The 55782-nt window shown below is 60.0% G+C and carries 56 protein-coding genes and 2 pseudogenes (2 of these 58 cut by a window edge); 36 read left to right on the forward strand and 22 right to left on the reverse strand.

Annotated elements, in window-relative coordinates:
* The 9 genes and pseudogenes from GSQ91_RS25195 to GSQ91_RS25230 form a co-directional block, all read left to right on the forward strand.
* Window positions 1–410, forward strand: the 3' portion of a protein-coding gene (locus tag GSQ91_RS25195) for an Rrf2 family transcriptional regulator (protein ID WP_158824473.1). Its footprint begins 49 nt before the window's first position; 410 of the gene's 459 nt are visible here — the last part of the coding sequence; its start codon lies beyond the left edge, outside the window; it ends in the stop codon at window positions 408–410.
* 83 nt (window positions 411–493) lie between these two features.
* A complete protein-coding gene (locus GSQ91_RS25200; RefSeq protein ID WP_158824474.1) occupies window positions 494–1765 on the forward strand; it encodes an IscS subfamily cysteine desulfurase in 1272 nt (423 codons plus the stop codon).
* 235 nt (window positions 1766–2000) lie between these two features.
* A complete protein-coding gene (locus GSQ91_RS25205) occupies window positions 2001–2918 on the forward strand; it encodes a DUF1080 domain-containing protein (RefSeq protein WP_158824475.1) in 918 nt (305 codons plus the stop codon).
* A 48-nt stretch (window positions 2919–2966) separates the two neighbouring features.
* A pseudogene (locus GSQ91_RS26025) lies at window positions 2967–3389 on the forward strand (Clp protease N-terminal domain-containing protein); the annotation flags it as partial.
* A 99-nt stretch (window positions 3390–3488) separates the two neighbouring features.
* Window positions 3489–3797: pseudogene (locus GSQ91_RS26330) on the forward strand (VOC family protein); the annotation flags it as partial.
* Between the two features lie 60 nt (window positions 3798–3857).
* Window positions 3858–5321 carry a zinc dependent phospholipase C family protein gene (locus tag GSQ91_RS25215; protein WP_158824477.1) on the forward strand — a complete coding sequence of 488 codons (1464 nt, stop codon included), beginning with the start codon at window positions 3858–3860 and terminating at the stop codon, window positions 5319–5321.
* Window positions 5322–5383: 62 nt separating this feature from the next.
* Window positions 5384–5803, forward strand: coding sequence for a Fe-S cluster assembly scaffold IscU (iscU, locus tag GSQ91_RS25220; protein ID WP_158824478.1), 420 nt, complete (start codon window positions 5384–5386; stop codon window positions 5801–5803).
* Between the two features lie 133 nt (window positions 5804–5936).
* Window positions 5937–6434 (forward strand): iron-sulfur cluster assembly accessory protein, encoded by a 498-nt coding sequence (locus tag GSQ91_RS25225; RefSeq protein WP_158824479.1) that lies wholly within the window; start codon window positions 5937–5939, stop codon window positions 6432–6434.
* 25 nt (window positions 6435–6459) lie between these two features.
* Window positions 6460–6669: a hypothetical protein gene (locus GSQ91_RS25230; RefSeq protein WP_158824480.1), complete on the forward strand. Its 210-nt coding sequence runs from the start codon at window positions 6460–6462 to the stop codon at window positions 6667–6669.
* Between the two features lie 24 nt (window positions 6670–6693).
* Here the strand turns inward: GSQ91_RS25230 and GSQ91_RS25235 are convergent, their stop codons facing one another.
* A complete protein-coding gene (locus tag GSQ91_RS25235) occupies window positions 6694–6930 on the reverse strand; it encodes a hypothetical protein (protein ID WP_158824481.1) in 237 nt (78 codons plus the stop codon).
* Between the two features lie 136 nt (window positions 6931–7066).
* Entirely contained in the window at window positions 7067–7798 is a 732-nt protein-coding gene (locus GSQ91_RS25240) for a DUF6624 domain-containing protein (protein WP_158824482.1), read from the reverse strand.
* Between the two features lie 85 nt (window positions 7799–7883).
* On the opposite strand from GSQ91_RS25240, the gene hscB reads away from it, so the two are divergent.
* The 3 genes from hscB to bla all read left to right on the forward strand — a co-directional run bounded on the left by hscB (window position 7884) and on the right by bla (window position 9911).
* A complete protein-coding gene (gene hscB / locus GSQ91_RS25245; RefSeq protein ID WP_158824483.1) occupies window positions 7884–8513 on the forward strand; it encodes a Fe-S protein assembly co-chaperone HscB in 630 nt (209 codons plus the stop codon).
* A gap of 18 nt (window positions 8514–8531) precedes the next feature.
* A complete protein-coding gene (locus GSQ91_RS25250) occupies window positions 8532–8942 on the forward strand; it encodes a tautomerase family protein (protein ID WP_158824484.1) in 411 nt (136 codons plus the stop codon).
* 84 nt (window positions 8943–9026) lie between these two features.
* Entirely contained in the window at window positions 9027–9911 is an 885-nt protein-coding gene (gene bla / locus GSQ91_RS25255; protein WP_158824485.1) for a subclass B3 metallo-beta-lactamase, read from the forward strand.
* Window positions 9912–9914: 3 nt separating this feature from the next.
* Here the strand turns inward: bla and GSQ91_RS25260 are convergent, their stop codons facing one another.
* The 3 genes from GSQ91_RS25260 to GSQ91_RS25270 are packed head-to-tail and all read right to left on the reverse strand — an operon-like array spanning window position 9915 to window position 11172.
* Window positions 9915–10271 (reverse strand): hypothetical protein, encoded by a 357-nt coding sequence (locus tag GSQ91_RS25260; RefSeq protein WP_158824486.1) that lies wholly within the window; start codon window positions 10269–10271, stop codon window positions 9915–9917.
* Entirely contained in the window at window positions 10268–10735 is a 468-nt protein-coding gene (locus GSQ91_RS25265) for a DinB family protein (RefSeq protein ID WP_158824487.1), read from the reverse strand. The genes GSQ91_RS25260 and GSQ91_RS25265 overlap by 4 nt, the downstream gene beginning before the upstream one ends.
* Complete coding sequence (locus tag GSQ91_RS25270; RefSeq protein WP_158824488.1) at window positions 10732–11172, reverse strand: VOC family protein; 441 nt, start codon at window positions 11170–11172, stop codon at window positions 10732–10734. The genes GSQ91_RS25265 and GSQ91_RS25270 overlap by 4 nt, the downstream gene beginning before the upstream one ends.
* Window positions 11173–11250: 78 nt before the next feature.
* On the opposite strand from GSQ91_RS25270, the gene GSQ91_RS25275 reads away from it, so the two are divergent.
* The 3 genes from GSQ91_RS25275 to GSQ91_RS25285 all read left to right on the forward strand — a co-directional run bounded on the left by GSQ91_RS25275 (window position 11251) and on the right by GSQ91_RS25285 (window position 14791).
* Window positions 11251–12210, forward strand: coding sequence for a zinc-binding alcohol dehydrogenase family protein (locus tag GSQ91_RS25275; protein ID WP_158824489.1), 960 nt, complete (start codon window positions 11251–11253; stop codon window positions 12208–12210).
* Window positions 12211–12311: 101 nt separating this feature from the next.
* The gene (gene hscA, locus GSQ91_RS25280) at window positions 12312–14285 is read left to right on the forward strand and encodes a Fe-S protein assembly chaperone HscA (protein ID WP_254064873.1); all 1974 of its coding nucleotides are present in this window, start codon (window positions 12312–12314) and stop codon (window positions 14283–14285) included.
* Window positions 14286–14353: 68 nt separating this feature from the next.
* Window positions 14354–14791, forward strand: coding sequence for a 2Fe-2S iron-sulfur cluster-binding protein (locus GSQ91_RS25285; protein WP_158824491.1), 438 nt, complete (start codon window positions 14354–14356; stop codon window positions 14789–14791).
* A 16-nt stretch (window positions 14792–14807) separates the two neighbouring features.
* On the opposite strand, the gene GSQ91_RS25290 is transcribed toward GSQ91_RS25285, so the two are convergent.
* From GSQ91_RS25290 to GSQ91_RS25310, 5 genes are all read right to left on the reverse strand, one after another.
* Window positions 14808–15827, reverse strand: coding sequence for a PDZ domain-containing protein (locus GSQ91_RS25290; protein WP_158824492.1), 1020 nt, complete (start codon window positions 15825–15827; stop codon window positions 14808–14810).
* Window positions 15827–16798 (reverse strand): HEAT repeat domain-containing protein, encoded by a 972-nt coding sequence (locus tag GSQ91_RS25295; protein WP_158824493.1) that lies wholly within the window; start codon window positions 16796–16798, stop codon window positions 15827–15829. Before GSQ91_RS25295 ends, GSQ91_RS25290 begins: the two co-directional genes overlap by 1 nt.
* Window positions 16799–16960: 162 nt before the next feature.
* Window positions 16961–17731 (reverse strand): RNA polymerase sigma factor, encoded by a 771-nt coding sequence (locus GSQ91_RS25300; protein ID WP_158824494.1) that lies wholly within the window; start codon window positions 17729–17731, stop codon window positions 16961–16963.
* Between the two features lie 202 nt (window positions 17732–17933).
* Window positions 17934–18191 (reverse strand): DUF2442 domain-containing protein, encoded by a 258-nt coding sequence (locus GSQ91_RS25305; RefSeq protein ID WP_158824495.1) that lies wholly within the window; start codon window positions 18189–18191, stop codon window positions 17934–17936.
* Window positions 18172–18417, reverse strand: a complete 246-nt coding sequence (locus GSQ91_RS25310; RefSeq protein ID WP_158824496.1) for a DUF4160 domain-containing protein — start codon at window positions 18415–18417, stop codon at window positions 18172–18174. The genes GSQ91_RS25305 and GSQ91_RS25310 overlap by 20 nt, the downstream gene beginning before the upstream one ends.
* A 57-nt stretch (window positions 18418–18474) precedes the next feature.
* On the opposite strand from GSQ91_RS25310, the gene GSQ91_RS25315 reads away from it, so the two are divergent.
* The 5 genes from GSQ91_RS25315 to GSQ91_RS25335 all read left to right on the forward strand — a co-directional run bounded on the left by GSQ91_RS25315 (window position 18475) and on the right by GSQ91_RS25335 (window position 23438).
* Entirely contained in the window at window positions 18475–19191 is a 717-nt protein-coding gene (locus GSQ91_RS25315) for a ribonuclease HI family protein (RefSeq protein WP_158824497.1), read from the forward strand.
* Window positions 19192–19301: 110 nt separating this feature from the next.
* On the forward strand, window positions 19302–20141 hold the full coding sequence (locus GSQ91_RS25320) for a hypothetical protein (protein ID WP_158824498.1): 840 nt from the start codon (window positions 19302–19304) through the stop codon (window positions 20139–20141).
* Window positions 20142–20212: 71 nt separating this feature from the next.
* Window positions 20213–21742, forward strand: coding sequence for a TolC family protein (locus tag GSQ91_RS25325; RefSeq protein ID WP_158824499.1), 1530 nt, complete (start codon window positions 20213–20215; stop codon window positions 21740–21742).
* A gap of 72 nt (window positions 21743–21814) precedes the next feature.
* Window positions 21815–21964, forward strand: a complete 150-nt coding sequence (locus GSQ91_RS25330) for a hypothetical protein (RefSeq protein WP_158824500.1) — start codon at window positions 21815–21817, stop codon at window positions 21962–21964.
* Window positions 21965–22028: 64 nt separating this feature from the next.
* Window positions 22029–23438, forward strand: a complete 1410-nt coding sequence (locus tag GSQ91_RS25335; RefSeq protein WP_254064874.1) for an alpha-amylase family glycosyl hydrolase — start codon at window positions 22029–22031, stop codon at window positions 23436–23438.
* Here GSQ91_RS25335 and GSQ91_RS25340 read toward each other — a convergent pair.
* Complete coding sequence (locus tag GSQ91_RS25340) at window positions 23429–24589, reverse strand: glycosyltransferase (protein ID WP_158824502.1); 1161 nt, start codon at window positions 24587–24589, stop codon at window positions 23429–23431. The two genes, GSQ91_RS25335 and GSQ91_RS25340, sit on opposite strands and share 10 nt — an antisense overlap.
* 89 nt (window positions 24590–24678) lie before the next feature.
* On the opposite strand from GSQ91_RS25340, the gene GSQ91_RS25345 reads away from it, so the two are divergent.
* Window positions 24679–25275: a hypothetical protein gene (locus GSQ91_RS25345; protein WP_158824503.1), complete on the forward strand. Its 597-nt coding sequence runs from the start codon at window positions 24679–24681 to the stop codon at window positions 25273–25275.
* A gap of 56 nt (window positions 25276–25331) precedes the next feature.
* On the opposite strand, the gene GSQ91_RS25350 is transcribed toward GSQ91_RS25345, so the two are convergent.
* The 3 genes from GSQ91_RS25350 to GSQ91_RS25360 form a co-directional block, all read right to left on the reverse strand.
* On the reverse strand, window positions 25332–26333 hold the full coding sequence (locus GSQ91_RS25350; RefSeq protein WP_158824504.1) for a TIGR00730 family Rossman fold protein: 1002 nt from the start codon (window positions 26331–26333) through the stop codon (window positions 25332–25334).
* 58 nt (window positions 26334–26391) lie between these two features.
* Window positions 26392–26715: a hypothetical protein gene (locus GSQ91_RS25355; protein ID WP_158824505.1), complete on the reverse strand. Its 324-nt coding sequence runs from the start codon at window positions 26713–26715 to the stop codon at window positions 26392–26394.
* Window positions 26716–26882: 167 nt separating this feature from the next.
* Window positions 26883–28574 carry a hypothetical protein gene (locus GSQ91_RS25360; protein WP_158824506.1) on the reverse strand — a complete coding sequence of 564 codons (1692 nt, stop codon included), beginning with the start codon at window positions 28572–28574 and terminating at the stop codon, window positions 26883–26885.
* A gap of 216 nt (window positions 28575–28790) precedes the next feature.
* Between GSQ91_RS25360 and GSQ91_RS25365 the strand changes: the two genes are divergently transcribed.
* The 6 genes from GSQ91_RS25365 (at window position 28791) to ppc (ending at window position 37571) form a co-directional block, all read left to right on the forward strand.
* Window positions 28791–30827 (forward strand): ABC-F family ATP-binding cassette domain-containing protein, encoded by a 2037-nt coding sequence (locus tag GSQ91_RS25365; RefSeq protein WP_158824507.1) that lies wholly within the window; start codon window positions 28791–28793, stop codon window positions 30825–30827.
* A 248-nt stretch (window positions 30828–31075) separates the two neighbouring features.
* Window positions 31076–31999 carry a ketopantoate reductase family protein gene (locus tag GSQ91_RS25370; RefSeq protein WP_158824508.1) on the forward strand — a complete coding sequence of 308 codons (924 nt, stop codon included), beginning with the start codon at window positions 31076–31078 and terminating at the stop codon, window positions 31997–31999.
* A 934-nt stretch (window positions 32000–32933) separates the two neighbouring features.
* Entirely contained in the window at window positions 32934–33227 is a 294-nt protein-coding gene (locus GSQ91_RS25375) for a helix-turn-helix transcriptional regulator (RefSeq protein ID WP_158824509.1), read from the forward strand.
* Window positions 33224–33784: a hypothetical protein gene (locus tag GSQ91_RS25380; RefSeq protein ID WP_158824510.1), complete on the forward strand. Its 561-nt coding sequence runs from the start codon at window positions 33224–33226 to the stop codon at window positions 33782–33784. The genes GSQ91_RS25375 and GSQ91_RS25380 overlap by 4 nt, the downstream gene beginning before the upstream one ends.
* A gap of 45 nt (window positions 33785–33829) precedes the next feature.
* The gene (locus GSQ91_RS25385) at window positions 33830–34354 is read left to right on the forward strand and encodes a hypothetical protein (RefSeq protein WP_158824511.1); all 525 of its coding nucleotides are present in this window, start codon (window positions 33830–33832) and stop codon (window positions 34352–34354) included.
* A 358-nt stretch (window positions 34355–34712) separates the two neighbouring features.
* A complete protein-coding gene (gene ppc / locus GSQ91_RS25390; protein WP_158824512.1) occupies window positions 34713–37571 on the forward strand; it encodes a phosphoenolpyruvate carboxylase in 2859 nt (952 codons plus the stop codon).
* Between the two features lie 121 nt (window positions 37572–37692).
* Here ppc and GSQ91_RS25395 read toward each other — a convergent pair whose 3' ends face one another.
* Window positions 37693–37992, reverse strand: a complete 300-nt coding sequence (locus GSQ91_RS25395; protein WP_158824513.1) for a DNA-binding protein — start codon at window positions 37990–37992, stop codon at window positions 37693–37695.
* Window positions 37989–38315 (reverse strand): type II toxin-antitoxin system RelE/ParE family toxin, encoded by a 327-nt coding sequence (locus GSQ91_RS25400; protein WP_216845413.1) that lies wholly within the window; start codon window positions 38313–38315, stop codon window positions 37989–37991. Before GSQ91_RS25400 ends, GSQ91_RS25395 begins: the two co-directional genes overlap by 4 nt.
* An 86-nt stretch (window positions 38316–38401) precedes the next feature.
* Between GSQ91_RS25400 and GSQ91_RS25405 the strand changes: the two genes are divergently transcribed.
* The gene (locus GSQ91_RS25405; RefSeq protein WP_158824514.1) at window positions 38402–39523 is read left to right on the forward strand and encodes an esterase family protein; all 1122 of its coding nucleotides are present in this window, start codon (window positions 38402–38404) and stop codon (window positions 39521–39523) included.
* 252 nt (window positions 39524–39775) lie between these two features.
* Here GSQ91_RS25405 and GSQ91_RS25410 read toward each other — a convergent pair whose 3' ends face one another.
* From GSQ91_RS25410 to GSQ91_RS25420, 3 genes are all read right to left on the reverse strand, one after another.
* A complete protein-coding gene (locus GSQ91_RS25410) occupies window positions 39776–41443 on the reverse strand; it encodes a carboxylesterase/lipase family protein (RefSeq protein WP_158824515.1) in 1668 nt (555 codons plus the stop codon).
* A 176-nt stretch (window positions 41444–41619) separates the two neighbouring features.
* Window positions 41620–42366: a hypothetical protein gene (locus tag GSQ91_RS25415; RefSeq protein WP_158824516.1), complete on the reverse strand. Its 747-nt coding sequence runs from the start codon at window positions 42364–42366 to the stop codon at window positions 41620–41622.
* Window positions 42367–42546: 180 nt separating this feature from the next.
* Window positions 42547–43869 carry an MFS transporter gene (locus tag GSQ91_RS25420; protein WP_158824517.1) on the reverse strand — a complete coding sequence of 441 codons (1323 nt, stop codon included), beginning with the start codon at window positions 43867–43869 and terminating at the stop codon, window positions 42547–42549.
* A gap of 214 nt (window positions 43870–44083) precedes the next feature.
* Here GSQ91_RS25420 and GSQ91_RS25425 point away from each other — a divergent pair, with 214 nt between their 5' ends.
* Together GSQ91_RS25425 and murQ are read left to right on the forward strand one after the other, a co-directional pair.
* Complete coding sequence (locus GSQ91_RS25425; RefSeq protein ID WP_158824518.1) at window positions 44084–44647, forward strand: hypothetical protein; 564 nt, start codon at window positions 44084–44086, stop codon at window positions 44645–44647.
* 86 nt (window positions 44648–44733) lie between these two features.
* The gene (gene murQ, locus GSQ91_RS25430) at window positions 44734–45639 is read left to right on the forward strand and encodes an N-acetylmuramic acid 6-phosphate etherase (RefSeq protein ID WP_158824519.1); all 906 of its coding nucleotides are present in this window, start codon (window positions 44734–44736) and stop codon (window positions 45637–45639) included.
* A 210-nt stretch (window positions 45640–45849) separates the two neighbouring features.
* Here murQ and ruvB read toward each other — a convergent pair whose 3' ends face one another.
* Window positions 45850–46923, reverse strand: coding sequence for a Holliday junction branch migration DNA helicase RuvB (ruvB, locus tag GSQ91_RS25435; RefSeq protein ID WP_158824608.1), 1074 nt, complete (start codon window positions 46921–46923; stop codon window positions 45850–45852).
* Between the two features lie 399 nt (window positions 46924–47322).
* On the opposite strand from ruvB, the gene GSQ91_RS25440 reads away from it, so the two are divergent.
* The 3 genes from GSQ91_RS25440 to GSQ91_RS25450 are packed head-to-tail and all read left to right on the forward strand — an operon-like array spanning window position 47323 to window position 50507.
* Window positions 47323–47574, forward strand: a complete 252-nt coding sequence (locus tag GSQ91_RS25440; protein ID WP_158824520.1) for a hypothetical protein — start codon at window positions 47323–47325, stop codon at window positions 47572–47574.
* Window positions 47571–48947 carry a bifunctional 2-polyprenyl-6-hydroxyphenol methylase/3-demethylubiquinol 3-O-methyltransferase UbiG gene (locus GSQ91_RS25445; RefSeq protein WP_158824521.1) on the forward strand — a complete coding sequence of 459 codons (1377 nt, stop codon included), beginning with the start codon at window positions 47571–47573 and terminating at the stop codon, window positions 48945–48947. Before GSQ91_RS25440 ends, GSQ91_RS25445 begins: the two co-directional genes overlap by 4 nt.
* Window positions 48948–48980: 33 nt before the next feature.
* A complete protein-coding gene (locus tag GSQ91_RS25450; protein WP_158824522.1) occupies window positions 48981–50507 on the forward strand; it encodes a sulfatase-like hydrolase/transferase in 1527 nt (508 codons plus the stop codon).
* Window positions 50508–50538: 31 nt separating this feature from the next.
* On the opposite strand, the gene GSQ91_RS25455 is transcribed toward GSQ91_RS25450, so the two are convergent.
* Complete coding sequence (locus GSQ91_RS25455; RefSeq protein WP_158824523.1) at window positions 50539–52368, reverse strand: TonB-dependent siderophore receptor; 1830 nt, start codon at window positions 52366–52368, stop codon at window positions 50539–50541.
* Between the two features lie 144 nt (window positions 52369–52512).
* Between GSQ91_RS25455 and GSQ91_RS25460 the strand changes: the two genes are divergently transcribed.
* On the forward strand, window positions 52513–52914 hold the full coding sequence (locus GSQ91_RS25460) for a MarR family winged helix-turn-helix transcriptional regulator (protein WP_254064875.1): 402 nt from the start codon (window positions 52513–52515) through the stop codon (window positions 52912–52914).
* Window positions 52915–52974: 60 nt separating this feature from the next.
* On the opposite strand, the gene GSQ91_RS25465 is transcribed toward GSQ91_RS25460, so the two are convergent.
* Entirely contained in the window at window positions 52975–54168 is a 1194-nt protein-coding gene (locus GSQ91_RS25465) for a beta-propeller fold lactonase family protein (RefSeq protein ID WP_158824525.1), read from the reverse strand.
* A 285-nt stretch (window positions 54169–54453) separates the two neighbouring features.
* Here GSQ91_RS25465 and GSQ91_RS25470 point away from each other — a divergent pair, with 285 nt between their 5' ends.
* A complete protein-coding gene (locus GSQ91_RS25470; RefSeq protein ID WP_158824526.1) occupies window positions 54454–54840 on the forward strand; it encodes a BlaI/MecI/CopY family transcriptional regulator in 387 nt (128 codons plus the stop codon).
* Window positions 54837–55782 carry the 5' portion of a M56 family metallopeptidase gene (locus GSQ91_RS25475; protein WP_158824527.1) on the forward strand. The gene runs 800 nt beyond the window's last position, so 946 of the gene's 1746 nt are visible here — the first part of the coding sequence; it begins with the start codon at window positions 54837–54839; the stop codon falls past the right edge of the window. Before GSQ91_RS25470 ends, GSQ91_RS25475 begins: the two co-directional genes overlap by 4 nt.

Raw genomic sequence — 55782 nt, forward strand, 5'->3', positions numbered from 1 at the left:
ACCTTGCCGAACAGGCCGACAGCGGTGCGCAGTCGGCCAAGGATGTCGCCGAGGCTTACCACATCCCTCCGCAGCTTCTGGCCAAGATTCTCCAGACGCTGGCCAAGGCCGGCCTGCTGGTCTCGCACGCTGGAACCAATGGTGGATACGCGCTTGCCCGCCCAGCTCAGGACATTTCGGCGTTTGAGGTTATCCGCGCCATCGACGGCCCGCTTTTCATCACCAGTTGCATTACGATTCACGGAACCTGCGACCTACACGGTACCTGCACCATCAAAGAACCGTTGCGCAAAGTCAACGACAGCATCAAGGAACTGCTGAGCGGCATTCACGTCTCGGATCTGATTGAGCCGGCCGAGGCTTCCCCTGCTGCAGCGTTGGCCGGCGGTCTTGTGAGCATCGCGCTCTAGTTTTTATTCGCAGCTGGCTGGCTTGTCGTTTAAAGCTGGCCGGAAATCACCAGCATTACCCAATGTTTAGGAGCACAACCATCATGGCTGAAACTATCGGAATCAACGTCACCCAGTCGAACGAGCCCTTGCCCGCAGGCGTCAAACTGCCCATCTACATGGACAACCACGCCACCACACCGCTGGACCCGCGCGTGCTTGAAGCCATGATGCCCTACCTGACCGGCATCTTCGGCAACGCCGCCAGCCGCAACCACAGCTTCGGCTGGGAGGCAGAGGCCGCAGTCGAAAAGTCGCGCGAACAGATCGCCAAGCTCATCGGCTGTACCGCCAAGGAGATCATCTTTACCTCCGGGGCCACCGAGTCGAACAACCTTGCTATCAAGGGCATCGCCGAGATGTACCGCGAGCGCGGGAACCACATCATCACCCAGGTCACGGAGCACAAGGCTGTGCTCGACACCTGCAAGCGCCTGGAGAAGTCCGGCTACCGGATCACCTATCTGCCTGCGCAGGCTGATGGTCTGATCGACATCGAAGACCTGAAGCGCGCGATGGACGACCAGACGATCCTCGTCTCGATCATGTACGCGAACAACGAGATCGGCGTGATCCAGCCTATCCGCGAGATCGGCAAGCTGTGCCACGAGAAGGGTGTGCTCTTCCATACCGATGCCGTGCAAGCTGTCGGTAAGATTCCGGTCAACGTCATCACCGACAACATTGATGTGCTCTCGCTCAGCGGCCACAAGATCTACGGCCCCAAGGGTGTCGGCGCGCTGTATGTTCGCCGTCGTAACCCGCGCGTGCAGATCTCGGAGCAGATCAACGGCGGAGGCCACGAGCGCGGCATGCGTTCGGGCACGCTGAATGTCCCGGGCATCGTCGGCCTGGGCGCGGCTTGCGAGATCTGCCAGAACGAGATGGAAGCGGAAAGCAAGCGCGAGATCGAGCTCCGCGATTATCTCCGCGCGAAGCTCGAGAAGGCGCTCGACTATACCCAGGTCAACGGCAACATGGACCACCACCTGCCCGGCAACTTGAACATGAGCTTTGTCTACGTCGAGGGCGAATCGCTCTTGATGGGTATCAACGACATCGCCGTGTCGTCCGGCTCGGCCTGCACCTCGGCCACGCTGGAGCCCAGCTATGTTCTCAAGGCTCTCGGCCTTGGCGATGACGTCGCCCATAGCTCCATCCGCTTCGGTCTCGGACGCTTCAACACCAAGGAAGAAGTCGACTACGTCAGCGATAAGCTGATCGACGTCGTCTCGAAGCTGCGCGAACTGTCGCCGCTGTACGAGATGGTCAAGGAAGGCATCGACCTCTCGAAGATCGAGTGGGCCGCGCACTAAAAACTAAGAACAGGAAACAGGAAACAGGAAACAGTTCAAAGCTCTGTTCTTGCTCGCTCTACATCAAGCAGCCCCCGCGCTTTAGCAATCTCTTTGCAAAGGCGCGGGGGATTCTCTTTTCTGCCGGTAAAATCATCGGGCGAAGCAAAAAGCTCAATAGGCTAAAGCCTCCACAGAGATTTCAACCCTAACGACATCCGTGCCGGTGGGCACGGATGCACTGGACAGGTGAAAAATGCTGCAAAACGCCATAAGGCATACAGGACTTCCTGTTCGTGGAAGACATGCACTCCTCGCTGCATTTCTCTTGGCGGCGATCGGTATTGCACCGGCTCAACAGTCCGCGACGGGCACATCCGTGCAGTCTGCTGGCTCTGGGACTTCGGTGCCGGCACCATCCACTCAGACCGCACCCGCGCCGAAACATGCCATCCGATTTCATGAGCCCGACCCCATCGACTTCGACGAGCACGCCGGTTTCACGCAGATCTTTGACGGTAAAACCCTGAAAGACTGGGACGGCGACCCTGACGTCTGGCGCGTCGAAGATGGCGCCATCGTCGGCGAGTCCACAACGGAGAGCCGCCGCGCCAACAGTTACATCTCCTACCATGGCGCCGAAGCTCACGACTTCGATCTGAAGCTCGAGATCAAGGTTGAGAAGGGCGGCGGCAGCGGTATTCAGTACCGCAGTTCGGTCGGCAAGGTCTGGATTCGTGGCAGCCAACCCGGCATTCCCCTGCCACCGCTCAAGTGGATGATGACCGGCCCGCAGGCTGACTTCTGGTATCCCGTCTCGCCCAACACCTTCGCCTACAACGGTCAGTTCTACTCTGAAAATACCGATCTCGGCATCCTCGCCTGGCGTGGCCAGGTGACCGAATCCGAACCCGGCAAATCGCAACGGCTGCTGGGGAACATTGGCAGCCGCGATGCCCTGGGCGGCTCCGTTAAGATCAATGACTGGAACCAGTACGAGATCATCGCCCGTGGCGGCGTCATGATGCACATTATGAATGGGCAGCTCATGGCGGCCTATGTCGACGACGACCCCAAATCGTCGAACAACGTCTCCGGTTTGATCGGTATAGAGCTGGAAGGCTCCCCCACAAAGATCTCGGTTCGTAATATCTGGCTAAGAAAGTTGAATTAAATCGGAGGAAAAGAACTGCTTGAGCAGTCATTGGAGCAAGATAAGAGCATGTTCGAACGGTATACAGAGAAGGCCCGCCGCACGATCTTCTTCGCTCGCCATGAGGCAAGCAACTTCGGTTCCCCCTTCATCGAGACAGAACACCTCCTCCTAGGACTTCTGCACGAAGACCAGGCCCTGACAAAGCGTCTCCTCGACTCGCACGCCAGCATTGCATCCATCCGCGGTCAGATCGAACAGCACACTCCGGCACGAGAGAAGATCAGCACCCCCGTTGACCTCCCGCTCACCCAGGAGTGCAGGCGCGTGCTTGCCTATGCCGCCGAAGAAGCCAACCTGCTGAAGCACGATCACATTGGCACCGAACACCTTGTACTCGGCCTGTTGCGTGAAGACAAGTCCTTAGCGGCTAAGATCCTCACCGAACGGGGCATGGGCCTCAAGGCCATGCGCAAAGAGTTACGACACACCGTGCCGCCACAAGACCTGCCCAAACCAGAACCACCCCGGCATATTGGCTCATTAAAGATATGGACAACGCTCGGACGCTTCGAACTCGCCCTCAAGGTCGCCGATGTTAACGTTTCGCTCGCCTTCTATATGAAGCTTGGTTTTCACTGCGCAGGCGGAGACCCAGAGGACGGCGTTGTCGTCGTGCAAAACGGCACTTGCCGCATCGCTCTCCACCAGGAACACATCACCGAAAACTCGCTGAACTTCCGTGGCAAAGACGTCTCTGTCATAGCCGGACAGCTTCAGGCAGCCGGAGTTGAGTTTACCAAACCACCCTTTACCGGTCCCGACGGTGGAACAGCCGTACTGGTGCATGATCCGGACGGCAATGCGATCTATCTTGATTCGCATCCAGGCGAAGCCTAAGCGCCCTTCGGAGCAGCCTCAAACCGCTGCTACGCTCTCTGCGGTACCCTCATCACACGCATGCGTTACCGCCTCCGCCTCGCGATTGCCGCTCTTCTCTGTACGTTCGGCATTGCCTGTCCTGCAGGCGCCTACTCGGTGCTCACCCACGAACAGCTCATCGATCTCACCTGGCAGAGCTCCATCGTCCCACTGCTGCTCAGCCGTTACCCTACACTGACGCCTGCGCAGATCGAGCACGCCCGCGCCTATGCCTATGGCGGCTGCGTCATTCAGGACATCGGTTACTACCCCTTCGGAGACGCCAACTTCTCCAACCTCACCCACTACGTCCGGTCGGGCGATTTTGTAGTGAACCTCTTCCGTAACGCCGGCAACGCCGACGAGCTGGCCTTCGCCGTCGGCGCGCTCTCGCACTATATCGGCGACTCCGTCGGCCACTCCGTAGCTACCAACCGCGCTGTGCCTATCGAGTTCCCCGCGCTGGGCAAGCGCTACGGCACAACCGTCAACTATGCCGAGGGAAAGCATCAGCACGTTCAGACCGAATTCGCCTTTGATATCAACGAGATAGCGCACCACCGTTTCGCTCCGTTGCCTTATCTGCGCCACATCGGTCTGCAGGTTCCCACCCGTCAACTCGCCCTGGCCTTCTACCAGACCTACGGATTACGCGAGGACTTCACCGACCATCGCCGATCACGCATCAATGTCGCCGACTATCGCTTCGCCGTGCGCAGCTTTATTCCGCGCATCGCCTATGCCGTGACCCTGCTGCACCGCAAGCACGAGCCCGCCGACATTACCGCCGACCCCGACTTCCTGCGCCTCCAAAGCGAACTCACTGCCGTCAGCCAGCAAAGTAACTGGGACGCTTACCGCGGGAAGGCGGGAATCGGCACCTATTGTCTCGCCGGCCTTCTCTACATCCTGCCCAAAGTTGGCTCGCTGAAGCTCGTCGCCGTCAAAGGCCCCACGCAGCAGACCGAGATCGACTATATCCACTCGATCATGCGTTCGGCCGACGAACTCGACGCCCAGGTACGCCGCTTCACCCCGCCTCCGGCAACCAGGCATACCGCCGAGCTGGCCGCAGAGGCCGATACCCACTGCGACCCTACCCCCTCTGAGCCGCTCCCTGCCAAGCCCGGAGCCGAACAGAAGGTCCCTCGAGGATCTCTCGACCCGCACCACCCCTTGATCAATCGCGACCTGGATACTGGCAGCCCAGTCAAACCCAGCGGCTATCGCCTGACAGACGACACCTACGCCAGGCTGCTACATCGCCTCGCGCTGCACCCGGATAATGCTGTCCCACCTGGCATTAAGGCCGATATCCTCGCCTACTACGCCAACCTCGACCTGCCTTTTGCCACGAAGAAGGACCCCTCCGCATGGACGGCAGTTCAGCAGGATCTCGCCATCATGAGGACCCTTTCCACCAGCACCGACCCGCTGCCCTACCCCACGTACGGCACGGGTGACGATGCCGGAGCCCCAGCCCCTGCGGGTTCTCCGCAATAACCGCACCACCCTTCCGCACCCTCTGGCTTAGGAGTATCATCTAAGTGACGAGGTATATTTCCATGGCATATAGCGATAAGGTTGTTGATCACTACGAAAATCCCCGCAACGTCGGCACGCTCGATAAGAGCTCATCCGAGGTTGGCACCGGCCTGGTCGGCGCCCCCGAGTGCGGCGACGTCATGCGCCTCCAGATCAAGGTAAATCCCGAGACCCAGGTCATCGAGGATGCCAAGTTCAAGACATTCGGCTGCGGTTCGGCCATTGCCTCCAGCTCACTCGCAACCGAGTGGGTCAAGGGCAAGACTGTCGCTGAGGCGTTGACGATCTCGAACACCGACATTGTCAAGGAGCTCGCGCTTCCCCCGGTTAAGATTCACTGCTCGGTTCTGGCGGAAGACGCCATCCGCGCCGCGATCGGCGACTGGAAGAAGAAGAACGGCGTCGGCGAAGAAGCCGGTGTCGCTGTCGCGGCTCACTAAACGCAAAACCTTACCCGTGAGGCCGGCGGGCAGCCTTGCCGCCGGCCTTTGCGCGCCCTGTATTTGCTTTTGTTTCTGGCCTTTTCGCGGAGAGTTTGATTCTCTGCGGACCTAGCACTCATCGAATAAACGTATGTCCACAGTCTCTATCAGTTCGACGACCAGCCAGTCCATGAGCGCTCCTGCGCCTGCGGCCCCCAAAGATCCGCTCGCCGGCATGACCCTGCTCGTCGCCGAGGGTCAGACCTCACGCGCCAAGGCTGCTATCGAGATCACGAAGAACGCACTCAAGCGCATCCGCGTCGCCATGGCCAAAGAAGGCATCTCGCCCGACGAGGGTGGTTTGCGTCTGGGCGTTCAGGGCGGTGGCTGCTCGGGGCTGAGCTACAACATCCGCTTCGACTCGAAGCCCCGCGAGCGCGACCGCACCTTTGTCTTCGGTGCCGGTATCGAGACCCCCAACGACCCCAGCGGGGCAAAGCCTGTCCGCCTCTTCGTCGATCCGAAGAGCTATCTGTACCTCGCGGGCATGGTGCTGGACTTTGAAGAGACCCTGATGCGCCAGGGCTTCAACTTCATCAATCCCAACTCCACCAAGAGCTGCGGGTGCGGGTCTAGCTTCTCGGCGTAAACGTCATCTGCATCTCGGAGGTGAGATGTCTCAGAAGTGGAAGTTCATTCTGACTTTTGGCTTAGGTTGGGGGGTCTTTACCTTTCTGGGGACTTCGGCGTTGCACGTTTGGGTCGATCATCGTACTGTCACGCCGACAGATGGCTTCGTAGGCCTCGTCAGTTGGTCGCTAGTGGGCCTAGTGTTTGGAACTGCTGCGTGGAAGCGGAAGCTGAAGAACACCCGCCAACGATAACGGCTTGGTGATGCCGCAGAAACACTAGAAGAAGTGTCCACACTTATCCGCGAAGGCATTGCTATCCATATCGATGGTCTCAGAGAAGACGGTCTGCCAATTCCCGAACCCATAACGACCGCAGAACGTATCTTCGTTGCCGCTTAAGACGGTTCTCCTATAGAGATACCCCAAACCTGTCATCTCGACCCTGAGCGTAGTCGAAGGGTCAGCGCTTTTGCCGCCGTAGCGGAGAGACCTGCAGTTTGCCAGTGGGGACATTGTCGCAAGCTCAGGCAAGCTGCCGGTCTCTCCGCTGCGCGTCACGATAAAACCATGACGCTTCGGTCGAGATGACAGAGTTGGGGTGATACGTACTAAGGCACCTGACAGGACGCGCTGGAATGAACCCACTAGCCTACTGCGCTGGTGGGGCTTGCGCCGGCGGTGTGGCACTCGCAATCTTGTCCGTCGTCTTCACGTGATACATCTCCGATAGCAGTTGCTTGTACACGTCCATCGGCGGAAGAAACACCTTGGCCCTCCGGGCATCGAGCGTTCCGGGATCTTCGACACCGAACATCGCCATTGCTCCATCCAGCATCTTGAACTGCGAGCCATAGCGCTGCAGCTTGCCCTCTGCCACCAACTCCTTGTCGATGACGAGCGCCAACGTTGAACCATCGATCTTGCCGTCATCCGCCAGCGTCTCAAGCTGGGGTAGCAGCGAGAGCTGCCAGGCATGGTCAGCGGTATGTGTCAGAATCAGCATCGCCCCATTCGATGCCTCGATTCCGACCAGCGCAATCGTCGGCCAGCCGCTTTTCGCGACGATATCCTTCAACTCCGTCGTTAGTCCGGCGTCCACCTCAGCGAGGTTTGTAGCCATCTCCAGCTTCTCTTTGCTCTTGGGTTGACCATGCTGCATGCCGCGTGCCGATTGATCGCGATCGGCCATGGACAGCAACTGGTCGCGTAGCGTGGCGTCGGTTCCAGGACCGTTGCGCTTGACTAACTCCTCGCGCCGGTGATCGAGATCCACCATCCATGCCGGCTCGGCTGCATCGGACGTCGCCGCGGTCTTCTGTGCAACCAACACGGAAGGAATACCCAACGAAAGAGAAAGCAGCAACACAATTGATCGACTCATAGATAGCAATCATACGATTCTTGCTTCGCGCTGGTTCCCAAAAACATCTAACCTAAAGAAAACGAGACGAGATTTGGAAGACCCGATGAGTCACGAAGCGCACAACAACTACTTCACCCAGTTCAGCCTCCCGCAGCACCTGCACATCGACCTTGCCTTGCTGGAGAAGGCTTTCTATGCGCAATCGCGCAGATTGCACCCGGATCGCTTCGCCGCCAAGCCACAGGCCGAGCAGGATGCAGCGCTCGCCGCGTCGTCGCACCTGAATGACGCCTACCGCACGCTGCGCGACCCCATCGCACGCACGGAGTATCTGCTCTCTCTCGAAGGCATCCAGATGGAGGAGCAATCGCGCGCGGCGACTGATGCCGCCAAGGCTGCAGGCACGGAGAAGAAACAGGTCGCGCCGCCCGACCTGCTCGAAGAGGCCTTCGAGCTGAACATGCAGCTGGAAGAGATGCGCATGGCGAAAAAAAAGGGCGAAGACGATCCCGATACGCGCCACGATCTTCAGCAGGCGCAACAGCACTTCACGTCGATGCTCGCCGAGTCGCAGCAGCAACTCGAAGCCCTGTGGTCGAAGTGGGACGCAGCCGTCGACGCAAACGATAGTTCCGCGAAAGATACTGCCAAAAAGGCACTCGTCGCGCTGCTTAACCGTCGCAGTTATATCCGCAATCTCGTACGGGATGTGAACGAAGCCCTGGAATCATAAGTTTTCAAAGGAAAAGGCATGCCACTGGTACGAATCTCCGTCTCGAACACAGTCTCCACAGAGCGGCGCAAGCAGATCGCAGACTCGATCTACGACGCGATGCGCGCTACTCTCAACATTCCGGAAGGCGACCGTTTTGTGGTCCTGACCGCACACACTCAGGACGAGCTGATCGCCGATCCGCACTTTATGAAGATGCAGCGTACGAACGACTTCCTGATCGTGCATGTAACGCTCCGGCAGGGACGCTCTATCGAGATCAAACAATCGTTCTACAAAAAGGTCGCTCAGCTCCTCAACGAGCGGGCCAATGTCGATCCGGACAATGTCATGATCGTGTTGTCTGAGAACGGCCTGGAAGACTGGTCGTTTGGGCGTGGCGAAGCTCAATATGTATTGAATCCGCCAGCACCTATTCCATCTGCTTAGACTGGAGAACCCTGGTCGTTACGATCAGGGTTCCCTCAGGTTCTTCGCTGGCTTTTGAACCGTTCCCTCTGCTATCAAGCAGGCATGAGCCTCTGCCGCAAACTATTGTTTCTTGTCGTCGCCCTGTTCTCTCTTGGCAGCCTGCATGCGCAGGCCCATCCTGACTGGACCACGCCTGTCGCGCCCTTCCGCATTGCGGGCAACCTGTACTATGTCGGGAGCCGCGATCTGGCGGCGTATCTCGTTGTTACCCCGGCGGGTGACATCCTCATCAACTCCAATCTGGGATCCTCCCCTCCGCTGATTCGCCGTAGCGTCGAGCAGCTTGGGTTTCATTTCTCCGATATCAAAATCCTGCTCATCAGCCACGCGCACTCCGACCATGCGGGCGGAAGCGCGGCCATCCTGAAACAGACCGGCGCGAAGTATATGGTGATGGATGCCGACGTACCCCTTATCGAGGACGGCGGTCGCAGTGACTTCGCTTACGGCGGCCATCAACTCATGCAGCCGGCACACGTTGATCGCGTGCTGCACGATGGTGACGAAGTACAGCTCGGCGACAGCGTGCTCGTCGCACATAAGACCGCAGGTCACACACGCGGCACCACCACATGGACGATGCGACTACAGGACGGTGGCAAGACACGCGACGTGGTCATCGTAGGCGGCTGGAGTGTGCTGTCGGAGTACCGGCTCGTCGCGACAGCAAAGCAGCCGGCCTCGTATCCGGGCATCGCACGGGACTACGCGCACACCTTCGATGTTCTGCGCTCGCTGCCCTGCGATATCTTTCTCGGCGCGCATGGTCTCTACTTTGGGATGCTGGACAAGCTCGCGCTGCTGCCAAAGCAGGGCCCTGCCGTATGGATCGACCCTGCGGGTTACAAGAGCTCTGTACTGGAGGAGCAGAAAGATTTTGAAGATAGGCTTGCGGAGCAGCAGCACAAGAGCACTTCAACCCCATAGGCATCAGCGTTCTCTGACGGGCTGATGCGGAGCATTGGCCCACACTCTTATCGCGACCTTATCCCTCGGCCACCCCGATCGAGCAAGGAGATCGAACACCAGTTCGACTCTTTGCTTCGGTGCACCGGTGGCGATCTCCATCGTCACGGACGACGTCGGCGAGGGCCCACCTTCCGGATAACATCCGATTTTAACAGTCCCCGCTAGCACCGCAGGACTCCGCCTCAGCGGCGTCCCGCCACTCATCTCGTAGATCGCTCCATTCGCGGCGACACCAATGACCACGGGACACGGTTTCGCAGAAGCAACACCTACCTGGGATGCTCCCAGCACAAACCAGACCAGAGCCGCATGCATCATTTTTCGAGCCTCTCCAGATGATGCAGGTCATGCCCCGCCATAATCTGCACGATCGTCCAAAGCGTCTCCTCGCCGCGCTCGGGATGGGTCACGGGCCGCTGCTTGTCCGCCTCGCTCAAGCCTCCGACGAACGCCACGTTCCACGCTCGCAACGCCTCAAAACAGGCGCGAGCCTGTGCCAGCGAGTACACCGCATAGATACGCGCCCACGCATCCTGATCGAATGGCTGAATCATCGAATGGTCTTCGCCAAAGGCTTGCCGCAGCCGCCAGCTCCAGGCGATCTCGCTGTCCGCCAGATGCGCGACGATCTCGCGCAGACTCCACTTGCCCGGCGCGGGTTGTGCCTCTGCCTGTTCGGGACTCACCCCATCCAATACTCGAGCCAGCCGCCCGGCCGTCTCGGCGATTACCTGTTGCGGATCGCGTTCTCCCAGTGCCGTTGCATATGGAAATGTGCTCATGCATGCTCCTCGCGCGGTGCAGCCCAGGGGTTATAGCTGCCCACCCACCACACGTGGCCTTCCAGATCACGACACGCGAACGCCTTGCCACCATAGTCAGGCGAGGACAGCTCCTGCACGATCTCCGCACCAGCTGTTTTTGCGGAGGCATACACCGCATCGCAGTCCTCGACGATCAGGCAGAGGCCTGCCGTCTCGCGACCGTCGATCTCGTCCGGCTGCACCATCACTCGGCTGAACTCGCCATGATTCTGTATGGAGCCCAGCATCAGCATCCCGAGTCCGTGCGTAAGCTGCGCATGCATCACGGTGCCGTCAGGGCCTTCATAGACCGCCTGCTTGTGAAAGCCGAAGACCCGCACCAGCCAGTCGATGGCCGCATGCGCGTCGCGATAGCGCAGGCTGGGGATAATGGTTGAGCCTGATTGTTGTGGCATTGCACTTCTCCTAAGCTGCATCATCGCGCCGTCACGGCGCATCTGTACAGTAGAAAGCAATCGTCTGGAGAGATTTTCATGAACGCCGCTGTCGTCCACGCCTTCGATGCCCCGCCCCGCTACACCACCTTCGCCGATCCGGTCGCCGCCGAGGGCGAAAAGCTTGTCACTGTCACCGCTGCTGCACTGCATCCGATCGTGAAATCGCTGGCCAACGGCTCGCACTATGGCAGCACCAGCGAGCTGCCGTTTATTCCAGGAGTCGACGGCGTCGGGCGGCTGGAAGACGGCACACGTGTCTTCTTCGGCGTGGCGCGGGCCCCCTACGGCACCTTCGCCGAACGGGCGCTGGCCGCAAGCTGGATGTGCCTTCCACTGCCCGACGGACTCGAAGATGCAACCGCAGCGGGCATTGCGAATCCTGCGATGTCCTCATGGGCGGCGTTGACCGTACGCGCAAAATTTGTAGCGGGCGAAAGCGTTCTGATTCTCGGTGCGACGGGCGTTTCCGGCCAGCTCTCGATACAGATCGCCAAGCGGCTAGGCGCGCGGCGCGTCGTTGCAGCAGGGCGCAATCCGGAAGCGCTGGCAAAGCTCACAGAGTTTGGCGCGGATGCCGTTATCTCGCTCGAACAAGAGCCCGCAGCGTTGGTCGCTGCATTCCGTGCGGAGTTCGATCAAGGCATCGAGGTCGTGCTTGATTACCTCTGGGGCGCGCCCGCCGAAGCCGCGCTTCAGGCCATCGCAAAGAAGGGCCTGAAGACCGCCTCAACGCGGGTGCGTTTCGTGCAGATCGGATCGAGCGCCGGCGCCAACATCTCGTTACCTGCAGCCACGCTGCGCAGCTCCGGGCTGGAGCTGCTTGGCAGCGGCTTCGGGAGCGCCTCGCTCAGCCAGCTCAGCCAATCCATCACGGAGTTCTTTCAGGCCGCCGCCAAGCAGCCCTTCCAGTTCAGCCTCAAGACCGCGCCACTAAGCGAGGTCGAAGCGCTCTGGGGAGAGAAAGAACAAGGCACTCGCCTGGTATTTTTACCGTAATTTGCAGGCTTCCGCCCAATATAGGACAAATACTGTCCGCGATGTAAGACAATAGTTATTGGTGCAAATGTCTCGCGACAGCGCCAATGAAAGAAGGTTCTGTGTCAGAACAGCAACAGCAGCGCGTCGTCGGTATCGATCTCGGCACTACCAACTCGCTCATCGCCTTCATGCAGGGCGATACGCCGGTGGTCATTCCCGGTGAAGATGGCTCGCCGATCGTGCCCTCTGTCGTCGCGTTCGACCAGGACACCGCCTCTGGCTTTTCGGTCGGCAATGCCGCGCGCAATGTGCTGCTGACCAACTCCGCCAATGCTGTCTATTCGGTCAAGAGGCTCATGGGTCGCGACCTCGCCGATGTTGAGCCCGAACTGAAGCTCTTTCCCTTTCAACTCGCCGAGGGCCTCAAGGCCGGCGAGGTGCTGAAGCTCAACGTCGGCGGCCTCACGCTCACGCCCCCCGAGGTCTCCGCCTATATCCTGCTGCAACTCAAGAAGAACGCGGAGCGCTTCTTCGGCGCTGAGGTCACCAAGGCCGTCATCACCGTGCCCGCATACTTCAACGATGCGCAGCGGCAGGCCACCAAGGATGCCGGTCGCATCGCCGGTCTCGAAGTGTTGCGGCTGGTGAACGAGCCGACGGCGGCCGCGCTGGCCTATGGCCTCGATAAAAAGCGCGACGGCGTGATCGCTGTGTACGACTTCGGCGGCGGCACCTTCGACATCTCGATCCTCAAGTTGCACGAGGGCATCTTCGAGGTTATCGCCACTGGCGGCGATACACATCTCGGCGGTGACGATATCGACAATCTGCTTACTGCTGTCGCACTCGACGACATCAAGGGCGACCTCGGCCTCGACATCAGCACGAACCCTGAAGCGATCCAGGCGCTGCGCAAGGCCGTCATCGACGCCAAGATCGCGCTGTCGTCTGCCGACTCCACACGCCTCATCCTCGATCTCCCACCTGTCGCTGGAGAACCAGCCAAGCGGTACCTTCGCGAGATCACCCGTGCGCAGTTCGAGCAGCTCATCGCAGGCGTCATCGAACGCACGGCAGGGCCTTGCAAGCAGGCCTTGAAGGATGCAGGTCTCACGCCAGCGCAAATCGACGAAGTGGTTATGGTCGGTGGCTCAACGCGTATTCCCGCAGTGCGTACGCTCGTCACCGGGCTGTTTGACCTGGAGGCACGCAGCAAGAAGCTGCACACCGAACTCAACCCCGACGAGGTCGTTGCCCTCGGCGCTGCGGTGCAGGCGCAGATTCTCTCCGGCACGGAAAACGCCGCCACCAACGATCTTCTGTTGCTCGATGTGACGCCGCTGTCGCTGGGCATCGAAGCTTTGGGTGGAGTCGTCGCCAAGATCATCCAGCGCAACTCCACCATCCCCGCGAGTGCGACCGAGCACTTCACCACCGGCGTCGACGGCCAGACCAATGTTGCGATTCATGTTCTTCAGGGCGAGCGCGAGCTTGCCAAAGATTGCCGCTCGCTGGCTCGCTTCGACCTCAAAAACATTCCGCCCATGGTCGCCGGCCTGCCGCGCATCGAGGTAAAGTTCCTCATCGATGCCAACGGCATCCTGCATGTCAGCGCACGCGAACAGCGCAGCGGACAGGAGGCGCAGGTCGAGGTGAAACCAACCTATGGTCTCACCGACGAGCAGGTCGAGACCATGATCCTCGAATCCTTCGACAACGCGGAAGAGGACATCACGGCACGCCAGGTGATCGAAGCAAAAAATGAGGCCGAGACGATTCTGACCGCCGTCGAAAAGGGTGAGAAGTCAGCCGCGTGGCAGCAACTCACCAGCACCGAGCACGAAGAGATCAAGACCGCCGCCGCTGAACTTAAATCGACGCTTGCCGGCAGCGACTACCGGCTCATCCGCAGCGGCATCGAACAGCTCGACAAGAAGACGCGCCGCTTCGCCGAGATCATGATGGACACCGCCGTAACCGGCGCACTCGGCGGCAAGACGATGCAGGCTGCGGGCGAGGGACTCGGCACCGCACCCACTGCACCTCATGCTTTCGCTAAAGCCGAAGTGGAAGATTCGAAGCCGAAGAACTGAGATCTAATCTTCCGAGAACGCCCCTGAAACAGCTGGCAAATCAGCAGAAGACTAAAATGGAAACTGACATGTCCGAGCAAGAACAAAAACCGCTTCCTGAAGTAGACCTCTCCAAGCCTCCGGCGGAGAACATGGTCCGCGTGACCTTTCAACCAGAGAACAAGACCGTCGAGTTTCCTTTTGGATCTCTGCCCTACGATGGCCACGGCCAGCCCATGAGCATCCTCGACGTCGCGGAAAACTATGGCATATTCCTCGACCACGCCTGCGGCGGGGTCTCCGCGTGCACGACCTGCCACATCTTTCTGAAGGAAGGCGAAAAAGGCGTCTCGGAGGCTGAAGATCTCGAACTCGACCGCCTCGACCTGGCTCCTGGCCTGCAACTGAATTCGCGACTGGGCTGTCAATGCGTCATAGAAAAGCCCGGCACGTACGTTGCGGAGATTCCTGCCTGGAATAAGAACTACGTGCAGGAAGGCAAGCCAGCTACCGGGGTCAAATCGTAGAGCACAATCCTTATCCCTAGAGAAGTGAAACCAGCACAACTGGCTCATCGAAGAGCGTTGGCATCTCCACCGCTGACCGCTTCTTGCCGTCAGGCACAAGCGTGAACGTTTGTTCGTGTTTGTCGCGCAGCAACGTCACCGTAATCGAATGGCCTTTGCTCAGGCGCAGGTGTTTGGTCCAGGCAGCCGTCGAAACCATCGCAACATTATCGACCCGCAAAACGACATCACCCGCGCGCAGGCCCGCTACGGCAGCCGGGCTGTTGGGTTCGACCGTATGAACCAGCAGCCCAACCCCATGCGGCGCTCCAAAGAAGCCCGCAAGCTGCGGCTCCATCTCCTCCAGCGCGACTCCAGTGTAGGGCCCAATGTGCAACATACTGCCGATAAAGCTCTGCGTATGGGGCGCCCGGGGAGGAGGATCGACCGTATAGCTTTCGGTAAATCCGCTGACGACCGAATCGTCTGCCGGCGGATCGGGAGTGGTCATGTGCTCTTGCCAGGCACGGCGAGCGACCTCATCGCGATCGGCCAGTTGCACCGTCAGCAAAACAGGGTGTCCCTCGCGCACCACCGACAGCCCCATAGAGGTGCCTGCACCGGCATCGTGGATCATGCGCCGCAAATTCTCCGCTCCGTCGACAGGCTGTCCATTGATCTGCACGACGATGTCATGGGGCTGCAAACCCGCCTTGCCCGCAGGCCCGTCGTGGTCGACCATAATGATCTCGGCTCCGTGTCCCTTTTGCAGGTGCAGTGTCGCCACCTCATCGTCAGAGATGTCGCGAAACCCAACGCCGAGATAGCCAGGAACACGTTCGTGTCCCCCGACGCTGCCGCGCAACTGTGCAACGCCCCCATACGCACAGGGAGCCGCCACGAGAAGCAGCGTGGCAGCAAGCACGAACCCATGTATGCCGGTACGGGCAGCAAGCGACCGCGATGCAAAACACGACACAGGGATCTGTGAAGCGCTTTGAGTCGGGGTCACCCATTTGTGGGTTGCGACGGGCCCGAGTTGTAGCAGTTCTTGCATTACTGGATATCGACCGTGCCCTGCAGGGCCTGGAACGATGCGTTGCGGATAGCCGGGTTTGCGTCCTGGGCTGAAACCGTACGCAGCACCTGCCGCACACTGGAGTCAGCCTGCACCGGCTCCAACATCGAGACGGCCTGCGTGCGGACATCGGCGCTCTTGTCGTGCATCAACGCCTCCAGCACAGCATCGCGAACATGCTCATCCTGCCCAACGTAGGGCTGCAGGCCTGCTAGCGCTTTCAAACGGACCGCCGGGCTCTTGTCATAGCGCAGTGACGCCAACAGCGCGGAACGAATGCCGGTAGCGCCATCTCCCGTGCCGCCTGCCTCACACCGACGACCGGCTGCGCACTCGTTGGCCAGCAGCGCCACGGAATTCGCATGCACATCATTGTTGGTCGCGAGCTTGGTGCCAAGCATCAGCAACTGGCGAATCTGTGGGTCGTCGAGCGAGCCCTGCACCGTCTCCGGCACCAGCCGGTTGTAGTTCACCTGGACCAGATCGGAGTTGGGCGTCTGCACAATACCCGAGACGCTTGCAATCGCTCCATTGGTTGAGTTCGACAGGATGACCGGGGTGGGCAGCTTGGGAGCATGCGCGACCTGATAGCGCGCGATGAAGTTGCCGCCGATAAAGCCTGCGCCAAGCAGCAGCGTGGTAAGCGCGGGAGCTCCCTGAACGTAGCTCATCCAACGGAAGGCGCTACCGAAAAAGCGCTGTGTGATCGAGCGGGCCGGCATCGCGTCGAGCGCCTCGTCCAGCCTCATGCGCGAAGCCGCCAGAAGGTTCGGCGAAGGTTCCACCATCGGCGTCAGCGCCAGCTCCTCGTTCAGAGCCAGCAGGGCCTTCCACTCGCGGCGGCAGTCTTCACATCCGGCCACATGCTGTTCCAGTGGAAACTGTAGTTCGTCAGAAAGCTCGCCGTATTGGGCGAGGATGATGTTCTGTTGTGCGTTTTGACACGTCATGTTTGCGTACCTCTAAACCAGCCTCTGAGTGGTGTTGCCTTGCTGCATGCGGCTCTTTGTCCGCTGATTTACTGCAATGTATTCCCTAACGAGGAGCCCTACTACCAGTTCTTTCGATCAAACATCTACTCTTTTTCTTACCGAGTATCTGCTCTTTTTTCTTTACCGAACATCTGCGAGCCGCGCCCGCAACTTCCTTGTTGCGCGGAAGAGCGTATTTTTCGCCGTCTCTTCCGTGGTGGAAAGCATCTCGCCGATGGTGCGCAGCTTGAGGCCCTGGTAATGCTTCAATTCAAACACCGTACGCTCGCGTGGCGTCAACTCGTTGAGCGCGTTCTGGATGGCCTCGTTCATGCCTTTGCGTTCCAACTCGCGCGCCGGGTTGGCCATGGCGCGACCGTCCTGCAGGTTGGCCAGCAGGTCGATCTCATCGCCCGAACCGTCCAGAACCGTCGACGGATCTTCGCGGCGGCTCTTACGGCGGCGAAGCTGATCCAGGCACAGGTTCGTGACGATGCGGTACAGCCAGGTGTAGAACGAGCACTCAAAGCGGAAGTTCGACAGATGGCGGTAGGCCTTGATGAACGCGTCCTGGTGAACGTCCTGCGCATCTTGCTCATTCCCAAGCACATGCAGCGCCAGCCGAAGCACGCTGCGGTCGTAGCGGCGGACGAGCGTATCGAAGGCCGAGCGGTCGCCTTTCTGGGCCGCGCGGATCAGTTCGTCGTCTTCGGCGCGCTGTTGCTGTCGCGCTTCCTGTTGTTCGGCGGACAGTTTGGCACGTACTCCGGGTTGGGCGACTGCCTTCGGCATGGCTGCCGCTGATTCTACCTCTGCGGCGGCACCTAATGCCTCCTGCAAACCGAGGGCAAAGGGACTGGGACGACGGCGGCTGGTCTCGCCGGGAATTTTGATCGCCTGAACTAGGCTCATGCTTGTCTGACTCCGGAGTCAGGTGACTACACCTCGATAGACGAAGCCGGTTAGCGGAAGGTGAGCGAAACGCCAGAAATTCGCGGTCGGCCCCTTGGAGGCATTGCGGAGCGCTTACGCTTGGTTTGGAGGACGAGTTCGATCCTTGAGGGAGAATCCTCCCAAAGACCTAACGATCTTCGTGGATGAGGATTGAACCACTCTATGCTGCGACCGGCTGCTTTTGGGTCAGGTCCCCTTGCCCGGCCAGCAGTCCGGCGATTGAAATGTCTTCGTCCAGCGCCTCCCAATGCAGGCCTCGACTGCTAATCCGCACCTGTTCGCGCTGCTCCGCTGTACTGTGCAATAGACGCGGGAACCACGCCAGCGGCACACCAATCACCCGACCGTCGCTGAGATGCACCCACATGCTGTCCCTATCGAAATGCACTCGCGTTGCCTTAGCTACCGAAGTACTCATTCCACGCCCTCACAATGCGGTCTTTATTGGATTCAACGACTCCCAGCAACATGCGAAGCGTACGCGCATCGTAACCATCATTGTAGGCGACGCGAACCTCGGGGATCAGCCAAAACTTAGCTTCCATTTCGTCGCGTTCGACGTGAACATGAATCGGTTCGCGAGGGGTTCCTTCGTTCGAGTAGAAAAAGAACTTGAAGCCGCGATAGCGAAAGATTATCGGCATGAGCTTGGATGGTACTAAAGGTCATGTCTGAATCGCGCAACATTTACACTTGTCCCGATGCCTTCGCTTTTCCCTGATCCCTCCCAGCCTCGCGTTGTCGAACCCCGCAAGAACTCAGCCCCCTGGATCTCTGCCCACTGCGACGGGGGTGCCCGCGGCAATCCCGGTCCCTCCGGCTACGGAGCCCTCATTCAGGACGAGGCTGGCCTCGTCCTCGCCGAACTCAGCGAGTTCCTGGGAGTTCGCACCAACAACTTTGCCGAATACTCCGGCCTGCTCGGCTGCCTGCAGTGGGCACTCGACAACGGCCATAAGAACCTCCGCGTTGTCTCCGACTCCGAGCTGATGGTCAAGCAGATTCAGGGCAAGTACAAGGTCAACTCACCCGACCTGCGCCCGCTCTGGGAGGAGGCGCGGCGGCGCATCGCCCAGCTCGATGGCTTCCAGATCAGCCACGCCCTGCGCCACAAGAATAAAGACGCCGACCGCCTGGCTAACGAGGCGATGGACCGGGGCATGAAGCGTCCTCGAGCCGCCGGCGAGCCAGCGCCAACGCTGCGTGCAACGCCCTACCCGTCAAACTCCGCTGCCCCGGCGCAGCCAGCCAGCCTCGGTGGGCTGCGCGAGTCTCCCGGACTGGCTTCGACGGCCAGTGCTCCGCCCCAAAAAACCCAAGCCACAATGCTCCGTGGATTCACTCGCGACGGCGTCATTCACCTGCTTGGCGGTGCTACCCTGCCGGATGGCATCTTCGTAAAGATTATTCCGGAGTAGGAGTTGTCAGTTCTCAGTTGTCAGAATAAAACGGTATTCGCCCGAAACTGAGAACTGAGAACTTTCCTTGCAAACCGCCAAAAGGGCCTCTTTGCATCTAATCTGGAACGATGCTGGAACGTTTCTCCGTCGGTAATTTGCTCAGACCTTCACTGACCACTCTCGTTCTGGCGGCTGCGCTGCATGCCCCACAGAGCCTTCACGCCCAAACCTCTCAGCCGAAGGCACAACAGGCGGTCGAGGCCGCCGTGCAGTCCGAACTCACCGCCTCCAATACCGACAAGAGTCTCTGGATCTATCGCAGCCACGATGTAACCCCCGGCAAAGACGTCATTTATCAGGCCGTTCAGACGCGCGACGGCGAGTTGAAGCGCATCACGGAACGGTGGGGCCGTCCTCTCTCCCCCCAGGCCGGCAACGAGGAGATGAAACAGATCTCTGAGTTCGTCAACGATCCCTCCGCCCAGGCCAAACAGCGGAGAGAGGGAATACACGACGATGAACAGGCGGCCGCCCTGCTGAAGATGCTCCCCAGCGCCTATATCTGGACGGTTGTGAACGAGGCACCAGACAGCATTACGCTGGCCTACTATCCGAATCCGGCCTTCGATCCGCCCAATATGGAGGCTCGTGTCATGGGTACGATGGCCGGGCAGATGGTCATTGCAAAGAACGGTAATCGCATCCGCACGCTGCGCGGCAAGCTGACCGAAGACGTCAAGATCGCCTTTGGGCTTATCGGAAGGATGAATCAAGGCGGGACCTTCGATATTGAACGCCGCGAGATCGCTCCGGGCCTTTGGCAGATCACCGAGACCCATGTCCACATCGGAGGCCACGCCCTGTTCAAGACGATCGGCCAGCAGGAGGATGAGGTCAAAACCGGCTGGAAGCCTTCGCCCGCCCATAACCTGCAAGAGGCTGAAGATTTATTACGCAATTCCCACTGAAGGGACACAAATCGGTCCCAGGCAATTTCCGGCGCAGATTTTCGCATCTCCCCCCGCCACATGGCACTCTAATGACAGTGACTCTGCAACGACAACGTTTCTCTTCGAGCGCAGCCCTGGCACTAGCCGCAGTGCTGGCGACGGGCCATGTGCTGCCGGCCCAGCAGACTTCGAACGCCAACCTGCCTTCGGCTCCCAGCTCTGTTCTGGCGCAACAAGAGGTTGCGGAGGGCCGTGCGGCGGGTTCAGGCATAGTCTTTACCGCCCCCGGCAAAACCTCAGGGCCTGGCGGCATCACCGTTGAACTCCCTCTGAACGGCCCACTGCCGCTCTCGTTGGATGACGCCATCGCGTTTGGACTGCAACGCAACCTGCGCATCAAGTACGACCGCGCAAACCAACGCACCGTGCGCGGCGATGAGTACAGCGTGGTCAACGCACTCCTGCCCTCGCTGAGCGTTTCGGGCCAGGCCAGCGCACAGGAGATCAACCTCGCGGCCCTGGGTTTCAAGCCTTCGCTCATAGGCGAATTTGGCCTTAATCCCAGTCAGTTCCCGACCATCATTAAAGTCACTACGATCGGTGGACAGATCAACGCCGACCAGCGATTGTTCGACCTCTCAGCCTATGAGCTCTATCGCGGTGCTAGACGAGAAGCGGCCGTCGTGGACTTGAATGCCCTGAACGGCCGCGGCGAGCTTGTGCTGGCGGTCGGCACTGCCTATCTGAAGGTGCTCGCCGACCAGGCCACCCTGACGAACGCACAAGCCGAAGAGCGGTCCTCCAAAACACTCTTCGAACAGGCCACCGACAGGCTGAAAGCCGGAGTCGGAATCAATCTCGACGCGCTACGGGCTCAAGTGGAGTATCAACAGCGTCAACAGTCCACCATCGCCGACGATGCGCAACTGGCCAAGGACACGATCCAGCTCAACCGCATTATGGGCCTGCCTGCCGGACAGCAGCTTCAGCTCACGGACACGGCTCCGTTCGCCCAACTTGCCGATATGGACCTCAACGAGGCCAAGGCGACAGCGTATCAACATCGCAAGGACTTCCTGAGCCTGCAGGCCGAGGTGGACGTCTACGCACGCGAGCTTCGCGCGGTGAAGTATCAGCGCCTGCCGACTCTCGCCTTCAACGGTGACTATGGCGTTATAGGTGTGCCTGGCGCCGTGTACCACGGCGACTTTACCGCCACGGGCAGCTTGAAATTCCCGATCTTCCGCGAGGCCGCACAACGCGGACAGGAGCAACAGGTCAGCGCTCAGATTACGAACCTGCAGCAGCGTGTGACCGACTTGCGCGTCGCCATCGACTCGCAGATTCGCTCGGCAATGCTGGACGTGAATGCCGCGAATGAGCTTGTGAAGGTAGCGCAGAGCAACGTCACACTTGCACAACAGGAGCTCTCCGACGTTCGTGATCGCTTTACTGCGGGCGTCGACACAAACCTTGCCGTCGTAGATGCGCAGGCCACCGTTACCAGTGCGGACTCACAGCTTGTGAGTGCGCTCTATCAGTACAACGTGGCCAAGCTACAACTCGCGCGCAATACCGGCGTCGTTGAGACGCGCTATCGCACATACCTGGGCAAGTAACCCGCCTGCCTATACGCAGGCGGAGTTCTTAGAACAGTTCTTGTAATACCGTGAAGCGGAAGGATCCTGCGAGTGTCGTTTTTCTTGGAGAAAAACGACGTTGGTCCCCTTGACTCGCTCTACACCATTACGAGAACGGCTCAATCGCGTAGCATCGAACTACGGCCCGGCGAAATCCTCGGGCGCGATGGCTTTGTGTATGCGGACTTTCTTCCGGCGTAGATCGCACTCCTCCTCTCCTCTGAGCCTGTCGAAGGGGACGGGCCTGCTTCTTGCTTGTGGCTGCGTGGCCCTTATCTGCGCTTTGCCTGAGACCGCTTCCGCGCAGACCCTTGCACGTCCTGGCTGGGTTGGTTCCGGACTTACGCAGGAGACATGGTGGCAGAACGCCATCTTCTATCGCATCCAACCCAAGAACTTTCAGGACTCCGACGGCGATGGCGTGGGCGATCTGCGCGGCGTTGCGCAGCGGCTGGACTACCTGCAATCGCTGGGGGTCGATGCCATCGTGCTGGAGCCTCCGTTCGACGATGCGGGTTTTGACGATCTGCTGAGCGAGACCAGCAGGCGACATGTGCGCCTCATCGTCGAGCTTTCTCCTGGCACAACACAGCGTGCACTGGCAGAGGCGCGATCCTGGCTGACACGCGGCGCGGCTGGAGTCTATGCCAAGAGTTCGCTGGCTGCAGGCCAGCCCGGCACCACCTCCGACCTCATGCAGGCCCTGCGCGCGCTGACCAACAGCTTCCCTGGGGAGAGGATTCTCCTCACCGATAACGACCCGACCGCAGCCACCTCCCGTCGCGGGCAGCATAATGAACTTGTCGACTTCAGTCTTGGCAAAGGATCTACGGCTCTCGAAACCTATCGCGGCGAACTGGATGCGGCGCAGGCTTCACCGGATGTTCCCTTTGTCCTGCAACTCGACGAGAAGACGGTGCCGGATGTAGCGCTGGCAAAGATACTCGCGACGATGCTGCTCGCCTCTCGTGGAGCGGTTTCTCTGGAGTACGGGCAGGAGATTGGCCTGGCGCGGTCCACCACGAGTTTGCCCACGATGCAGTGGACGCCGGCAAACATCACACCTCCAAAGCCACCCGAACCTGTAGCGGTGGCAGAGACACCCAAACCAACACCATCTCCTCAGAATCAAAACGTCTATGGCGCCTTCGTGCCGTATGTTCCGCCGCCAAGGAAGCCTGCGCCGAAACCCATCGACAGGAATACAGGCGAACCGTACGTCGACCCCAACTCGCTTATGGGGTTCACCTCCGGGACGCTTCCCGCACAGACTTCCGCTCCGGATCATGCCTCGATCAACGTTGCCGTTGAAGATGAGAACCCCGATTCCCTGCTCAACTTCTATCGCAAGTTGATTCAACTACACCGCGGAAATCCGGCACTGCGAACGGGGACGACCTCTGTGCTCTTTCACAACGCCGACAATGCTCTGGTGTGGGTACGTCAGGCCCCTTCGGGTACGCGTACGACGGGGACAGTGATCATCGCTTGCAATCTGTCGGCCAAGAGCACGACGTTGTCGCTGAAGAACGATCTGGAGCACGTGCACCTGCGTCCGGGCGGTCTGCGTATGCTGTTGACCTCCGACAAGGCGAATCTGCGATTCCAGACCACCGATCAAGTCGTGCTCGCGCCCTGGAGTGTTTATATCGGAGAGCTGCGCCCCTACGACTGAGTCCCCACAGGATACGCCGCATAGACGCGCTCGAAGACCGCGTCCCACGAACAGCCCATCGCATACTGCCGCGCCGCCACACGGATTGACGCAAACTTCTCCGGGAACGCCAGAATCTCTACAATCGCCGCGGCAAAGTTCTCGTCAGTCGCGACGCGCCCTGTCTCGCCGTCACGCACGATATGCGCAGGGCCACCGTCCGGCGTAACGATTGCGGGCACGCCGCTCGCCAAAGCCTCTAGCACAACATTGCCGAAGGTGTCAGTGTGCGAGGGAAACACCAGCAGGTCCATGTTCGCGTAAGCCTCGGCCAGCGCGTCTCCGCGCAGTACGCCGGCGAAGTTCGTCGAGTTCGGAAGCTCGCGGCGCAGCACAGCCTCCTCCGAGCCATGGCCAACGATGAGCCACTTCGCAGTGATGCCTCGAGCACGCAGCTCGGCGTCTACGCGCGGCAAGAGTGCGACGTTCTTTTCAACCGAGAGCCGGCCCACGTAGCCAAGCACGATCTGCCCGTCCTCGCTGCGCGTTCGTTTCGCAGGAGTGAAGAGGTCGGTCTCGACACCGCGCTGCATCAGGTGGCAGGGACGTCCGGTCTTGCGTTCGAGCAGCGCGCAGAGCTCAGGGTTGGGAGCGTAGAGCACCTTGGCCAGGCGGTAGAAGCGCGAGGTCGCATCCAGTGTCGCCGCCTCGGTGGTGTGGTCCACGCTCTGGCCGAGGTCTCCCAGATGGCGGGTGAGCCAGCGCATGCGCCGCGCGGCGTACTCGTGGACGTTGGTGTGCCAGCTCGCCACCAGCGGTATGTGAAGCTTCCACGCGAAGTAAGCGCCAAAGATGCCGAGCTCGCTGGGGCCGGTGATGTGGATCACATCTGGGCGAAAATCGCGTACCGTCTGCGAGATCAGATCGCGATAGCGAAAGAACAGCGTGTCGAAGTGGAGGTCCTGTTCGAGGCTCACTGCCAACCCGCTGCGGCCAAGCTCCAGGGTCCGCAGTTCGCCTTCCTGCTCAAAGGCATTGGCGCGGCGACCAGCGCGGACGCAAAGAAACGGCAGTCCGTGCCTCTGTGCAAATGCGACGAAGTTACGGCTGGTGTGCGCAACACCGTTGACTTCATGAAAACTGTCCGGAAAGTACGCAACCCGCGGCGGCATCGCCCATCATGCTATCAGCCGCTGTTCAATGTGTAATCAACGGTGGAAAATGCACGAACGGTTCTCGCTGTGATTCACTTATCTCGAGCATGAATTCCACCGAGACAGTGCAGCCTGACGCTCTGGACACAACTTTGGGCACTGCCCTGCGCGATATTGTGCTGCGGCCGCGCACGACGCTCTTCGCTGCCTGGAGCTGGAAGGCAGCGGCGATCAGCGCGGTGATCCGTGCGACCACGTTCTTCGCAAGCAACCTGCGGGCGGGCTCACATAAGGCCCTCCGCGCCATGCTGGTGGAGGCCGTCTTCGCCATCTTTGCCGCAGGGCTGCTGGGTGCCGTCTCGCAACGACTGCGTCTGGCGAGGCCGGTCTGGGCTACAGCACTAGTCGTCTGGCTGGGAATGCCATTGCTCATGCTGCTCGCCCAGATGGGCGTCCACCACGCCGCAGGAACGCCGCACCTGGGTACGGGTCTCGTTGTGTCGTTCTGCTTCGCGTCGATATCTTCCTGCTTTAGCTGGTATGCCATGCGGAGAGGAGCGATGCTCGGCGGAGCCGAGAGCACCCCGCTGGCGCACGACCTGCGAAAGATGCCGGGCATTGTGCTGGACTTTGTGCTCGTGGCACCGAGAGCTTTGGCGCGGCTGCTGAGCAGGAAACAGCAAACAGGAAACAGGAAACAGTGAACTGCAAAGGCGGCTGTACTTCCTGTTTCCTACTTCCTGTTTGCTGTTTCCTGCCTTTAGGACTGCGTCTTTGCTATGTCGGGGCCTAGCAGTTCCTGGGCGTCCGGGGCTGGGGTTCTAGGGATCGGCTCTTCGTTGCGGGGACCGAAGGACTCGCTGTCGAGGTGGTTGGCCGTGAGACCGTCGCGCAGGATGCGGAATGCGTCTTCGGGCGTGTCGGCGAACTCGAAGAGCTCCATGTCCTTGAGGGCGATGGCTCCTTTATCGGCGAGGAGTTCCAGGTTGATCACATTCTTCCAGTAGCTCGATCCGTAGATGACTACCGTGATCTTCTTGGCCAGTTTGTGGGTCTGGGCGAGCGTCAGCAGCTCGAACATCTCGTCCAGCGTTCCAAAGCCGCCGGGAAAGACTACCAGCGCCTTCGCCAGATAGGCGAACCAGTACTTGCGCATGAAGAAGTAGTGGAAGTTCAGGTTCAGCGCGGGGGTGATGTAGGGGTTCGGCATCTGCTCGAAGGGCAGCTTGATGTTGAGGCCGATGGTCTTGCCGCCGGCCTCCCAGGCGCCGCGGTTGGCGGCCTCCATGATGCCGGGACCACCGCCCGAGGTGATGACGAAGCGGTGTCTGCGGCCCGGCAGCTTCGACGACCACTCGGTCATCATGCGGGCCAGGGTGCGAGCGTCTTCGTAGTAGCGCGCCATCTCGACCGCGGCTTCGGCGCGGGTGCGTTTGAGGTCGGTGGTCTCTTCGTCCGGCTCACCGGCACGGGCGGGCTGCTCGGCATGGGGAGCGGGCTTGGTCGAGCCGGTGTTGTCCAGGAGTTCGAGCTGCTGGTTGGCTTCGTCCAGGGCGCGGAATCGGGCTGAGCCGAAGAAGACCACGGTGTCCTGGATGCGTTCGCGGCGAAAGCGGGACATCGGCTCGGAGTACTCGGCCATGATGCGCAGCATGCGGCCGTCGGGGGAGTTCAGGAACTCGTCGTTCTCGTAGGCGAGAGGAGCGGATTCGAGGGGGTCGGGGTTCTCCGCGGAGAGCTTCGGATCGGGTGCGTTCGACATAAGACAGCTATTGTCTCGCGAGTGGGTGTGAATTCCTAGAAATGTGGATTTCTAGAAATCAGGCCCGGTAGTCGCGGTAGTGCAACAGTTCGCTCACACCAATCCACATATCGAGCAGGCCGATCCCGCTGACGACGCCGCGGACCCAGCCGTGCTGCAGCAGAGCGTCGAGCGTGGGGTGCGCCATCAGCCAACCGTTCTGCTCCCAGTAACGCGGCCACCACGGCAGCAACGACAGGATCCCGCCGATATAGAAACAGAAGATAACGAGCACAATAAGGCTCACCCGCTGTAGCCATACAGGGGCAGGGGCCGGATCTTCGTGCTTCTGGGCGGGTTGCACAGGCCGTGTCTCGGAAAAAAGGGGCTGCGTAGAAGGCATCGTCCTGCTTCCACGTTAGCAGGGCGGGGTGGGTGCTGTCTTGAGGGGATGCTTATACTTTTGCCACTCCCAATGCGGGGGTCCTTCGCCGATGGCTCAGGATGACGACGAGAAACAAGCAACGGCAAGAACAAAAGATAGCTGCCGGCACGAGTTTCGGGCAGCTCTTAGCGACTCGGATGTTGAGGTGGCGGCTGTTGTTTCTGCGCTGCACGCTTTGCCTTGAGGTCCTTTTTCATCTCCTGGGGAGTTTCGTCGGCGGTGCCGTGGAGGGCCAGGCCGAAGTTTACGTCGCCCTTGGTGCCGCTGATCGATACTGGCAACTCCAGGCCGGCGCCGTTCTTCTGGAGGAAGGGATCGACCCCCTTCAGCAGCCATGACTTCCAGCCCGTCACCATCTGCGAGGCCGTGGCCTGCGTGCGGACGTGGCCCTTGAACTCAAACTGATTGCCGTCGGTGGAGTACACGCCATTCAACAACACCAGCACGCCGGGGAACTCGTAGTGCAGGTCGCTTACGGAGATCACGCCCTGCGCCAGATTGAAGTGCGCCGTCATCTCCGACTGCACCTCGGCCTGGCGATCGCTACCCGCTGCACCGGCATCCTTCGGCCGGCCCTGGGCGCGCATGCTCATCGAGTCGATCCGATCCTGTACCTTCGGGTTGGTGAAATCCACCCCGTGGATCGTGAACGTTCCGGCCAGCTCCAGCTTCTGAGCCACGCGCACGTGGCCTGGCGGAATGTGCAGCTTCGCCTGCATCGTCAGAGCGCCGTGCATCAGTGGAGGACTGGTCTTCACGCCGAGCAGCAGCATGTCCTCGATGCGAGCATGGGGCATGTTTACATTGAGCGCGATGTCGTGGCCCTGGCCATGAATCTTTATGACCGTGCCGCGTGCCGTGAAGTCCGAGTGCAACAGGTGAGCCTGCACCGGATCAAGCGTCGTGTCGCCCGTGGAACCGTCGACGTAGGCGTGGAATTGCGTATGCAGCGGCACGGGATGGTTGCTGACATCCAGCGAAAAGTCCGGCGTGTCGGTGGTTCCATCGATCGTGATGTTGCCGAACTGGCCGTCGAAGTGGCCCGTCGACGAAAGCATTCCGCCAATGCCTTTGATCGTGCTCAGGTCCGCGTGGTCGAAGCTGTAGTCGCCATCGATCGGCGTTGCGCGGGGTTCCACGCTGTCCCAGGGACCGAAGTGCCCCATGGCATGGATCTGCCCGACAGGCTTGGGATTGACCAGCTCAGCATCATAGGTAAATGGCTGGTTCGGCCCCACATCGGTCAGGTCCAGCCTCTGGATGTCGAACTCCAGCGGATATTTTCCGGGTTTGCTCGTCTCGACGAAGAGCGTTACATCTTTGCAGTGAATCTTATCGACCTGCAGCGTAATCTTCGTCTGTCCGTTGGGGCCGTTGGGTTTGAGCAGCGGTCCACGCTGGCTGGCGGGCGGGATGTGCAGCTCCATACCCTCGACCTCCACATTGGCGACGTGCATCGGCTCGCGCAGCAGCTCCTTGAAGGTGGAGCGAAAGGCGAAGCTGTTTACCGAGAGCATAGGCCTGGTGCTTTCATGGTCCGGCTGCGTGGGCCCGGCGATATACAGGATGCGCAGCCCCTTGCCACGCACCTCAATGCCTCGCACCAGGGAGATGTCCAGATGGTCCAGTTCCACAGGAGAGTGGAAGCGTTCGGACAGCGCTTCCACCACGCGACCGCGCACGAGGGGCTCCGCGTTGTGCACGATGTAGGCCGCGACGGCGATAAACGCCACGGCAGCGACGGCTACGAGGGAGAGAAGAATCTTCAGCCATCGCCTGCTTGGACGGGGGGGGTGCTCCTGGGCGATGTCGTTCATTTGCAAGACTCCTGACATCTCTTCGACGCTTGGAATGGGAACATCGTTGTGCGCACTAGCGAAGAACAAGCAACAGCCTTGACGCAACGGACGCGAAGAAACGCAAAGGAACGCGACGGTTGCCGTGGCGCCCGTTGCGTCAGATTTTGGATGTGCGTGGCAGCGTTTCCGATGCGGCTGAAAAGCAAAGGTGCAGAGATGAGAAAATAGGAAGCGATGCTCCAACTCTCTGGCGCCGGTAAACGCTACGGCCAAAAACTCCTCTTTGAAGACGTTAACTGGCTCATAACCCCCAATGAGCGCACCGGCCTGGTCGGTGGCAACGGCACGGGTAAATCTACGCTGCTTAAGATCCTTGCCGGCATGGAGTCGCTCGACTATGGCCAGCGGACCCACGTTCGGGGAATGACGCTCGGCTATTTGCCGCAGGATGGCCTTGCGCTCTCCGGCCGGTCGGTCTTTGAAGAATGTTTGTCGGTCTTCGACGAGCTTCGCGATATGGAGAAGGAGTCCGAGGCGCTCACGCACATTCTCTCCGATGCCGATCCGAAGTCGAGAGAGTATGCCACCGCTGCCGATCGCTACTCCGAGATCGCCGATCATCTGCACGTCCACGACATCTACACGCTGGATGCGCAGGTCGGCGCTGTGCTTGGCGGCTTGGGCTTCAGTAAAGAAGACTGGGAGCGGCGGACGGAAGAGTTCTCCGGCGGCTGGCAGATGCGCATCGCGCTGGCCAAGCTGCTGCTGCAGAAGCCCTCGCTGCTGCTGCTCGACGAGCCGACGAACCATCTCGACCTGGAGTCGCGCAACTGGCTCGAAGACTATCTGCACAACTATGAGAATGCGTTCATCCTCATCTCGCATGACCGCTACTTCCTCGACGTTACGGTGAACAAGACCGTCGAGGTATGGAACAAGCGGATGCATGTGTACCACGGCAACTACGAGAAGTACCTGACGCTGAAGGAAGAGCGCCGCACCCAGATCATGGCTGCGTATAAGAACCAGCGCGACCGTATCGAGGCGCTGGAAGCGTTTATCAATCGCTTCCGCGCGCAGGCTACCAAGGCCAAGCAGGTGCAGTCGCGCATTAAAGAGCTGGAGAAGATCGAGCGCATCGAGGTACCGGAAGAAGAGTCGACGATCCACTTCAAATTTCCGCAGCCTCCTGCGAGCGGCCGCACGGTGATCGAGGTCACCAACCTGACCAAGCACTATGGCGAGAAGCGCGTGCTCGATGACGTGAGCTTTACCATCGAGCGCGGCGACCGCATCGCGCTGGTAGGCGCGAACGGCGCGGGTAAATCGACGATGATCCGCATGCTCTCGGCGCTGGAAGGCCCTACCAGCGGAACGATCCGGCTGGGCCATAACGTGCTCGCCGACTACTTTGCGCAGGACCAGTACAAGGTGCTCGACGGCAATGCCGAGATGCTGGACGACATTACGGGATCGAATCCGAAGGTCGATGTGGTTACGCTGCGCTCGCTGCTAGGGTGTTTCATGTTTACCGGCGACGATGTCTTCAAGAAGCTCGGCGTGCTCTCCGGTGGAGAGCGCAACCGCTATGCGATGGCGAAGATGCTCGTCTCGCCCGCGAACTTCCTGCTGCTCGACGAGCCGACGAACCATCTCGACTTGAGGGCGAAGGATGTATTGCTGGATGCGATTCGCGAGTTCAGCGGCACGGTGATCTTCGTCTCGCACGATCGTTACTTTATCGATGGGCTGGCTACGCGGGTCTTCGAGGTGGAAGATCGGCGCGTTCATATCTATCCTGGCAACTATGAGGATTACCTCTTCCGCAAGGGTGGCGGCATCCCCACAAACACAGCCGAAGCCAAGGCTAAGCTCACGACCGATACTGCTACGAACTCGCACATCGACGCGGCTACTGGGATGTTTAAACCCGTGAAGCAGACGCGCATCACGGCGACGGAAGCGGGTGTCAGCACGCATGAGATTGAAGGCTCGCTGGCGCCAGTGACAGAGACGCCGAAGACCAGCGTGAAGAGGCTGAATCCGATTAAGTTGAAGCAGCTGGAAGATCGCGTCTCCGCGATCGAAGATGAGTTGCCGCAACTCGAGGACCGTATCCAGACTGCGGAGCAGCAGCAGGCGGCGTTTACCACGGCAGAGGCGGCACGGGCTGTTGCTGCGGAGCTGGATGCGTTGCGCGAGCAGCATGCGGCGAGAACAGCGGAGTGGGAAGAGCTGGCGATGCAGTTGGAAGAGCAGACGACGGCTTAGGGCGCGACGGTCATGACGCAGAGCGCGAACGTTACGGGCGACATGGAAATGGACAGGAGCGGTCGGGCTTTGCCCGATGCCCACCTTAGGCGCGCAAAGAACGCGCGCCGAAGATGGGGCACCCGGCTTTGTGGCTCCGACAATATGAATGCATCTATGACATCCTGTTTGATCGGTTTCGATATTCGGGCACTTTGTCCTGATGCCCCCCTCACTTCGGTAGCATGGGAGCGTACTAAGGAGATCGAATGCGCATTCTTGTGATCGGAGCTGGGGCGGTTGGTGGTTATTTTGGGGGACGGCTGGCCGCTGCTGGGCGTGATGTTACGTTTCTCGTTCGTGCCGGGCGTGCGGAACAGTTGCGGCGTACGGGGCTTCAGATTAAGAGCTCGCAAGGCGATGTCACGATACAGCCTAAGCTGCTGCTCGCCGCAGAAATTAGCGAACCCTTCGACCTCATTCTTCTTAGTACAAAGGCCTACTCACTCGATGCGGCGATCGATGACTTCGCGCCTGCCGTCGGGCCGCAGACTGCGATCCTGCCTCTACTCAATGGCATGAGACATGTGGATACACTGGTCGCGCGTTTCGGCGAGGCTGCTGTGCTGGGCGGCACAACGCGCATCGTTGCCGACCTCGATTCCGAAGGGATCGTCCATCAGCTTGGCACGTGGCACGATTTCACCTGTGGAGAGCGCGATAAGAGCCTGTCGCCTCGCATCGAACGCATCGACGCGACGTTGCGTGATTGCGGGTTTCCGACAACGCTTTCGTCCGATATCCTCGCCGCCATGTGGAGTAAATGGATGATGCTTTCGAGCATGGCAGCCATTACATGCCTGCTGCGCGGATCGGTTGGACAGGTGGTTGCCGTACACGGCGGGGTGGAAACCGTGCAGGCCCTCATCGCGGAATCTTCCGCCATTGCTACGGCTAACGGCTATCCGCAGACGCCGGAGTTTCTCGCACAACATACCGCGCGTATGACCCAGCCTGGCTCCGCGCTTACGGCCTCGATGTTTCGCGACCTGCAGAAGGGTGCGCCGGTGGAGGTTGAGCACATTCTTGGCGACTTTCTTTCGCGCGGCCAGGCGCATGGCGTGGAGACGCCGTTGTTGCGGGCGGCGTATGTGCAGCTGAGCATTTATTCGGTGTCGCTGGGGCAGAAGTAGGGGTTCGGTTTTGCGGCAGGGGTAAACCCGTGCCCTTAGCGAAACCCGCTCCATGAGTATTTTTTCCACATTTCGAGCAGAGGACTGGTTTCGCGTCTACGTTCGTATAGACCCGAAACTCGGCGGGCTCCTGCATGTCCGGCTCGCCCATGCGGAGCATCTTGCAGGCGTGCTGGATGTACTTCAGGCGGGTCTCGAAGTCGATCAGAAGTTTTGTTGTCTCCGGTTTGCCCCAGCCGCCGGATAGTATCTGCGGTCTGGTGGCATCGAGGCCTTCGCGTATCTTCTGCGCCAGACGTTCCAGCGATACTTCGGCGTTCGCCAGGACCCGGTAGAGAAGCTCCTGGGTGATCGGGCCCTCGATACTGCGCGAGGCACTCACCGCCTGGTTGCGGGTGAAGCCTGCGTCCAGCGCGGACTGCTTCTTGGTCTTGCCGTCCATCATGCCTTCTACGTAACGCTCGTAACGGCTCTTGCTGGGCTGTTCGGAGGAGGAGGCACGAGCGATGGCGCGGCGCATCAACTCCTCGGTGAGAGGACCTTCGATGCTCCGCGCCGGGTGGTAGGCCTGGGACTTTGAGAACCCGGCGGCCAGGGCTGCCTGCCGCTTCGTCTTGCCGTTCATCAGGCCTTCCACGTAGAGCTCGTGGCAGCTTTTGCGGGGTGCTTCGGGATTCATGCTCATGCGGCGTCCTCCGCGCGTTAATTTATAATAAGCATGCTTTCTAGACAAATCAATAATACTTTTTAGATAAGATTGCTTTTCTAGAAATTGAAGTGTGGGGCGACAGGCAAACGAAGAACAAGCAACGGCAAAGCCTTGACGCAGAGGGCGCAGAGGAAAGACGCAAAGGTCGCTACGGCCTCTGTGGCATGACCTTGCATTTTCCCCATAGCGCATATATTATTGCGTTGTCACAACAATATATGCGCTATGGGAAATGAACTACATAACCGCATCGCAGTGCTGCGAGTTGAGCGCAATCTTTCGCGCCAGGATCTGGCGGACGCTCTGGGGATCAACTACCAGACCATCGGCTTTCTTGAACGGGGAGACTACAGCCCCTCGCTCGCACTCGCCATGGACCTGAGCGAGTACTTCGGCCTTCCGATCGAGGCCATCTTTTCGCGTACGCCGTTTCGGCCTCTGAGCGAGACGCTCTATGGCGATGGCAGCAGCCAAGGGCAGACGGGCCAGAACACCAACCCTAAAAGGAGCACCCGATGACAACCTCCAACTTCAAGGTCTTCGGCATTCCGATGCAACGCCGCAGCACTCGCCGGAGACTCGTCGTCCTCACGTATCTGGGTCTGGTTATGGTCTGTGGCTTTACGTTGTGGATCGCGCATAGCCAGCCGTCGGTTTATTCCTGGGCGCTCTACGCGGCGTTCGTCGTAGTGTCCTTTATCTTCGGCGGATATGGCCGCTATGGACTGGTCAAATCTTTCAGGAATAAACCACCACGCCCTGAGCCACCGATCGTTGACGTCATCCGACTCCACCTGCAGCCCGAAGCCCTCTTCGCCGCAGATACCTCGTGGAAGAACGACGAGCGCGAACTCAGCCGACGCGACCTGGCGCACTACCAGGCCTATCAGCCGCTCACGCTTGTCCCTATGGTTCTGCTTTTGCTCTCCAGCTGGGCGCTGCGTCCGCCGCACTGGGTGTCGGCAGCCATCCTTCTGCAGGCGATCTTCGCCGTCAGCATGTTCGGCACGGTGCTTGTGGTGACGCTGCCCTCGGCTCTTATCCTCTGGACCGAGCCGGATATGGAAACGCCTTGAAGTTTACGCAGCACATGGTTTGCACTCTTCCGATAAGGAGCAGTCATGATCGAACAAACAAGTTTTCTCGGCATTCCTCTCAAGACCCAGCGGCAGCGCCGTCTCCTGGTTGTGATCTATTACCTGCTGCTGTTTACACTGTTCGTTCTGGCGCTCTGGCTACCCCGGAAGTCATATACTCCACTCGTCATACAGACCTTTGCATTCGGCGGGTTACTCGGCGGCATAACGGTTGGAGGCCCCGTCAAAGTATTCTCTCCTCCTGTCCTACCGCTGGAGATGGACAGTCCCCTGCAATCGCTGAACCTCAGCGGCCCCAGACAGAACAGCGTCTGGTCGCCGCTGGACGAGCGCGAACAGTCTCAGCGTGACCATGCGCACTACGAAGCCTACCGCATCCTGCGCTGGGCTCTGGGTTTTATGGCTATTGCCTACTGGCTGGGGATGATCTGGGCCTCGGGCTGGCTTACCGCCAAAGCGCCGATTCTGCTTTGGGGGCTGCTTGTAGTGGTGCTTTCGTTGCCGCAATCCGTAGTGCTCTGGACCGAGTTGGATATGGAAACGCCGTAGCCTGGGCCGATGGCTTAAGAACAAGCAACAACAAAAGCCTTGACGCGGAGGAAAGACGCAGAGGGCGCGACGGCCTTTAGGGCATAGCCTGGATTCTTTCTGGCAAGGAAACAGGGGGTGGGCGGAAGCGAGCCTCGAGGAGGCAGATCCTTGCCACTTCGCCCTAGCTGTAGCAGAAGAAAAGGTTCGAACTATCTCGGCAACGTAGAAGCCTTCGGGGTTCTTCGACTGCGCAGCTCGCAAAATACGCGAACTGCTCCGCTCAGAATGACGATTTGGGGGGTCATGAACAACGAACACATTAGGGACAACAGACACCTTAGGGCAACACATGGGTTCGTCATTGCATAATCAACTAATGCCCTCGTTGTGGACCCCTACTGACTGGCCTGCGCGTCTTGCTGAACTGGAAGCGCGATCAGGCGATGAAAAACAAGTGCCTTTGCGGCGCGATATACGCTCGCTGGGCACGCTGCTCGGCCAGGTGCTGCGCGAGCAGGCCGGCGATGCGCTGTTCGATACCGTCGAAGCGTTGCGCCGTACTGCTATCGCTCGCCGTGAGGCCGAGGCTGCAGGGGATGAGGCCGAGGGGCTCAAACATCTGAATGAGGCTCAGGCGTTGACGCACCTGGCCGCTGCCGACACGGCGACGGCGTATCGGCTGGCGCGGGCGTTTGCTTCCTACTTCGAGCTCATCAATCTGGCGGAGACTAACCACCGCAAGCGGCGGCGGCGGTCGTCGTTGCTGGACGCTGCGGCGACGCCGCAGCGCGGCAGCCTGCGGGGGACGCTGCGGCGGCTGCGTAACGCCGGATTCGACCGGGCTACGGTGCTGCAGCTGTTGGGAGAGGTCTGCATCACGCCGATCTTTACCGCGCACCCCACCGAGGTGGCACGGCGCAGCGTGATGTTCAAGCGGCGCCGTATCTCCGACCTGCTGGAACGGTTGGATGGCATTCCGCTGCCGCTTACCGAGCTTGACGAGTTGGAGAGCGAGTTGCTCGCGGAGATTACCGCGCTGTGGCAGACCGACGACGTGCGCAGCGCGCGGCCTACGGTGCGCGACGAGGTGCGTATGGCGTTGGACTACTATGACGCCTCCATCTTCAGCACGATTCCCGTGCTCTACAACGAGATCGCCAACGCCTTCGCGGCTGAGTTCCCTTCTGAGGAGGATCAGCCCTCGATCACTGAGTTGCCGCTGGTGGTGCGCTTCGGATCGTGGATCGGTGGCGACCGCGACGGCAACCCCTTTGTTACCGCGCAGACGACCCATGAGTCTCTGGCGATGTCGAAGCAACTGCTGCTCGACCGCTACCTTGCGCAGTTGCAGTACATCTTCGAGCAGCTGGCCTCGTCGACGCAACAGGCACCGATATCAGAGGCCCTGCGGGCGCGGCTCGAGGAGTATCTTCAGGAGTTGCGAGCGGCCGGTCACACGCTGGTGGAAGACCACTTCCCGTTTGAGGCGGTACGGCTGACGATTGCGTGCATTACGCTGCGGCTGGGCGGCGCGCCGCACTCGACGATGCATCGCAACCTGGGGCTCTCGGCGCATGCGAGGCTGCATCACTATCGCAGCGCGGCGGAGCTGCTGGACGATCTCTCACTGCTGCGTGAGTCGCTTGCAGCCAATAGCGGACTGCGGCTGGCACAGTTGTTCGTCGATCCACTGCTGCTGGAGGTGCGCACCTTTGGATTGCACCTGCAGACGCTGGACATTCGTCAGCATGCGCGGGTGCATGAGGCCGCCGTCGATGAGTTGAGTGCGTGGCAGAGCTCTGATTCGCTGCAACTGCCGTCGCCGCTTTCGCCGCAGACGGCTGAGGTGCTCGCTACGTTTCGAGGTGTTGCTGAGGTGAAGCAGCAGGCGCCGCAGGCGATTGCGCAGTATGTGATCTCGGGTGCGAGTTCGGCGCAGGATGTGCTGCGGGTGTTGTGGCTCGCTCGGCTGGGCAATGTTCATGTGGAGGGCGGAGAGACTGAACGCGAGCATGACCCTGGGCTACAGCCCGTGCCGCTGTTTGAGTCCATCGAAGACCTGCGCAATGCGCCGGAGGTGTGCCGCGAGTTATGGACGAGTGCGGCGTTCAAGCCGCTGCTGGCGGCTTGGAAGGGACGCCAGGAGGTGATGCTGGGCTACTCGGACTCGAATAAAGACGGCGGCATGATCGCCAGCACGTGGGAGATCTGGAAGGCGCATCGCGCGCTGCATGAGGTTGCCCGCGAGTGCGGCGTGACGCTGCGGCTCTTCCATGGCCGCGGCGGGACGGTGGGACGCGGGGGTGGGCCTACACATCGCTCGATCTATGCGCAGCCGCTGGACAGCTTTAGCGGCGAGTTGCGGATTACCGAGCAGGGTGAGGTGCTGAACTGGAAGTACTCGGATGTGGTGCTGGCGGAACGCAATCTGGAGTTGATGATTGCGGCGTCGCTGGATGCGATTGCGCGGCCGGATATGAAGGTGGCGAAGACACAGGATGCGCATCTTACGGGGGCGATTCTGCCCGAGTGGGAGGCGGCGCTCGACGAGCTGAGTGAGACCTCGTTCGTGTTCTATAAGAAGCACATCATCGATAACCCGGAGATCTTTACGTACTTCGAGCAGGCTACGCCGGTGGCCGAGCTGGAGCATGCGCGCATCGGCTCGCGGCCTGCGAAGCGCGCCGATGGCAGCGCTACGAAACAACGTAGCATGGCGGACCTGCGCGCGATTCCGTGGGTGTTCGGATGGATGCAGTCGAGGCATGTGGTGCCGGCGTACTTCGGTGTCGGCTATGCGCTGGAGGCGTTTGTCAGCGAGAACCCGAAGGGGCTGGAGCTGCTGCGGCAGATGACGTGCAGCTTTCCGCTGTTTCTGGATATGATTCGCAACGTCGAGATGGCTTTGGCCAAGGCGGACTTTGGGATTGCACGGCTGTATGCTTCGCTGGTCGAAGATGAGGCGTTGCGTGATCGCGTGTTTGCGACGCTTGAAGAGGAGTTCGACCGCACGCGCCGGATGGTGCTCGCCGTTACCAAACAGACGGAGCTGCTGGAGAGCAACTCTGTGCTGAGCAACTCGATTCGGCTGCGCAATCCTTATGTCGATCCGATGAGTCTGTTGCAGGTAGAACTGCTGCGGCGGAAGCGGGCCGGGGAGGATAGCGAGGAGCTCGATCGCGCGATTACGGCGACGATCAATGGCATCAGCGCAGGGTTGAGGAATACGGGCTGAGGTAGGGTGGGTAACTGCAAAATCTTTAACGCAGAGGGCGCAGAGGTTTTGACGCAAAGCGCGAGACAACTATTTGTGGCGCGCTTTGCGTCTGCGATGGTTTCGCGGAGGGCGCGGTGAGTCAGGCGGCTAACACGCGCTCTACGGCGAGGCGCAGGCCCATTGCTTTTAAGATAGCCGCCAAACTACTGAGCGCGGGATTTCCTTCTTCGGATAAGGTGCGATAAAGCTGGGTTGCGTTCAAGTTGGCTTTCTCAGCGACGCTTTGTACGCCACCAAAAGCTTTGGTCATCTGGCGTAGCGCGATGAGCAGTTCACCGTGTTCCCCGTCTTCAAGAATGCTGTTCAGCAACTCCACCGCATAGGCAGGGTTTTCCTGAAATAACTCAGCCATCGCTTCATCATGGGTTCTGTCTCTCATCGATCGATTCTCCTTTGCCAGTCTTCCCAGTGCTCGCAAGCCCGAGAGATATCCGCGTCCTGCGTTCTCTTATCGCCCCCACAAAGCAGCAATACTATCTGCGTGCCTGCAACTGCGTAGTACACCCGGTATCCTGGTCCGACATCGATACGCAGTTCCCATACGCCGTCCCGGCAAAACTTGTGGTCTCCAAAGTTTCCCAATTCGATCCGGTTGATTCGCCGGTCAATCGCGATTCTGGCTTTTGTGTCACGTAGCTTACGATGCCATTCCAGATAAACATCTTTGCCATCCGGAGTCAGGTAGTGGCGGACTTCGTTCACCCTTATATTTTCGTTTATAAACGAAAATATGGCAAGAGGCTTTGCCAGTTACGACTCCGATTGCACTGCCGCGATACACTGCGCGCATGGCTCGTTTGTTTGCACTTATCACGCTCCTCGCCGCTTCGATTACCGCCTTCGCACAACAGCCGTCTACCCATCAGGTGAATCCAGACGGCTCCATTACCTTCCACTATGACGATCGCTCGGCAACGACAGTGGCTGTCAGAATGGATGCCTTCGCCCAGCCGCTGCCGCTGACGCGCGGCGAAGATGGGCACTGGTCCGTTACGACGCCGGTCCTTGAGCCGGAGATCTATAGCTATGTCTTCGTCGTCGATGGCACGATGAAGCTCGACCCCACCAACAACGATGCGCGCCCCAACTATGTGTCCTTGAGTAACAACGTCACGGTGCCCGGCAATCCGCCGATGCCGTGGGAGCTGACGGCGATTCCGCATGGACGGGTCGATCATCACTTCTACACCACGCATGTCGTAAAAAACCTGCCGGAGAACCAGAGCGCTTACGTGGTCTACACGCCACCGGGTTATGACCCGAAGCACAAGGGTGGCTATCCGGTGCTGTATCTGCTGCACGGCTGGAGCGACCCGGAGACAGGGTGGACGGAGGTGGGTCATGCGGACTTTATCCTCGACTCGCTGATCGACTCCGGCAAGGCGGTGCCGATGATCGTCGTGATGCCGCTGGGCTATGGCAACCTCGACTTCGTGACCCACGGCGGCAATGTCTGGGATGATGTCGCGAAGGTGGACGAGAATGTTTCACTCTACTCGCAGGCGCTGGAGACCGAGGTGATGCCTGCCGTTGAGCACGAGTACAACATTGCGAAGGATCGCAGGAGCCATGCGATTGCTGGGCTCTCTATGGGTGGATTGGAGAGCCTGACGATTGGGCTGAATCACACCGATCAGTTTGCGTATGTCGTCGGCCTGAGTTCCGCGCTCGAAGGGCGGCACTTCGACGAGCATGTTCCGGGGCTCGATGCTAAAAAGGCAAACCTCAGTCTGCTCTGGGTGGCCTGCGGCACGAGTGACAAGCTCATCACGCCGAATCGCGAGTTTGTGAGCTGGGCCAAGGGAAAGGGTCTCGAGGTAACGGCAGTGGAGACTACGGGGGCGCATTCGTGGCTTACGTGGCGGGATAACCTTACGCACTTTGCGCCGTTGTTGTTTCGGTCGAAGTAGTGTTGGTGTTCAGTAAATGGGATCACAAATACATTGTCATCTCGACCGAAGCATGATGGTTTTATCGTCATGCAGAGTGGAGAGACCTGCAGGCTGCCTATGCGAGCACTATTGCCTGTGCGGGCAAGCTGCAGGTCTCTCCGCTACGGCGGCAAAAGCGCCGCCTTCGGTCGAGATGACAGAGTTGGGATAGGGGTGAGGGAAAACCGCATCAACTGTTTGCTTTTCCCTGTTTCCTGTTTGCTGGCTCTTCTACGTCCCCGGCTGCACGTACGGCACCTGCCCCAGGTATAGGCGCTCGCGGCTGCGAGGGTCGTCCTCGATGCGTGAGGGTAGATCGAAGAGCATCGTGGCTCGCTGGTTGAGATCGAAGGCGGGCCACTGTGGGGCGTGGGGGTTGTTGGGATTGCCGGTGCGCGCGAAGGCGATGTAGGTCTCGCTAACGATGTCGGCCATCTGCTGTGCCTGCGCTTTGTCGGCGTCTGAACTGCCGATCATGCCGGGCGATATCGCTATGTTGTCGAAGGCCAGTGGGATGTCCAGCGTGTGCGGCGCGCCGAAGCGGCCATCTTCTACGGGTGACTTCCAGTTCAGTTGATAAACCCAGGTGTGCGGCTGTGCGGTGGGGTCGGCTGCGCGGCGGTCGGCTTCGATGACCTGGCCGCGCCAGGAGCGGGAGTCCGTCGTCACGGCAAAGAACACGTCGCTGGCGGAGTACTCGGGGTGCCACTCGCGATACTTCGCGATCACTTCCGGTACCGGCAGAGAGACCTTGTCGCTCTTCAGGTAGGGTGCGTTTTTCTCCAGTGCCGCGGGTAAGGTGTCCCACGTGAGAGAGAACAGTGCGGGCTGGCTGCCGCCGATCAGGACGCGTGTCTCGTCGTGGGTGTTGCCCAGGATCATCGGAACGTCGGAGGAGATCTGCGGGTCGGTTGGGGAGAAGGGGTCGGCGGGGAGCGAGCGGCCGTCGGTTACCGGGCCGTAGTAGCCGCCGGAGTGTGCGGCGGCCTGCAGCGTTGCCGTGGGTAATGCTCGCAGCACTTTGGCCGTGGCTTCGGGGGTTGCGGTATCCAGCCCCAGCACCTTGAGCAGGGCTTTGGCGCGGTCCGAGGCGTGATTCGGTTGCGCGCCGGTTACCTGCTGGCCGCTCATCGAGATCACGCGGTGGAAGAGGCCGTGCGCGGGAGGCTGGGCCATCAGCGTCGCGCACTTGGCTCCGCCGCCGGATTGACCGAAGATCATCACGCGGGAGGGGTCGCCGCCGAACTCTGCGATGTTGTCGCGCACCCATTGCAGCGCGAGTACGAGGTCGAGCTGGCCGGCGTTGCCGGAGTCGTCAAAGCCCTGCCCTGGCAGGAGCTGCGCGAGGTACAGGTAGCCGAAGAGATTCAAGCGGTGATTCACGGTGACGACGACTACATCCCCGCGCTTCGCCAGCCGGGTGCCGTCATAGAGGGCGGCGTTCGCTGTGCCGTTCGAGTAGGCGCCGCCGTGGATGTAGAACATCACCGGCCGCTTTTTGCCGTCACGCAGACCTGGTGTCCACACGTTCAGGTGCAGGCAGTCTTCGCTCTCGGGGCCTTCGTCGGGCGGCAGATGATAGCCCTGCTGGGGGTTTGCGGTGGCTTCGTGACGGGACCTGGCGCCGGAGATCTGCGGCGAGCGCGGGCCCCAGTCGGAGGCGTCGCGAATCTCTTTCCATGGAGCCGGGGGTTTGGGGGCAGCGAAGCGGGTCTGGGCCGTGTCCTGTCCGTAGGCGATGCCCTTGAAGCAGAGGACGCCTGCACCGGCGTCGCGGCCGCGGACTTTGCCTGCGGTGGTCGTTGCCACCAGGTCGGACTTCGCAGCCAGTGCACTGCGATCCAGTAACCCCGCTGCGCCTAACATTGCACCGCCGACCAGTACTTCACGCCTGTTCATCCTGAAAGTCTCCGCACTGACAACGTATGGCTTTGGACTGATGACTTGCAAATCGTGGAGGAAGAACAGTCAACAGCAAAAGCTTTGACGCAACGGACGCGAAGAAACGCCACGGAGCGCGACGGCTTCCGTGGCGCTCCGCGGCGGCCGTTGCGTCAGGGTTTTAGGGGTACATGCTAGCTCGGGACGGGTGTAACTTTGACCGCTTTGTTGTCCTCGAAGTCGATCTTGATCGGGTGGCCGTTGTTGTCGTAGGTCACGGAGCGGTTGCCGGTGCTGTCCGAGCTTGGATTAATGACCTGGCCGAGGGACATCATGGCCTGGTTTTCGCTCATGCCCACCACGGCCTCATGCTTGTCGATGTGCGCCCACATCTCCGGGCCCCAGTGTTTGTAGAGCACGTGCGGATCGTCGTAGAAGAAGATCTCGTCGGTGAGAAACGTATACGCGCCGTTGTCGTAGTTTCCGATCGGCACAGCGTACAGCGCGTTCGGGTCGCTCGATTTGGGCATCGTAAAAGCCAACAGCACGTGGCGTTCACCGGCCGAGATGCGCGACACCGCGCGGCCTTTGGGCGGCACCTGCTCGAAGACATCCTTGACGACCAGCGGCTCCGCGCCCGCGAGCGTGGCTACCGGATGCGCGTAGTCGGCGTGGTGGCTGGTGTAGTGGTAGTAGTCCATCTGCCCGCCGGCGCTCACCCAGATCGTCTTGCCGATGAGGTCGCGCTCGTCCTTCAGCGAATCCGGATGCTGCTTGCGCAGAAAGACCGTATCGTCGTCGGAGAGCTTCGGCTTCGCAGAAGTCTCCGTTGCCGCCGGCAGCTCTTCGTGGTTCGCCTTGTAGATCAGTCCTACACGTATGCCAATCGCGATGACGAACGCTGCCGATACAGCCAGTGCAATCTTTTTGCCATTTTCCATGCGTCTACTCCGGTACTAAGAGATTAGAGGTTAACAAACCTGCGTTAGTTGGATGTGTGTAGCAGAACAAGCAACGGCAAAGGCCTTGACGCAACGGGCGTGAAGAAAAAGCGCCACGGTACGCGACGGCTTACGTGGCTAGATCTGATTGTTGGGGTCGAGGGAAACATTGCCGTTTCTCTAGCCTACCGGCTCCATCTCGCTGAACTGCTTTTCGACTGCGATCAGACTCTCGGAGGTCAGCGTGTCGGCGTGGCGTAGCGCGGGGAAGAATATCGACCAGGTACCTGTCACCATCATGCTGGCGACGCCGCCGACCACGACTGCTCGCACCGCGCCCCACCAGTGCGCCGTAAGGCCGCTCTCGTACTCGCCGAACTCGTTCGATGCACCGAGGAACAGCCAGTTCACGCTGGACACTCGGCCGCGCATCTCGGGCGGCGTGGCGAGTTGCAGGATGCTCGACCGCACGACGACGGAGATCATGTCGGAGGCTCCGATGATCAGCAGGGCCGCGCAACTCAACCACAGGTTGCGGCTCAGTCCGAAGAGCACTGTCGCCGCGCCGAAGATTCCCACGCACACCAACATGGTCCTGCCGGCGCGGCGCTTGATCGGGAACGCCAGCAGTCCCAGCGAGACGGTCAGCGCACCGAGGCTCGGCATGGCACGCAGCAGACCGAGACCATGCGGCCCCTCGTGCAGAATGTCCGACGCAAAGATAGGCATCAGCGAGACCGCGCCGCCGAGCAGCACGGCAAACAGATCCAGCGAGATCGATCCCAGCAGCAGGCGCGTCTGCGCGACGTAGTGCAGGCCCGCCAGCATCGTCTTGACGGTGAAGCCTTTCTTTTCGCCGGGGCCGCGTGGATGCACCATGCTTACCAGCACGAGAAATATCGCAAACGCTATGAGCGTGAAGCAGTAGACCAGCGGCGCTCCGGCGAACGGTGCAAATCGTCCGCTGAAGCTACGGCTCAGCCCTATCGTAAACAGCAGCCCGCCCATCATCGGCCCGATGGCGTTGGAGACCTGGAAGATGCTCGCGCCCCAGGTGACGGCGTTGACGAAGTGTTCCTTCGGAACGAGCGTCGGCACCAGCGAACTCGCCGCCGGGCCGGCGAAGCATCGCCCTGTGCCGATGAGGAAGAGAACCCCGTACACCACCCAGATGTTGCCGATGCCATGCAGCGTCAGCCACAGCAACAGCGCGGTTGCGAGCAATTGCACGGTGTAGCAGGTCAGGATGATGTTGCGACGGTCATAACGATCGGCTACATGCCCAGCGGGCAGCACGAAGAACAGACCTGGAAGAAAGAGCGCAAGCCCGGTATAGCCCAGTGCCAGCGCCGAGTGCGTGAGCTGATACACCTGCCACGCCACGCCGACCGACTGCGCCTCAGCTCCCATCGTACCGAGAGCCCTGGCTGCTGAATAAAACCGGAAGTCCCGCGACTGCCACGCCACCGTCGCGCTCAAAGATCGTTGTTCCGCGTCCGCCATGTACTTCTATGCTGACACATTGCGAAGAACAGGCAAAAAACAAAGGCCTTGACGCAATGGGCGCGGCGGTTCGCAAAGGAGCGCGACGGCATTTGTGTTTGGGAAATGCTGCGGTGCTCCCCCCTCCAGGCTGCTGAGGTAGATTGGAGCCAATGCCAAGAGCAAGATCTCAACGGGATCGGGGCTGCTCGGCGGGCTACAACAGGAGGGCTGGATGACCATGAAGGGGTGGGCGGTTGCGGTGCTTTGTCTGATGGCGAGTTCGCTGCAGGGTGCGACTGTGCACGGGGCGGTTACGCTGCCCGTTCCCGGAGGAAAGGTCATTCTCTCGCAGCGGAGCGCGCAGACAGTAGTGCATTGGAACTCGCATGGAATGCAGCGGACAGCGGTACTGCCTGCGGATGACGGAATCTATCCGGGGTCGCTCTTCGAGGCGAGGGTTCTGGGGACGATAGGCGATAAGGTTCTTGTCTTGTCGGTGACCTATGGTTCCCGGCCCAACGGAGGCATGCACATGTGCGGTGCCGGAATGGAGACGATCGTCCGTGTGGTGAGCTTTTCAGGAAGGCCACGGCAGACGTTCGAGCAGCTAGTAGAGAGTTGCTGGCAAACCATCGAAGAGGGCGACGTAGCCTGGGACCCATCGGCGCATACCCTCAGCGTGGAACGCACTACGTATAGCGACGGCGAGGCGCACACCAATCGGATCTATCAGGTGGATGACAAGGGAGCGGTGCGGTTGATCGTGGATGCCCCTGGGGAGCCGTCTTCGAAGTAGGCGGTACGTGGGAGTGGCAGTTCTTGCAGCAGCATTCTTTCATCACACTATGAGTGGAAATGCCGACTCGTTATCATGGACTTCTCATGCAAGCACCTGATCAACACCTCCTCGGCACCCTTCTCACAGAAGCACGCAATCCCGCTACCGAGCATCTCGACGAGCTGCCGACGCTCGCCATGCTCCAAGTCATCAACGACGAAGACGCGAAGGTCGCGACCGCTGTTCGCGCGGAGCTGCCGCATATCGCGCAGGCTATCGATGAGATTGCAGCGCGCTTCGGGCGCGGCGGACGGCTCTTCTACATCGGCGCGGGGACCAGTGGGCGACTTGGCGTACTGGATGCCAGCGAGTGCCCGCCGACGTTCTCCGTCTCCGCCGATCTCGTGCAGGGGCTGATTGCGGGGGGCGATCGCGCATTGCGGCTCTCGAGCGAACACTCCGAAGACTCGCCCGAAGAGGGCGCTCGCGATCTCGCCGCGACAGGGTTTGCGAAGGACGACACCTTGGTCGGCATCGCGGCCAGCGGGCGTACGCCGTATGTGCTCGGGGCGCTTGCGTATGCGAAGAAGCTTGGCGCGCTGACCGTAGGACTTACCTGCGTGCCGGGTTCGGCTATCTCGCAGGCTGCCGATATCGCGATTACTCCGGCGACTGGACCGGAGGTGCTGACAGGTAGCACGCGCCTGAAGGCCGGCACGGCTACCAAGCTGGTTCTCAACATGCTCTCGACGGGCGTGATGGTGAGGACAGGCGCGACCTACGGCAACCTGATGGTGAATGTGCGTCCTACGAATGCGAAGCTCGTCGACCGTGCGCATCGCATCATCGCCGCAGCGACCGGATGCGATATGGAGACTGCGGCGAAGCTCTTGGAAGAGGCTGGCGATAGTGTGAAGACCGCGATTGTGATGCAGAAGCGATCGTTGTCGCGCGAAGCGGCGGAGACACGGTTGGCGGCGGCCCATGGGGTGTTGGCGAACGCGTTGTAAAAGCGTACCTGGGGCTACGCCCCAGGCTGGCATGAAACGGTCCGTTGGCCCTAAATCGTTACATCGACAGATATTCCGGTCGAGAGATTTCTGGCTAGATAGACATCGTTCCCTCCGCGGCTGAAGCCGCTTTTATGGGGATGCCCTAACGGCGGGGCTGAAGCCCCGCCCCTTCAAAGCAAAAACTCGCGCGAAGTTTAATCACATGCCCTACCCAAACAGCGTCTGCCTGCGTGGCATCTCGATGCCCAGGTGTTCATAGGCCAGGCGTGTTGCGACGCGTCCGCGTGGGGTGCGGTCGAGGAAGCCGATCTGGATCAGGAATGGCTCGTAGACCTCTTCCAGCGCGTCCTGCTCCTCGGCCAGAGCGGCAGCCAATGTGTTGAGACCCACCGGGCCACCATCGTACTTCTCGATGATCGTGCGCAATAGACGGCGATCGAGTTCGTCGAAGCCGTGCGCGTCCACTTCGAGCATCTTCAGCGCGGCCATGGCTGTCTCGCGATCGATCCTGCCCGAGGCCCTTACCTGTGCATAGTCGCGAACGCGGCGCAGCAGGCGGTTGGCGATGCGGGGTGTCCCCCGCGACCGCATCGCGATCTCCGCGGCACCGTCGTGGTCGATGGGCACGCCCAGCACCTCGGCGGAGCGCTCGACGACGAACCGCAGCTCATCGTCGGTGTAGAACTCCAACCGCAATAGAATGCCGAAACGCGAGCGCAGCGGAGAGCTCAGCAGGCCGGGCCGGGTCGTCGCCGCGACGAAGGTGAACGGCTTGATCTCCAACGTATGAGTACGTGCCGCCGGACCCTGCCCGATGATGATGTCCATCTGGTAGTCCTCGAGCGCGGTGTAGAGTTTTTCTTCAAGCACCGGCTGCAAGCGATGGACCTCGTCGAGGAAGAGCACCTGCTTCTCACGCAGGTTGGTCAGAATGGCCGTGAGGTCGCCCTGAATCTGTAAGGCCGGGCCGCTGGTCTGCTGGTACCCAACCCCCAGCTCGTTCGCGATGATGGTCGCGAGTGTCGTCTTGCCCAGCCCCGGAGGCCCGAAGAGGAGCACGTGGTCGAGGGCCTCGCCGCGTGACTTTGCAGCCTCCAGCGCAATCGCCAGCTGTTCCTTGGCCTTCTCCTGGCCAATGAACTCGGACAGCCGCTTGGGCCGCAGCTTCAACTCAAAGGCCGAGTCATCCTCCACCGGCCCAGCCGATACCAGACGCTCCGCCTCGGCACTCTTGCGACCAGTCTGGTTCAGGTCGAACTTTTTCTTGTTTGCGAAGTCCATCTGAGGCGAGGATACGGCGAAGATACGAGTGGAAGCAATCATGGCAGGTGTCTTCGCTGTAAATTCGGGGTGTAGAGACAAGCCAGCCAACCCCTGCGCGCCCAACCGACTCCTTTAAAGTCACGCCTTTGCGCGGATTCGATGGGCCATCTTAGAAAACGAGACTGGCTGCGAGGAAAACGAGGCCGGCGGCGAGGCGAATCTTTTTTGACGCTCTCCCCGTCTACCCTTTTCAGAGGTTTTACGAGACATAGTTTCAAAAGAAAACTTGCCGGCGCAACTATGCAGTTCCAGAGAGGGTTTGACTCTGATTGCGGGCAACACTTTGATTCGTTTAAGATTCACGTTCGTCCGTCTGCCCCTAATTTGCCGATCATGTCTTCGGAGAGGATGTAGTGCATGAAGCGTTTTATCTCTTTCTCGCTCGCGATCTTTACCTGTGTCTGCGTGCTTGTAGCCACAGAACGCCAGGCGAAGGCTTACGTCGATCCGGGAACAGGGTTCCTCGCTCTCCAATCGGGAGCCGCTGGGCTGGCTGCGGTGGGCTACTTCCTGCGCCGTCGCATCATGGCATTGTTTGGGAAAAAAGAGGTTCCGGCAGCAGCTTTACCCGTACCGGCTAAGAAAGATGGTTCCCACAGCGCCGCATGACATCAGCGCCGCCCTGCCCAACCTTTCGTGATCCCTCCGGTTCCCTTCGCCTGGAAGGCGACCTCGCAATCCGCGAGATTCACACCTCCGCTCGTGAGGAGGTGTTGGAGTTCGTGAACTCGCGTTTTTGCCAACGCCTGCAAAAACGCGGTGACCTGGTGGCAGCCACCATCGACGACGCTCCCGACGGTCTGCGGCTCCTGCATCCCAGAGTTCCGGTCCCCACCTATCCGTGGGAGTGGACGCCCTCCATGTGGCTGGCTGCGGCCGAACTGACGCTCAATCTCTGCGAAGAGGCCTTGAGTGAAGGCTGGATCCTGAAGGATGCTACCCCGCTGAACGTGCTCTTCATCGGGCCACGGCCGGTGCTCGTGGATTTCCTCTCGTTTGAGCGCTACAAACCCGGCTCCTCGATCTGGCTCGCTTACGGACAGTATGTTCGAACCTTTGAGCTGCCTCTGCTCATGAACCGGCTGCTGCACTGGCCGCTGGCACTCAGCTTCTTCAAACGAGACGGCTATGAGCCCAGTGACCTCTACCAGGCCATTGGCCGCACGCAACGCTTTTCGCCTGCGGCGTTCTGGCCCATTACGCTGCCTGCGCTGCTGGAGAAACGCAATGGGGCCGCTGCGTCCACAGCGCAACCCGCTAAAGCGAAAGACCCTGGATTGGCGCTGCATGTGCTGAAGCGGATGTTGGCCTCTCTGCGGAAGCGTACTCGCCGGGCCTTGCCGAAGGACGCTGGATCGGAGTGGGCCGACTACACGGGCACGCTGACGCACTACACGCCGGAACAGAGCGCGCAGAAGCTCGAATGGATGCAGCAGGTGCTGAACGAACTGCACCCGGAACGTGTGCTGGACATCGGCGCCAATACGGGCGAATTCAGCTCCCTCGCGGCAGGCATGGGCGCGCAGGTTGTAGCGCTCGAACGCGATGCCGCTACGGCAGAGCGCCTCTTCTGTATGAGCCGGGCAAAGAATCTTTCTATCCAGACCGTTCATGCGGATGCGGCACGCCCTACAGCCGCCGCAGGCTGGGACAACAACGAGACGAGCGCTCTTCTGCCTCGGCTCGAAGGCCGATTCGACCTGGTGCTGATGCTGGCTGTGATCCACCACCTTCTGCTACTGGAGCAGATCCCGCTGGGGCCCATCATGGAACTCTGTCATCGGATCACCCGCCGCTATCTGGTGATCGAATGGGTGCCCGCTACCGACCCCATGTACCAAAGCCTGATGCGCGGACGCGACACTCTCTATGGCTCGATCACGGAGGCCGATCTTCTCGCTGCCTGCGTTGGTCGCTTTCAGCTACTGCGCCAGCTCACACTGAGCAACGGACGGGTTCTGTTTCTCTTCGAGAGAGCATAGAGAGCAAATCTACAGAGCGAGTAAAGAGTACCCGTGGATAAAAGATCTCTGTTCAAGAGGCTCTGCCAGTACATCGGTGTTGCCTCGCTCATGCTGTTGGCGAACTACGACGATCTGCTGGGTGGCGGCGGCAATGTACGGCTGCATGCGCCATTTCCGCTCACGGGTATCTGCCTGGCACACATGGCCGACATCCTGCTACTGGGGTTGCTCCTCTTCGTCCTCTTCGCGCCCCTGCAACGCTGGCGCTTCTACCCGTGGGTTCGGCTGTTGCTGGCCGCTGCGATTCCTCCGTGCGTGATCGCACGCAACCTGGAGTTCTTTCCCTTTGCTGTGCCGGATTGGTCTGTGCTGCTGCTTGCGCTGGTCTGGGCTGCGCTGCTGCTGGTTCTTCTGCTGCGCTTTCCGCAGGGGTATCGCCGAGTGATACGTCTTGGCGATGGTGCCGGGATCTTCGCAGCCGTCTTTGCATTCTGCACCTTCGCGCAGTTGCTGTGGATGATGCACTGGAAGCCCGCGCCCAATGAGCAGGTTGCCGCCTGGGCCGCCTCTCCCCAGCCACCACGCCAGCATCCGCTGCTGGTCTGGGTCATCCTCGATGAACTCTCCTACGATCAGGTCTTCGAGCACCGCGCGCATGATCTGGCGCTGCCCAACTTCGACGCCCTGCGCAGCGAGAGTACCGTCTTCACGAATGTGCAGCCGGTCGGCTACAAGACAGCGAAGATCCTTCCGTCGCTGCTCAGCGGGCATGCCGTCGACGACTTCCGCTACAGCTTCGACAACCGCTTTCAGGTTCACTACACCGATGCGCGCGGGTGGCACGTGCTCAACGGCAGCCAATCCATCTTCCATGACGCCCAGCAGAACGGCTGGAGGACCGCGGCGGTGGGTTGGTACAACTCCTATTGCCCTATCTATGGCGACGCCATCGACAACTGCTACTGGACGAACCTGGATAAGCTCGATGGGCCCATGGCACAGCGAAATGGCCTGCGGCAGAACATCTATTCACCGCTGCGGCAGATGGTGCTCGATGTTACGGCTCCCGAGCAAGCCGATCGAGATATGTGCACGTACGACGTTCGCCATCGCTATCAGACGCACATCGATCTCGAACAGCATGCCCTGCAACTCCTGCAGACCGACCAGGCAGACTTTGTGTTTCTGCACATGGCTGTTCCCCACAGCCCCACGATCTGGAGCCGTAGCAACGACAGCTATACGCAGACTTGCGGCGGATCCTACCTCGACAACCTGGCGCTCGCTGACCGAGAGTTAGGACGCATCGTGAATGTCCTGCGGACCTCACCGCGATGGAAGGACACAACACTCATCGTCGAAGGCGACCATGGATGGCGCATCAATCTCTGGAAGGGCCAGCCCGCCTGGACGAAGGAAGACGATGCGGCCTCGCGAGGCGTTTTTGATTCGCGGCCTGCAGTGTTGATTCATGCGGCTGGACAGACGATGCCTCAGACCAATCAGAGCGTGTGGCCGCTGATGAATGTTCGTGAGGTGGTGAAGAGGATTGTCAGTGGCCAGCCGGTGCGGTATTAGCTCGAGGTGTAGGGCGAGGACGGCTTCAGCTTCATCGCTTGCGTGAAAGCACGAACTCAACTCCACCGACAAAGCCGCGGCCTTGCATGCGGACGTTGGCGATCTCCTGATACCCGGTGTTGGCGAGATTTGTCATCTGCAGATATGGGCGGAAGCGCCCGACCTCGCGCACCGCTGATACGTCCCAAACCGCATACGGAGCCTGTGGAGGCGCTGGCGCCTCCGTGTAGCGCTCCACCACGCCCAGCCGCGACTGCAACAGAAGCCCGTGCTTCAGGTTCCAGGTCCACTCCACGCGGCCGTTGTTGACGGGATAGTCGAACACATACTCCGATTGCAATCCGTTCAGGGAGCTCTGCGTTCCTTTGAGCAGCGTCCAGCTCAGCTTCAACTGCTGGCTGCTGTTCGGCCGCCAGTTCAGCGAGCTCTCCACGCCGGTAAAATGCAACCCGGGGAGATTGGTCGCCTGCCACAGATCGTTCGACGAGGCCCGGGTGTAGTCGATCGTGTTCTTCTGCTGCGAATAGAAGGCAGTCACCGATGCCGCGATATGAGCGCTGGGAAACCAGTCCGCACCACCCTCGTAGTTCCAGGCCGACTCCGGCTTCAGGTTGGGATTGCCTAGCGTCGTGGGGTCGCTGTAGTAGAGATCGAGATACGTCGGCAGACGGAACCCGTAGCCTGCGGAGGCGCGCAGCTTGACCGAGTGGGGCAGCCACAGCGTGCCCGCGAACGTCGGGCTCGAGACTACGCGGCCGCCGCTGAAGACCTCCTCGCGCAGCCCCGCGGAGATCAATCCCTTTCCGGCGATACGCCATTCGACATCGCCGTAACCAGCTCCGCGATTGCGTCCATGGTCTCCGAGGTTCGTGCTGTGGATCTGATCGGTGTCCTCTTCGAGGCCTGTGAGCAGCGTGGTGTTCTTGAAGATCTCGCGCCGGTCGCGGACGGATCCATCAAAGCCGTCGTCGATGTGCTGATTCTTGTAGTAGCTGGGGTCGTCGCGTAACAGCACATAGATGTCCGAGTGACGGCGATAGGCCACTGCGGCATCGGTGTGCTCATTGAACTGCTGCGAGAGCGCGGCGAACCAGCCTTTGGTCCGCTCCCACGAGGGATAGTTGCCGTAGAACTGATCCGCTCCATAGGCTCGGTCGTCGCCGGCAAAGAGCAGGTCGCTCGTCCCCAGAGCAGACTTGAATCGCGTCTCGCTGCTTGCGGACTCCGTTCTGTAGTCACGATCGTAGATGAAGCCTGTCGAGCGGTCTCGGTCAGCGGCGACGACTTCGCTCCACCGCTTGCCTACCATCGATCCCAGCAGACCCTCCTGGTCTTCGCCGTAGCTGCCAGCTCCGGCACGGATACGCAGTGTGGTGGCATCGGGTTCAAAGGTCATAAAGTCGATGACACCGCCGATGGCATCCGAGCCATAGAGCGTTGAACCTGTCCCATGCAGGACGTCGATCTTTCCTAACGCCGCCAATGGCACGGGCAGGTCGAGATTGAAGTGCGAGGTCTCGACGTTGTCCATGCGCAGCCCGTTGAGCAGAACCAGCGTCTGCTCGAACGAGGCGCCACGCACCGAGATGTCGGCCATCACCCCTGCTCCGGCGCGCTGCTGGATATCCACCGAGGAGTCCGTGCGCAGATAGTCCTCCAGGTCCTGCGAGGCCAGCGCATGCTCCTGTGCGTCCAGAGGCACCACCGTGCGGGCCGACTCTCCCAGGCTCACGGGCTCGACATCGCCTAGAACAACCACCGTCGTGCTGACCGGCGGAATGGTTTGTGGACTCTGAGACTGTTGTGCGCACAGAGGCAGGGTGGCGACGAAAAGCATAGGAAGGTGACGCAGGCGAAACATCTTGCAGAGAACTCCTTGGACTTCTGTCATCCTGCCTGTTGCATCGCCGCGATACAACGATGGTTTTGTATCGTCCTTGATAGTTTATTCTGTAAACTAATTTTACCTGCGATGCGTATCGATGCCTTCCTCTCCGAAAGTCCCATGTTCGCGATCAATCGCGCGGCGCGGCGATTCAACTCACTGGCCACTGAAGCTCTCGCGGCCGACGGCCTTACATTTCTTGAAGGCCTGGTGCTTACGGCGATCTTCTTCGAAGCGCCAACGCCCCTCAAACCTTCGGAACTCGCGGAGACCTTTGGAATGACTCGAGGCAATGTGAGCCATTGCGTCTCGTCCCTGGAGGCGAAGGGGCTGCTGCAGCGAAAGATCGATCCGGCCGATGCCAGGGCGTATCAGCTCGCCCTGAAGCCCGCTGGCAAGAAGTGCGCGCTGCATGTCATCGCGGCGTTCGACAAGCTGCAAAAAGAGTTTGAGAGAGAGGTTGGCAAGACAGCTCTCGCAGAGACGCTCAAGACCATTCGCAAGCTGGAAGCGCTCTTTTAGAGTACGTGCAGAGATCGCGTGAAGTAGAGATGAACCACCCCCGAAGTTGTCATCCCTCGGCTACTGGCTTACAGCGGTGAAGGCCGTGGATAAAGCTCCGGTTGCGACTCCGGACACCCCCGCGCTGGCCAAGGTTCCATCGTGGTTGACGGTATAGATCGAAGCGGCGCTGCCCTCATTGGTCACGTAGACGAATTTTCCGGTTGGGTCGAAGGTGATGCGGAAGGGCTCCGTGCCAGTGGCGATGGTAGCCGTCGGGTTGGCAGCGGTTGAATTCAGTTTGAGGTTGCCAGTGGTGAGATCGATGGTGAACATCGAGACGGTGTTATCGCCGCGGTTGACCACGTAGGCAAAACTGCTCGTCGGGTCGACGGCGATCGCCGTGGGCCCGCTGCCCGCCGCGACCACGGACGATGTATTCAACGTCAGTATGCCGGTGGTGGGGTTGACCGTATATTGCGAAACCGCATTGCCGCCCCCGAAGTTATTCACGACGTAGGCAAACTTGCCGGAGGGGGCGACGACCACCTGAAACGGGTCTCCGTCGGTAAGGACCGTAGCGGGCGAGGTCGGAGTGAGAAGTCCGGTGGTCTGGTTGATAGTGAACATGGAGACCGTAGCGCCATCGCTGTCCAAGGCGGATACATAGAGGAATTTGCCTGCAGGGTCGACGGTCAAGAAACCTGGGTCCGAAAGGACCTCACCGGGAAGCATCGTCGACACTGTGGCTGGCGTCGTCGGGGTCAGGACGCCCGTGGACTGGTTAATGGTGAACATGGAGACCGTACTGTCGTTGGTGTTGGCGGTGTAGACGAATCGTCCGAGCGGGTCGATTGCGATTTCCTGGGGGAGCCACCCGGTGGGAACAGTTGCAGGTGTCGTCGGGGTGAGGACCCCGGTGGTGGGGTTGATCGTGTACATCGAGATGGTGGATACACTAGACGCGTTGGAAACCAGGTTGGCTACATAGGCAAATCGTCCTAACGGATCGATGACCATCTGTTCCGAATCGTCTTGCGGCAACGCATACCCGGTGGAGACGGAGGCCGGCGTGGTCGGGGTGAACTGCCCGGTGCAGGAGTCGACGGTGAATATGGAGACCGCGTAGCCGGTCAGGACATAGGAGAACTCCGGCTTGGTTGCAGGCACGCATGCGGCAGAAGTTGTAGATACAGGGGCCGGTTTTTCACCGCAACCGGCGTCAAGCAGAACCACAAGGCAAAGGATTACAGGATAAAAACGGGCCAATTTCACGTGGTGCTCCTTACTCGATTCCAAAGGCAGCACCATACTACTATCACCCCTTGTTGCGAGGGGTTCAGGGTTTCTTGTTAGGCTCGCGTACTTTGCGAGCTACGCCGAAGGACCCCGAAAATCTTTGCATCCCTTTGCTTTGGTGTTGGAAATCGAAGCGTAACGATGAAGAAAATGTGGGAGTGAATGCGACGGGGCAGATCATGCTGCATTTGCTCACAGCGAAAATGCTTGCAATTCAACTACAGATGTAGTTGAATTGACGGCAAGTGAGTTTGACTAACGATGTTTTCGAAAAAACTATCAAAACTCGACCTGCAAATTCTGGAGGCGTTGTGGCTCAAGGGCGCGTGCTCCGTGCGTGAGATTCACGAGACATTTCCCGCCGCGGTCAGACCTGCCTACACAACGGTGCAGACAACCGTATATCGCCTGGAACAGAAGAAGGCCTTGCGCTGCACGAAGCGGATCAGCAACGCCAATATCTTCGAGGCCGTGATCTCGCGGGAGGATGCGCAACGGCGATTGATTGACGAGTTGCTGGCGATGCTCGGCGGCCGAGCCAAGCTGGTGATGGCGCATCTGGTTGAATCCGGCGAAATCACCCTTGAAGACGTTAAGGAAGCCGAAAAGACTCTGCGAAGGAACGCGAAAAAGGAGGCACCCTCATGATCCCTACTGATCTGAACTTCCTAGTAGCTCACCTCTGGCAATCGACGCTTTGCGTTTTCGTGGCATGGCTGCTGACGCTCGCGCTCAAGAACAACCGCGCGTCGGTGCGGTATTGGGTATGGCTGGCGGCGTCGGTGAAGTTCCTTGTGCCGTTTTCGCTGCTGGTGAGTGCCGGTTCTGAGCTTGGTTCGCGGACGCTTCCTGCACGTGAGCAGGCCCAGGTTTTTTCTGTCGTGGAAGAGATCAGCCGGCCCTTTCTATCTTCCGCTCCAACCCCTATACCTGTAGCGACGTTGCCCGTGTTCCATCCAGTTCTCGCTGTATTGCTCGGGGTGTGGTTTTTGGGTTTCATCAGCACCGCCATTTACTGGCTGGTGTTGTGGCATCGTATTCACACTGCTCTGCGAATGGCGACACCACTGCCTCTCAACTTGTCAATTCGGGCAGCGTCTTCTCCCGCACGCATGGAGCCGGGCGTATTTGGTATCCGCAAACCTGTCCTGTTACTGCCGGAAGGCATCACCCGGTGTCTTTCGCAGGATCAACTGGAGACGGTTGTCGCCCATGAGCTTTGTCATGTGCAACGGCGAGATAATCTAACCGCCGCCATACACATGCTGGTGGAGACCCTCTTCTGGTTTTATCCGCCGGTGTGGTGGATTCGTACACGGCTGATCGAAGAGCGGGAGCGGGCCTGCGACGAAGCTGTATTGCAAGCCGGCAGCGCAGCCTATGTCTATGCGGAGAGCATTCTCAATATCTGCAAGTATTACGTCGAATCACCCCTGGCCTGCGCATCAGGGGTAACCGGATCAAATCTCAACAGGCGCATTACGCGCATCCTGGCTGAGCACAGCTTGCGGCGGCTAGGGTGGCCGAGAAAGCTGTTACTGGCAGCTGCCGGGGCGGCAGCACTTTCGCTTCCCCTCGTCTTTGGCTTGC

This window comes from Granulicella sp. S156 (genome assembly GCF_009766105.1).
GTDB lineage: Bacteria > Acidobacteriota > Terriglobia > Terriglobales > Acidobacteriaceae > Granulicella.

What these genes read in the sequence shown, in the direction of transcription:
- GSQ91_RS25200 (WP_158824474.1), top strand. Translation starts at nt 494, where the DNA reads ATGGCTGAAACTATCGGAATCAACGTCACCCAGTCGAACGAGCCCTTG.
- GSQ91_RS25205 (WP_158824475.1), top strand. Translation starts at nt 2,001, where the DNA reads ATGCTGCAAAACGCCATAAGGCATACAGGACTTCCTGTTCGTGGAAGA.
- GSQ91_RS25215 (WP_158824477.1), top strand. Translation starts at nt 3,858, where the DNA reads ATGCGTTACCGCCTCCGCCTCGCGATTGCCGCTCTTCTCTGTACGTTC.
- iscU (WP_158824478.1), top strand. Translation starts at nt 5,384, where the DNA reads ATGGCATATAGCGATAAGGTTGTTGATCACTACGAAAATCCCCGCAAC.
- GSQ91_RS25225 (WP_158824479.1), top strand. Translation starts at nt 5,937, where the DNA reads ATGTCCACAGTCTCTATCAGTTCGACGACCAGCCAGTCCATGAGCGCT.
- GSQ91_RS25230 (WP_158824480.1), top strand. Translation starts at nt 6,460, where the DNA reads ATGTCTCAGAAGTGGAAGTTCATTCTGACTTTTGGCTTAGGTTGGGGG.
- GSQ91_RS25235 (WP_158824481.1), bottom strand. Translation starts at nt 6,930, where the DNA reads ATGTCCCCACTGGCAAACTGCAGGTCTCTCCGCTACGGCGGCAAAAGC.
- GSQ91_RS25240 (WP_158824482.1), bottom strand. Translation starts at nt 7,798, where the DNA reads ATGAGTCGATCAATTGTGTTGCTGCTTTCTCTTTCGTTGGGTATTCCT.
- hscB (WP_158824483.1), top strand. Translation starts at nt 7,884, where the DNA reads ATGAGTCACGAAGCGCACAACAACTACTTCACCCAGTTCAGCCTCCCG.
- GSQ91_RS25250 (WP_158824484.1), top strand. Translation starts at nt 8,532, where the DNA reads ATGCCACTGGTACGAATCTCCGTCTCGAACACAGTCTCCACAGAGCGG.
- bla (WP_158824485.1), top strand. Translation starts at nt 9,027, where the DNA reads ATGAGCCTCTGCCGCAAACTATTGTTTCTTGTCGTCGCCCTGTTCTCT.
- GSQ91_RS25260 (WP_158824486.1), bottom strand. Translation starts at nt 10,271, where the DNA reads ATGATGCATGCGGCTCTGGTCTGGTTTGTGCTGGGAGCATCCCAGGTA.
- GSQ91_RS25265 (WP_158824487.1), bottom strand. Translation starts at nt 10,735, where the DNA reads ATGAGCACATTTCCATATGCAACGGCACTGGGAGAACGCGATCCGCAA.
- GSQ91_RS25270 (WP_158824488.1), bottom strand. Translation starts at nt 11,172, where the DNA reads ATGCCACAACAATCAGGCTCAACCATTATCCCCAGCCTGCGCTATCGC.
- GSQ91_RS25275 (WP_158824489.1), top strand. Translation starts at nt 11,251, where the DNA reads ATGAACGCCGCTGTCGTCCACGCCTTCGATGCCCCGCCCCGCTACACC.
- GSQ91_RS25285 (WP_158824491.1), top strand. Translation starts at nt 14,354, where the DNA reads ATGTCCGAGCAAGAACAAAAACCGCTTCCTGAAGTAGACCTCTCCAAG.
- GSQ91_RS25290 (WP_158824492.1), bottom strand. Translation starts at nt 15,827, where the DNA reads ATGCAAGAACTGCTACAACTCGGGCCCGTCGCAACCCACAAATGGGTG.
- GSQ91_RS25295 (WP_158824493.1), bottom strand. Translation starts at nt 16,798, where the DNA reads ATGACGTGTCAAAACGCACAACAGAACATCATCCTCGCCCAATACGGC.
- GSQ91_RS25300 (WP_158824494.1), bottom strand. Translation starts at nt 17,731, where the DNA reads ATGAGCCTAGTTCAGGCGATCAAAATTCCCGGCGAGACCAGCCGCCGT.
- GSQ91_RS25305 (WP_158824495.1), bottom strand. Translation starts at nt 18,191, where the DNA reads ATGAGTACTTCGGTAGCTAAGGCAACGCGAGTGCATTTCGATAGGGAC.
- GSQ91_RS25310 (WP_158824496.1), bottom strand. Translation starts at nt 18,417, where the DNA reads ATGCCGATAATCTTTCGCTATCGCGGCTTCAAGTTCTTTTTCTACTCG.
- GSQ91_RS25315 (WP_158824497.1), top strand. Translation starts at nt 18,475, where the DNA reads ATGCCTTCGCTTTTCCCTGATCCCTCCCAGCCTCGCGTTGTCGAACCC.
- GSQ91_RS25320 (WP_158824498.1), top strand. Translation starts at nt 19,302, where the DNA reads ATGCTGGAACGTTTCTCCGTCGGTAATTTGCTCAGACCTTCACTGACC.
- GSQ91_RS25325 (WP_158824499.1), top strand. Translation starts at nt 20,213, where the DNA reads ATGACAGTGACTCTGCAACGACAACGTTTCTCTTCGAGCGCAGCCCTG.
- GSQ91_RS25340 (WP_158824502.1), bottom strand. Translation starts at nt 24,589, where the DNA reads ATGCCGCCGCGGGTTGCGTACTTTCCGGACAGTTTTCATGAAGTCAAC.
- GSQ91_RS25345 (WP_158824503.1), top strand. Translation starts at nt 24,679, where the DNA reads ATGAATTCCACCGAGACAGTGCAGCCTGACGCTCTGGACACAACTTTG.
- GSQ91_RS25350 (WP_158824504.1), bottom strand. Translation starts at nt 26,333, where the DNA reads ATGTCGAACGCACCCGATCCGAAGCTCTCCGCGGAGAACCCCGACCCC.
- GSQ91_RS25355 (WP_158824505.1), bottom strand. Translation starts at nt 26,715, where the DNA reads ATGCCTTCTACGCAGCCCCTTTTTTCCGAGACACGGCCTGTGCAACCC.
- GSQ91_RS25360 (WP_158824506.1), bottom strand. Translation starts at nt 28,574, where the DNA reads ATGAACGACATCGCCCAGGAGCACCCCCCCCGTCCAAGCAGGCGATGG.
- GSQ91_RS25365 (WP_158824507.1), top strand. Translation starts at nt 28,791, where the DNA reads ATGCTCCAACTCTCTGGCGCCGGTAAACGCTACGGCCAAAAACTCCTC.
- GSQ91_RS25370 (WP_158824508.1), top strand. Translation starts at nt 31,076, where the DNA reads ATGCGCATTCTTGTGATCGGAGCTGGGGCGGTTGGTGGTTATTTTGGG.
- GSQ91_RS25375 (WP_158824509.1), top strand. Translation starts at nt 32,934, where the DNA reads ATGGGAAATGAACTACATAACCGCATCGCAGTGCTGCGAGTTGAGCGC.
- GSQ91_RS25380 (WP_158824510.1), top strand. Translation starts at nt 33,224, where the DNA reads ATGACAACCTCCAACTTCAAGGTCTTCGGCATTCCGATGCAACGCCGC.
- GSQ91_RS25385 (WP_158824511.1), top strand. Translation starts at nt 33,830, where the DNA reads ATGATCGAACAAACAAGTTTTCTCGGCATTCCTCTCAAGACCCAGCGG.
- ppc (WP_158824512.1), top strand. Translation starts at nt 34,713, where the DNA reads ATGCCCTCGTTGTGGACCCCTACTGACTGGCCTGCGCGTCTTGCTGAA.
- GSQ91_RS25395 (WP_158824513.1), bottom strand. Translation starts at nt 37,992, where the DNA reads ATGAGAGACAGAACCCATGATGAAGCGATGGCTGAGTTATTTCAGGAA.
- GSQ91_RS25405 (WP_158824514.1), top strand. Translation starts at nt 38,402, where the DNA reads ATGGCTCGTTTGTTTGCACTTATCACGCTCCTCGCCGCTTCGATTACC.
- GSQ91_RS25410 (WP_158824515.1), bottom strand. Translation starts at nt 41,443, where the DNA reads ATGAACAGGCGTGAAGTACTGGTCGGCGGTGCAATGTTAGGCGCAGCG.
- GSQ91_RS25415 (WP_158824516.1), bottom strand. Translation starts at nt 42,366, where the DNA reads ATGGAAAATGGCAAAAAGATTGCACTGGCTGTATCGGCAGCGTTCGTC.
- GSQ91_RS25420 (WP_158824517.1), bottom strand. Translation starts at nt 43,869, where the DNA reads ATGGCGGACGCGGAACAACGATCTTTGAGCGCGACGGTGGCGTGGCAG.
- GSQ91_RS25425 (WP_158824518.1), top strand. Translation starts at nt 44,084, where the DNA reads ATGACCATGAAGGGGTGGGCGGTTGCGGTGCTTTGTCTGATGGCGAGT.
- murQ (WP_158824519.1), top strand. Translation starts at nt 44,734, where the DNA reads ATGCAAGCACCTGATCAACACCTCCTCGGCACCCTTCTCACAGAAGCA.
- ruvB (WP_158824608.1), bottom strand. Translation starts at nt 46,923, where the DNA reads ATGGACTTCGCAAACAAGAAAAAGTTCGACCTGAACCAGACTGGTCGC.
- GSQ91_RS25440 (WP_158824520.1), top strand. Translation starts at nt 47,323, where the DNA reads ATGAAGCGTTTTATCTCTTTCTCGCTCGCGATCTTTACCTGTGTCTGC.
- GSQ91_RS25445 (WP_158824521.1), top strand. Translation starts at nt 47,571, where the DNA reads ATGACATCAGCGCCGCCCTGCCCAACCTTTCGTGATCCCTCCGGTTCC.
- GSQ91_RS25455 (WP_158824523.1), bottom strand. Translation starts at nt 52,368, where the DNA reads ATGTTTCGCCTGCGTCACCTTCCTATGCTTTTCGTCGCCACCCTGCCT.
- GSQ91_RS25460 (WP_254064875.1), top strand. Translation starts at nt 52,513, where the DNA reads ATGTTCGCGATCAATCGCGCGGCGCGGCGATTCAACTCACTGGCCACT.
- GSQ91_RS25470 (WP_158824526.1), top strand. Translation starts at nt 54,454, where the DNA reads ATGTTTTCGAAAAAACTATCAAAACTCGACCTGCAAATTCTGGAGGCG.